At 46.4% G+C, this 57,671-nt stretch carries 53 protein-coding genes, 1 tRNA gene and 1 pseudogene (1 of these 55 running past the window's edge); 32 read left to right on the forward strand and 23 right to left on the reverse strand.

The features are described from left to right. A protein-coding gene (locus PKOR_RS14425) for a ferritin-like domain-containing protein (protein ID WP_046311638.1) crosses the window boundary here: on the reverse strand, window positions 1-686 show its 5' portion. The gene continues 31 nt to the left of window position 1, outside the view; 686 of the gene's 717 nt are visible here — the first part of the coding sequence; the start codon lies at window positions 684-686; its stop codon lies off the left edge, out of view. Window positions 687-821: 135 nt separating this feature from the next. Next, the gene (locus PKOR_RS26100) at window positions 822-1,262 is read right to left on the reverse strand and encodes a Sec-independent protein translocase subunit TatA/TatB (protein WP_415837279.1); all 441 of its coding nucleotides are present in this window, start codon (window positions 1,260-1,262) and stop codon (window positions 822-824) included. Here PKOR_RS26100 and PKOR_RS14435 point away from each other — a divergent pair. Both PKOR_RS14435 and PKOR_RS14440 read left to right on the forward strand, forming a co-directional pair. After that, on the forward strand, window positions 1,221-2,117 hold the full coding sequence (locus PKOR_RS14435) for a LysR substrate-binding domain-containing protein (RefSeq protein ID WP_046311640.1): 897 nt from the start codon (window positions 1,221-1,223) through the stop codon (window positions 2,115-2,117). The two genes, PKOR_RS26100 and PKOR_RS14435, sit on opposite strands and share 42 nt — an antisense overlap. A 56-nt stretch (window positions 2,118-2,173) precedes the next feature. Continuing rightward, entirely contained in the window at window positions 2,174-3,178 is a 1,005-nt protein-coding gene (locus PKOR_RS14440) for a YeiH family protein (RefSeq protein WP_084694804.1), read from the forward strand. 57 nt (window positions 3,179-3,235) lie between these two features. Here PKOR_RS14440 and PKOR_RS14445 read toward each other — a convergent pair whose 3' ends face one another. Then, on the reverse strand, window positions 3,236-4,174 hold the full coding sequence (locus PKOR_RS14445; RefSeq protein ID WP_158453780.1) for an adenylate/guanylate cyclase domain-containing protein: 939 nt from the start codon (window positions 4,172-4,174) through the stop codon (window positions 3,236-3,238). Window positions 4,175-4,656: 482 nt separating this feature from the next. On the opposite strand from PKOR_RS14445, the gene tyrS reads away from it, so the two are divergent. Then, a complete protein-coding gene (gene tyrS / locus PKOR_RS14450; protein ID WP_046311642.1) occupies window positions 4,657-5,853 on the forward strand; it encodes a tyrosine--tRNA ligase in 1,197 nt (398 codons plus the stop codon). A gap of 85 nt (window positions 5,854-5,938) precedes the next feature. Here the strand turns inward: tyrS and PKOR_RS14455 are convergent, their stop codons facing one another. The 7 genes from PKOR_RS14455 to PKOR_RS14485 all read right to left on the reverse strand — a co-directional run bounded on the left by PKOR_RS14455 (window position 5,939) and on the right by PKOR_RS14485 (window position 13,022). Then, complete coding sequence (locus tag PKOR_RS14455; RefSeq protein ID WP_046314525.1) at window positions 5,939-6,706, reverse strand: MBL fold metallo-hydrolase; 768 nt, start codon at window positions 6,704-6,706, stop codon at window positions 5,939-5,941. Window positions 6,707-6,764: 58 nt separating this feature from the next. Beyond that, window positions 6,765-7,652: a helix-turn-helix domain-containing protein gene (locus tag PKOR_RS14460; protein ID WP_052738876.1), complete on the reverse strand. Its 888-nt coding sequence runs from the start codon at window positions 7,650-7,652 to the stop codon at window positions 6,765-6,767. A 741-nt stretch (window positions 7,653-8,393) separates the two neighbouring features. Next, window positions 8,394-9,407 carry a zinc-binding alcohol dehydrogenase family protein gene (locus PKOR_RS14465; RefSeq protein WP_046311645.1) on the reverse strand — a complete coding sequence of 338 codons (1,014 nt, stop codon included), beginning with the start codon at window positions 9,405-9,407 and terminating at the stop codon, window positions 8,394-8,396. A 190-nt stretch (window positions 9,408-9,597) separates the two neighbouring features. After that, complete coding sequence (locus PKOR_RS14470) at window positions 9,598-10,197, reverse strand: hypothetical protein (RefSeq protein WP_046311647.1); 600 nt, start codon at window positions 10,195-10,197, stop codon at window positions 9,598-9,600. A gap of 97 nt (window positions 10,198-10,294) precedes the next feature. Beyond that, complete coding sequence (locus PKOR_RS14475) at window positions 10,295-11,278, reverse strand: gliding motility protein GldB-related protein (protein ID WP_084694805.1); 984 nt, start codon at window positions 11,276-11,278, stop codon at window positions 10,295-10,297. Window positions 11,279-11,467: 189 nt separating this feature from the next. Then, on the reverse strand, window positions 11,468-12,070 hold the full coding sequence (locus PKOR_RS14480; protein WP_046311650.1) for an AraC family ligand binding domain-containing protein: 603 nt from the start codon (window positions 12,068-12,070) through the stop codon (window positions 11,468-11,470). Between the two features lie 73 nt (window positions 12,071-12,143). Then, complete coding sequence (locus PKOR_RS14485) at window positions 12,144-13,022, reverse strand: helix-turn-helix domain-containing protein (protein WP_046311652.1); 879 nt, start codon at window positions 13,020-13,022, stop codon at window positions 12,144-12,146. A gap of 442 nt (window positions 13,023-13,464) precedes the next feature. Here PKOR_RS14485 and PKOR_RS14490 point away from each other — a divergent pair, with 442 nt between their 5' ends. The 3 genes from PKOR_RS14490 to PKOR_RS14505 all read left to right on the forward strand — a co-directional run bounded on the left by PKOR_RS14490 (window position 13,465) and on the right by PKOR_RS14505 (window position 16,303). Further along, window positions 13,465-13,758 (forward strand): DUF983 domain-containing protein, encoded by a 294-nt coding sequence (locus tag PKOR_RS14490; protein WP_046311654.1) that lies wholly within the window; start codon window positions 13,465-13,467, stop codon window positions 13,756-13,758. A 781-nt stretch (window positions 13,759-14,539) separates the two neighbouring features. After that, a complete protein-coding gene (locus tag PKOR_RS14500; protein ID WP_046311656.1) occupies window positions 14,540-15,886 on the forward strand; it encodes an IS110 family RNA-guided transposase in 1,347 nt (448 codons plus the stop codon). A 33-nt stretch (window positions 15,887-15,919) separates the two neighbouring features. Beyond that, window positions 15,920-16,303, forward strand: a complete 384-nt coding sequence (locus PKOR_RS14505) for a hypothetical protein (protein ID WP_046311658.1) — start codon at window positions 15,920-15,922, stop codon at window positions 16,301-16,303. 349 nt (window positions 16,304-16,652) lie between these two features. On the opposite strand, the gene PKOR_RS14510 is transcribed toward PKOR_RS14505, so the two are convergent. Then, window positions 16,653-18,197, reverse strand: coding sequence for an aldehyde dehydrogenase family protein (locus PKOR_RS14510; protein WP_046311659.1), 1,545 nt, complete (start codon window positions 18,195-18,197; stop codon window positions 16,653-16,655). A 371-nt stretch (window positions 18,198-18,568) separates the two neighbouring features. Here PKOR_RS14510 and PKOR_RS24775 point away from each other — a divergent pair, with 371 nt between their 5' ends. Continuing rightward, window positions 18,569-18,748: a hypothetical protein gene (locus PKOR_RS24775; RefSeq protein WP_148561703.1), complete on the forward strand. Its 180-nt coding sequence runs from the start codon at window positions 18,569-18,571 to the stop codon at window positions 18,746-18,748. A 421-nt stretch (window positions 18,749-19,169) separates the two neighbouring features. On the opposite strand, the gene purL is transcribed toward PKOR_RS24775, so the two are convergent. From purL to PKOR_RS25300, 3 genes and pseudogenes are all read right to left on the reverse strand, one after another. Then, entirely contained in the window at window positions 19,170-22,853 is a 3,684-nt protein-coding gene (gene purL / locus PKOR_RS14515; protein ID WP_046311661.1) for a phosphoribosylformylglycinamidine synthase, read from the reverse strand. Between the two features lie 254 nt (window positions 22,854-23,107). Beyond that, entirely contained in the window at window positions 23,108-23,968 is an 861-nt protein-coding gene (locus tag PKOR_RS14520; RefSeq protein WP_046311662.1) for a fumarylacetoacetate hydrolase family protein, read from the reverse strand. Between the two features lie 305 nt (window positions 23,969-24,273). Beyond that, window positions 24,274-24,987 (reverse strand): annotated as a pseudogene (locus PKOR_RS25300) (MBL fold metallo-hydrolase). Between the two features lie 396 nt (window positions 24,988-25,383). Here PKOR_RS25300 and PKOR_RS14530 point away from each other — a divergent pair. Next, on the forward strand, window positions 25,384-26,685 hold the full coding sequence (locus PKOR_RS14530) for a DUF5690 family protein (RefSeq protein WP_046311664.1): 1,302 nt from the start codon (window positions 25,384-25,386) through the stop codon (window positions 26,683-26,685). Window positions 26,686-27,108: 423 nt separating this feature from the next. Here the strand turns inward: PKOR_RS14530 and PKOR_RS14535 are convergent, their stop codons facing one another. Beyond that, window positions 27,109-28,122: an LLM class flavin-dependent oxidoreductase gene (locus PKOR_RS14535; protein ID WP_046311666.1), complete on the reverse strand. Its 1,014-nt coding sequence runs from the start codon at window positions 28,120-28,122 to the stop codon at window positions 27,109-27,111. 24 nt (window positions 28,123-28,146) lie between these two features. After that, window positions 28,147-28,590 (reverse strand): PaaI family thioesterase, encoded by a 444-nt coding sequence (locus PKOR_RS26105; protein ID WP_084694808.1) that lies wholly within the window; start codon window positions 28,588-28,590, stop codon window positions 28,147-28,149. Between the two features lie 545 nt (window positions 28,591-29,135). Here PKOR_RS26105 and PKOR_RS14545 point away from each other — a divergent pair. From PKOR_RS14545 to PKOR_RS25855, 14 genes are all read left to right on the forward strand, one after another. Then, window positions 29,136-29,525, forward strand: a complete 390-nt coding sequence (locus PKOR_RS14545; RefSeq protein ID WP_084694809.1) for an acyl-CoA synthetase family protein — start codon at window positions 29,136-29,138, stop codon at window positions 29,523-29,525. Further along, window positions 29,522-30,595 (forward strand): 1,2-phenylacetyl-CoA epoxidase subunit PaaE, encoded by a 1,074-nt coding sequence (gene paaE / locus PKOR_RS14550; protein WP_046311668.1) that lies wholly within the window; start codon window positions 29,522-29,524, stop codon window positions 30,593-30,595. The genes PKOR_RS14545 and paaE overlap by 4 nt, the downstream gene beginning before the upstream one ends. Before the next feature lie 49 nt (window positions 30,596-30,644). Next, a complete protein-coding gene (gene paaA / locus PKOR_RS14555) occupies window positions 30,645-31,607 on the forward strand; it encodes a 1,2-phenylacetyl-CoA epoxidase subunit PaaA (RefSeq protein ID WP_046311670.1) in 963 nt (320 codons plus the stop codon). A gap of 284 nt (window positions 31,608-31,891) precedes the next feature. Beyond that, window positions 31,892-32,179 carry a 1,2-phenylacetyl-CoA epoxidase subunit PaaB gene (gene paaB, locus PKOR_RS14560; RefSeq protein ID WP_046314527.1) on the forward strand — a complete coding sequence of 96 codons (288 nt, stop codon included), beginning with the start codon at window positions 31,892-31,894 and terminating at the stop codon, window positions 32,177-32,179. Between the two features lie 5 nt (window positions 32,180-32,184). Further along, a complete protein-coding gene (gene paaC, locus PKOR_RS14565; RefSeq protein ID WP_200897372.1) occupies window positions 32,185-33,015 on the forward strand; it encodes a 1,2-phenylacetyl-CoA epoxidase subunit PaaC in 831 nt (276 codons plus the stop codon). A 95-nt stretch (window positions 33,016-33,110) separates the two neighbouring features. After that, window positions 33,111-33,599, forward strand: coding sequence for a 1,2-phenylacetyl-CoA epoxidase subunit PaaD (paaD, locus tag PKOR_RS14570; protein WP_046311671.1), 489 nt, complete (start codon window positions 33,111-33,113; stop codon window positions 33,597-33,599). A gap of 3 nt (window positions 33,600-33,602) precedes the next feature. Further along, a complete protein-coding gene (locus PKOR_RS14575) occupies window positions 33,603-34,388 on the forward strand; it encodes an enoyl-CoA hydratase-related protein (protein WP_046311673.1) in 786 nt (261 codons plus the stop codon). After that, entirely contained in the window at window positions 34,385-35,554 is a 1,170-nt protein-coding gene (locus PKOR_RS14580; protein ID WP_046311675.1) for a 3-hydroxyacyl-CoA dehydrogenase NAD-binding domain-containing protein, read from the forward strand. The genes PKOR_RS14575 and PKOR_RS14580 overlap by 4 nt, the downstream gene beginning before the upstream one ends. Beyond that, complete coding sequence (paaI, locus tag PKOR_RS14585; RefSeq protein WP_046311677.1) at window positions 35,541-35,969, forward strand: hydroxyphenylacetyl-CoA thioesterase PaaI; 429 nt, start codon at window positions 35,541-35,543, stop codon at window positions 35,967-35,969. The genes PKOR_RS14580 and paaI overlap by 14 nt, the downstream gene beginning before the upstream one ends. 69 nt (window positions 35,970-36,038) lie before the next feature. Next, a complete protein-coding gene (gene pcaF, locus PKOR_RS14590; RefSeq protein WP_046311678.1) occupies window positions 36,039-37,244 on the forward strand; it encodes a 3-oxoadipyl-CoA thiolase in 1,206 nt (401 codons plus the stop codon). Window positions 37,245-37,247: 3 nt separating this feature from the next. Then, window positions 37,248-37,841, forward strand: a complete 594-nt coding sequence (locus PKOR_RS14595) for an acyltransferase (protein WP_046311679.1) — start codon at window positions 37,248-37,250, stop codon at window positions 37,839-37,841. A gap of 191 nt (window positions 37,842-38,032) precedes the next feature. Then, entirely contained in the window at window positions 38,033-40,084 is a 2,052-nt protein-coding gene (gene paaZ / locus PKOR_RS14600; protein WP_046311681.1) for a phenylacetic acid degradation bifunctional protein PaaZ, read from the forward strand. A gap of 153 nt (window positions 40,085-40,237) precedes the next feature. Then, the gene (locus PKOR_RS14605; protein WP_046311683.1) at window positions 40,238-41,020 is read left to right on the forward strand and encodes an enoyl-CoA hydratase/isomerase family protein; all 783 of its coding nucleotides are present in this window, start codon (window positions 40,238-40,240) and stop codon (window positions 41,018-41,020) included. Between the two features lie 316 nt (window positions 41,021-41,336). Next, entirely contained in the window at window positions 41,337-41,459 is a 123-nt protein-coding gene (locus tag PKOR_RS25855; RefSeq protein ID WP_262501776.1) for a hypothetical protein, read from the forward strand. Between the two features lie 269 nt (window positions 41,460-41,728). Here PKOR_RS25855 and PKOR_RS14610 read toward each other — a convergent pair whose 3' ends face one another. Together PKOR_RS14610 and PKOR_RS14615 are read right to left on the reverse strand one after the other, a co-directional pair. After that, the gene (locus PKOR_RS14610; protein ID WP_046311684.1) at window positions 41,729-42,796 is read right to left on the reverse strand and encodes an SDR family oxidoreductase; all 1,068 of its coding nucleotides are present in this window, start codon (window positions 42,794-42,796) and stop codon (window positions 41,729-41,731) included. 75 nt (window positions 42,797-42,871) lie between these two features. Continuing rightward, window positions 42,872-43,222, reverse strand: coding sequence for a winged helix-turn-helix transcriptional regulator (locus PKOR_RS14615; RefSeq protein WP_046311685.1), 351 nt, complete (start codon window positions 43,220-43,222; stop codon window positions 42,872-42,874). A gap of 130 nt (window positions 43,223-43,352) precedes the next feature. On the opposite strand from PKOR_RS14615, the gene PKOR_RS14620 reads away from it, so the two are divergent. The 6 genes from PKOR_RS14620 (at window position 43,353) to PKOR_RS14645 (ending at window position 49,354) form a co-directional block, all read left to right on the forward strand. Beyond that, complete coding sequence (locus PKOR_RS14620; RefSeq protein ID WP_046311687.1) at window positions 43,353-44,708, forward strand: NtaA/DmoA family FMN-dependent monooxygenase; 1,356 nt, start codon at window positions 43,353-43,355, stop codon at window positions 44,706-44,708. A gap of 273 nt (window positions 44,709-44,981) precedes the next feature. Continuing rightward, a complete protein-coding gene (locus PKOR_RS14625) occupies window positions 44,982-45,965 on the forward strand; it encodes an NAD(P)H-dependent flavin oxidoreductase (protein WP_200897373.1) in 984 nt (327 codons plus the stop codon). A gap of 88 nt (window positions 45,966-46,053) precedes the next feature. Next, window positions 46,054-46,854 (forward strand): NADPH-dependent F420 reductase, encoded by an 801-nt coding sequence (locus PKOR_RS14630; RefSeq protein ID WP_046311688.1) that lies wholly within the window; start codon window positions 46,054-46,056, stop codon window positions 46,852-46,854. Between the two features lie 208 nt (window positions 46,855-47,062). Beyond that, window positions 47,063-47,845 (forward strand): SDR family NAD(P)-dependent oxidoreductase, encoded by a 783-nt coding sequence (locus PKOR_RS14635; protein WP_046311690.1) that lies wholly within the window; start codon window positions 47,063-47,065, stop codon window positions 47,843-47,845. 185 nt (window positions 47,846-48,030) lie between these two features. Then, window positions 48,031-48,324, forward strand: a complete 294-nt coding sequence (locus PKOR_RS14640) for a hypothetical protein (RefSeq protein WP_046311692.1) — start codon at window positions 48,031-48,033, stop codon at window positions 48,322-48,324. Between the two features lie 13 nt (window positions 48,325-48,337). Then, window positions 48,338-49,354: an LLM class flavin-dependent oxidoreductase gene (locus tag PKOR_RS14645; protein WP_046311694.1), complete on the forward strand. Its 1,017-nt coding sequence runs from the start codon at window positions 48,338-48,340 to the stop codon at window positions 49,352-49,354. Window positions 49,355-50,164: 810 nt separating this feature from the next. Here PKOR_RS14645 and PKOR_RS14650 read toward each other — a convergent pair. The 3 genes from PKOR_RS14650 to PKOR_RS14655 form a co-directional block, all read right to left on the reverse strand. Further along, complete coding sequence (locus PKOR_RS14650; protein ID WP_235336463.1) at window positions 50,165-51,232, reverse strand: transposase; 1,068 nt, start codon at window positions 51,230-51,232, stop codon at window positions 50,165-50,167. An 88-nt stretch (window positions 51,233-51,320) separates the two neighbouring features. Continuing rightward, entirely contained in the window at window positions 51,321-51,629 is a 309-nt protein-coding gene (locus tag PKOR_RS26195; RefSeq protein ID WP_476704244.1) for a transposase, read from the reverse strand. 463 nt (window positions 51,630-52,092) lie between these two features. Continuing rightward, window positions 52,093-52,164, reverse strand: a tRNA-Glu gene (locus PKOR_RS14655). Between the two features lie 201 nt (window positions 52,165-52,365). On the opposite strand from PKOR_RS14655, the gene gap reads away from it, so the two are divergent. From gap to PKOR_RS14675, 4 genes are all read left to right on the forward strand, one after another. Further along, window positions 52,366-53,358 (forward strand): type I glyceraldehyde-3-phosphate dehydrogenase, encoded by a 993-nt coding sequence (gene gap / locus PKOR_RS14660; RefSeq protein ID WP_046311695.1) that lies wholly within the window; start codon window positions 52,366-52,368, stop codon window positions 53,356-53,358. 242 nt (window positions 53,359-53,600) lie between these two features. Further along, on the forward strand, window positions 53,601-54,452 hold the full coding sequence (locus PKOR_RS14665; RefSeq protein WP_046311697.1) for a universal stress protein: 852 nt from the start codon (window positions 53,601-53,603) through the stop codon (window positions 54,450-54,452). A 101-nt stretch (window positions 54,453-54,553) separates the two neighbouring features. Further along, complete coding sequence (locus PKOR_RS14670; RefSeq protein WP_046314530.1) at window positions 54,554-55,435, forward strand: diacylglycerol/lipid kinase family protein; 882 nt, start codon at window positions 54,554-54,556, stop codon at window positions 55,433-55,435. Window positions 55,436-55,490: 55 nt separating this feature from the next. After that, a complete protein-coding gene (locus PKOR_RS14675; RefSeq protein ID WP_046311699.1) occupies window positions 55,491-55,838 on the forward strand; it encodes a translation initiation factor in 348 nt (115 codons plus the stop codon). Between the two features lie 124 nt (window positions 55,839-55,962). Here the strand turns inward: PKOR_RS14675 and PKOR_RS14680 are convergent, their stop codons facing one another. Both PKOR_RS14680 and kdsB read right to left on the reverse strand, forming a co-directional pair. Continuing rightward, entirely contained in the window at window positions 55,963-56,388 is a 426-nt protein-coding gene (locus PKOR_RS14680) for a hypothetical protein (RefSeq protein ID WP_046311701.1), read from the reverse strand. A 26-nt stretch (window positions 56,389-56,414) separates the two neighbouring features. Then, the gene (kdsB, locus tag PKOR_RS14685; protein WP_046311702.1) at window positions 56,415-57,149 is read right to left on the reverse strand and encodes a 3-deoxy-manno-octulosonate cytidylyltransferase; all 735 of its coding nucleotides are present in this window, start codon (window positions 57,147-57,149) and stop codon (window positions 56,415-56,417) included. Window positions 57,150-57,671 lie beyond the last annotated feature (522 nt).

The following is a 57,671-nucleotide window of genomic DNA, read 5'->3' on the forward strand; positions in this document are numbered from 1 at the left end:
GTCTTGATGAAAGGTGCGGCTGCCTGAAGTACATCAGTAGGCATCATGGCAGGATCAAGGCCTTGGCTGTTTGCTGTATCTGAGAAAGTGCCGTTTTGGATCAAATCTCGAATCACAGCGGCATGTCTCGCCTCTACAGAAACAATTTTACCTGCTAAGGTCAGTAAACCAGCATCCTCCAAGAGTTTGCCAGCACCGTTATAAGCGGCTACTCCCAGATCCTCAAAAGTGCGGGCTGTGGTTAGAATACTGTTCTTGTCGTTAAAATTTACGGCTGAGAAGTCAACCTCAAGGTCAGGAATGGCTGCGCTTCCCAGTGCTGCTTTTAAGAAGTCTCTGTGGATGCCTTCATGCCCCTTCAGATCCTGCATAATTTGCTGCTCGGTCTGGTTAAACATGTTCAGGGAGCGTGCAACTACTTCAGCATAATAGGCTGCCTCCAATTGCTCCAGTGCATAAGCGTAATTAAGTATTCCCGTATCGCCTGAACCCAGATCAACGGTTTCAGGGTCAGTAGGCATCATTTCATCATCGTCGTCGTTGCACGAGGTAAAAGCCAGTAGCAACGTTGTTGCGGCGGCTGTAGCACCTGCATAGCGGAAAAATTTGCGGCGCTGCATCGGCCCCAGTAGCTCGATTGAAGAGTTGTCGCCTTTTTCCGAAGGTTGTTCTTGTAGTTTTTTCATAACCAATTTGTTACAGTAATAATAAGATGAGATTTACCACAGGTAGACCTGCTAGCCTGTTGAATTGAAAGACCTACGAAGTGTAGTTACAGTGCGGATTTAGGTAGTTTGAAAATATTTTAGAGAAGTTTGGGTTTAGGCTGCGTTTTGCTTTACCTCCTCCTGCCTTTTCTCAGGCTGCGCCGGATGTTCTTTTCCTGCTACCGTGTTTTCGATGTCGCTTTTTATTTCCTTGGAGGCATCCTTAAACTCTCTTATGCCACGTCCAAACCCTTTTGCTAATTCTGGAATGCGCTTTGCGCCAAAAAGTAAAAGAAGAGCTACTATGATCAAGACTACTTCTGTGCCTCCCAAGCCTCCCACAAATAATAAAATGCTGTTGCTATCCATAGTTGTAAATTTTAAAATGAGCAATACAAACGAGCGGGAGACAAATCCGGATTGGTAGCCCAGAAGATTTCTTTTTGCTGTTGCTCCATCAGAAAGGCAGAACTGTTTAATCAATGTTGTATTTTGGTCTGCTAACTTTGAAGTATGTTTGATTTTCGCCTTAAGGTTTTTTACACCGTTGCCCAAAAGCTTAGCTTCACAAAGGCTGCGCAGGCTCTCTTTATTAGCCAGCCTGCTGTTACCAAACACATTCGGGAACTGGAGCAGCACCTGGGGGTAGGGCTTTTCAGGCGCAATGGCAATAGCATATCACTTACAGCTGCAGGGCAGTTGCTGATGCAACACGCCCAGAAGATAGCCGAGGCGTATGCACTGCTGGAGAACGAAATGGCACAGTTCAGTAGTACGGCAGGCGGCCACCTGCGTATCGGGGCAAGCACAACGTTGGCGCAGTATGTACTGCCTGGTATCCTGGCACGGTTCAAAACTGCGCACCCATCGGTAGATGTTAGCTTTATCACAGGTAACAGTGAGCAGATAGAGCAGCGGCTGATGCAGGAGAAACTGGACCTGGGAGTAGTGGAGGGAAATTCACATCACCCCCAGATTATGTATGAGCCTTTTTCCAGGGATGAAATTGTGCTGGTAGCCAGAACTGGCAGCAGGCAGTCGCGCAAAGCTGAGATACAGCCTGCAGAGCTGCTTGAGATGCCACTGGTGTTACGGGAACAGGGGTCTGGCACCCGCGATGTGCTGCTGGAGTCCTTGTCTGAGGCAGGATTGCACGCTAAGGACCTGAAAGCAGAACTAATGCTGGAAAGCTCCGAAAGTATAAAACAATACCTTTTACATGCTGATTGTGCTGCGTTTCTTTCTGTGCATTCTGTGGCCCGGGAGCTGCGGCAGCGGGAGTTAACCGTTATAGACATCAAAGGGCTTGAAATTTACCGCACCTTTCAGTTCATCACCCTTCGTGGTCAAAGTTCCTCTTTAGCAGAGCAATTTCGTAAATTCTGCCTACGCCATTATAACCTCAGGTAATAACGCATCACTTTTTATGATTAGCTACTGGTATAGGTACTGACGTACTTTGTATCATGGACGCTGAGAATAAGGCAATAGAAACAACAAGGGGTGGAGGTTTTGAAGCAGGGGAGAAGCCTTCTTTTATCAGAAGACCTAGCACCCGCCAATTTATCTTCCTGTTACTTCTCTTGCTTTGCCTTACACCGCTGGTTGGTCCGCCACTGGCCCTTTTATTGGGGTTTGTAATGGCGCAAACAATTGGTCATCCCTTTCTGAAACTAAACCACAAGGCAACGCACTGGCTGCTGCAGACCTCTGTGGTAGGGCTGGGCTTCGGCATGAACGCGCATAGTGCACTTCAGGCTGGAAGGGAAGGAGTGCTGCTTACTATTGCCTCCATTGCAGGTACTTTGGCGCTGGGTGCGCTGTTGGGTCGCTGGCTACACATCGAGCGGAAAACTTCTCAGCTTATCTCCTCAGGTACGGCTATCTGTGGTGGTAGTGCTATCGCGGCCATGTCCCCGGTTATCCGTGCCGGAGAGCAGCAGATATCGGTAGCATTGGGTGTTGTGTTTATCCTCAATTCTATTGCTCTCTTTACTTTTCCGGTGGTGGGGCACTGGCTGGATCTTACGCAAACACAGTTTGGGCTGTGGTGTGCTATCGCCATACACGATACCAGCTCAGTGGTAGGAGCAGCCAGTAAATATGGAGCAGAAGCTCTTGAAATTGCCACCACCGTTAAACTCGCGCGGGCACTGTGGATCATACCGGTAGCGCTGGGTGCAAGACTGGTATCTAAGAGTGGCGCAGGAAAAGTTAAAGTTCCATATTTTATCGGGCTGTTTATTTTAGCGATGTTAGCCAATACCTACCTGCCAGCTGTACAGGAGTATGGTCGTTATGCAGTAGGCATCGCCAAGACGGGCCTAACACTCACACTCTTCCTGATTGGTGCTGGCTTGTCGCGCCAAGCGTTACGATCGGTAGGGGTAAGGCCTCTTTTACAGGGGGGAGTGTTGTGGGGGGTAATTTCGCTTGCCTCGCTGTGGGCCATTATAGAGATAAGCTTTTAGCTCCGTCTGCTTACCTGATTTTGTAGAATAAGTACACTTCAGGCACATGTTTGGCTCTTACTCATAAGGTTTCCCGAGCATTACGATATCAAGCTCTGCCTGAACACCTTTTAGCTTAATAGTAGCTTTAGGAGGCTCCAACGGCTGAGGGTTTGTTAATTTCCATGCATCGGCAGAAACTACAAAGCTGTTGTTTAGTTGCCTAGTGGCTGATTGCAGGCGGGCGGCTATGTTTACAGGCAAACCCATCACTGCCAGGTTCCTGTTTAACCCCAAACCTGTGTTTCCTACTATAACCCTGCCAACGTGCAGACCAATGCCCACTTCCGCACGGTAGTTAAAGTATGGTTTCAGATAGCCTTCGTTAAGCATCTTAACATCCTCCAGTATTTTAAGTCCGGTCTCTACGGCAGCCTGAGTAGCAATCGGAAGCTTTTCTTCGAGGCCAAACACGGCGTACAAGCTGTCACCTCCTGTTTCCAATATCTTGCCCCGGCTGTTTTCCTCAATCTCTTTTTGGAACAAACGGAACAGGCGGCGCAGCATGTGCATGACATCAAAAGGGGAATGAAACTCCATAAAAGGGGTAAAATTCCTGATGTCGAGGAAGAAAAGAGCCAGCTCCCGCTCTTCGCCAATTTTCTTTATACCTTCTGTCGTTTCGGTGCCTACGTAAAGGCACAGGTCATCATCGTCCCTGATGATGCGTTGAACACTAACAGGCTCCCCCTTCACCTTTGTTTGGCAGGCGAGGCGAATACCGGCAGGAAAGCTCATCTTCTCCCTTAGTTCCAGCTCTCTTCTGGTGGGTGAGCTGAGTAACTCTTCCCCTTCCTGAACAAGTATGCGGCAGGTGGAGCATTTGCCCTGGCCGCCGCATACATGGTAGTGCGGTATGCCAGCTGCCAGGGAGGCTCTTAAGACCGACTGCCCTTCCTGTACCCTCACCGGGCGATCACCGATGAGGTTTATCGTGTATTCATTTCTGGTGTTCATCAGCATTTCAGTTGACTCATCCACTTATACTTGCTGTGGAAGTATAGGGTGCGTTAACCTAGCATCCAGTGCTCCTAAAGTGACTTTATGATGTTACTGGTTGACTTCTACCACAATAATTTATGTGCTGGTAAAGCTTATGCTTACGATAGTACTGCCTATTAATTCTATGATGAAGGTTCGAGCCGTTTTTTGAGGTGGAGTAAAGTATAAAGTTCGTTCAAGAAGCAAACTTAAGTTAACAGTTTGGTAGTGAAAGGAATTAGTTTATACCTTTGTGCTCATCAAGAACCAATGACAAAACAGCAACACATATTGCCATTCCCATTCTACAACGATTATTACACACGGGTGTATGTCTGGGAAAGGTATGCGCATTGCTGTACTGCATAACGTTGTAAGTAATAACACTTCTATACCATAAGCCCAGGCATTCGCCTGGGCTTTTTTTATTTCTAAGATTTTACAAACAAACATTTCCGATGGAAGCATTAAAAGAGAATGTAGAGATTTTTCTGCCTGAAAATGGACTGGAGCAAAAGCTGGAACAGGCCGAGCGGGAAAACCGCAAACTAGTTATTAAACTGGGTTTTGACCCAACGGCACCCGACCTGCACCTGGGGCATGCTATTGTACTGAAGAAGCTGAAGCAGTTCCAGGACCTAGGACACCGTATAGTGATCGTTATCGGCAGCTTTACGGCCCGTATCGGAGACCCGACTGGCAAGAATAAGTCACGGCCGCCGCTCACTAAGGAAGATGTTGCAGCCAATGCGCAGACTTACGTGAACCAGCTGTCTAAAATACTTGATGTAGACCGTTGCGAGATCGTGTACAATTCGCAGTGGTTAGACAGTCTGCAGCTATCTGAAATGATACAGCTGCTTTCGAAGGTGACGGTAGCGCAGATTATGCACCGCACTGACTTTAGTAAGCGCTTTCAGGAGAACACGCCAATCGCTATGCACGAGCTCATTTACCCGATCATGCAGGGCTTTGACTCGGTTAAGATACAGGCTGATATAGAGATGGGCGGAACCGATCAGCTTTTCAACTGTACTATGGGGCGGCAGCTGCAGGAAACAGAAGGAATGTCTTCCCAGATCGTGATGTGCATGCCTTTGCTGCGCGGAACCGACGGCCACGAGAAGATGAGCAAATCGCTCAACAACATCATCGGGCTCACAGATGAGCCAAACGAGATGTTCGGCAAGGTTATGTCGATACCAGATGCTTTGCTGCCCGACTACCTGCAACTGGTGGCTGATTTTAGCCAGGCGGAAAAACAGGAGTGGCAAAACCGGCTGGCACAGGGCGAGAACCCGATGGCGCTGAAGAAAGCTATCGCCAGCAATGTAGTAAGGCAATACCATAATGAGAAGGTGGCTGCTAAGGCTACTGAGTTCTTTGAGCAGCGCTTCCAGAACAAGTCCTTTCAGGAGAAGAACTTTACGCCAGTTAGCCTAGATGATCTGGGTTGTGATGAAAGCGAGATAGCTATGATAGACCTGTGTAAATTATTGCTACCTCAGGAAAGCAAAGCTAATATCAGGAGGTTGATAGAAGGGGGAGGCGTAACCGTAAACGATGAGAAAGTAGCTGTTGCACTGATGAAGGTAGAGCTAAAAACTGCCACCAAAATAAGGTTGGGCAAGCGACATTATTTTGAGCTGATGTAAAGTTTAGCAGAATTATCTAAAAGGCCACGCAGAGATAAAACTGCGTGGCCTTTCAATATTTGCTGATGCTATAGTTGATGCTATACTAAAGCGTTATCACTTCACCATCCTGAGGTATGGTGAGCTTATCTGTCCCTATGTTTAGCTCCTCTGCCTTCTGGTGTAGCGAAACCCTTGTAGTACGGCAATGATCAAGGGCATCCATGTGTACAGCTATCACTCTGGCTTCTCCGCTATCTTTGATCAAGGCCATGGTTTGTTCTTCGTCCATCAGGATAGGCGTTGATTCAAAACCAGGGAAGGCAGCGCCGCCAGAGTTGGTGATTATGTAATCCGGTTTATACTTCTGAATAGCCTGGTCTATTTCTTCTATCCAAATACTATCGCCCACGATGTATAGCGTAGGCTGATTCTCAGCCTGGAGTACAAAGCCAGAAACAATGCCCATCTGCTTCAAAATCTCACCGCTGCCATGCTCGCCCCCTGTTCTGTGAATGGTAATGCCGTTCCACACTTTGCTTTCCTCCACCGTTTCGGCATTGGTGAAGCCTTCTTTTTGAAAGAATTCCTGGTCGGCAGGTTGATTGAAAAGTTTTATACTTTTATCCAGCGTCTGGCTAGCCACCTGGTCGAAGTGGTCAGGGTGCGTATGCGTTACCAGCACCAGGTCAAGGTCTTTTGTAAGCTCTTCTATAGAGATAGGTAGGTCAACCATCGGGTTTCTTGCCTTGCCTGCCAGCGGGTCGAAAGACTCCTTAGGCATCAGCATAGGGTCTACCAATATTTTCTTGCCGGCATAGTTTATTACCAGCGTCGCATTCCTAACTAATTGTATACTTGCACTTGTTGCCATATCGTACTGATTTTTATTTCTTGATTTCAATACAAAAGTAAGGGCACTGCTCTTGTGCTTAGCTACCAATGCTTTCTGACTTGCTACCATTTTGATAATACAGCAGGAAAGCAGAAGTGGTTTGACCGGTCTGTGTCTTAAAGAAGCGCATCAGGTGGTTGGGCTCCGAAAAGTTAAGCTCATGCGCTATATCGGCTACCGTTAGGTCAGAGTGTATAAGGTAATTCTTGATTTCGAAGAGCAGCCGCTGTTTTAATAAGTGTGTAGCTGTTACATTAAACTGAGCCTGTACAGCTTTGTTAAGTGTAATCCTGCTTATACCCAACAACGAAGTATACTCACTGATTCGCTGCTTCTCCTTAATGTGTAGCTCCAGCAATTTCTTAAACTGATAGGCATAGTTGTTCTCCGGCTTATCAAGTGGAAGGTGGTTGTGCTGAGCATAATCCCTGTTGAACTTCAGCAACAGGTAATAGAGGAGGGAGCGGATGAGATGCTCACTATCCGGGTTGGCCTCTTTCAGTTCGGTGTGTATTTCGGTAAGTGTGCTGCAGGCTTTATGTATGTACTCAGCCGACACGTTCATGCTTAGCGGGTAGTCCAACTGGTAAAAGTATAGCAGCCGGTACGTGAACAGCTTATCAGCAAAAAAGTCGTTGAGAAAGTCTTCTTGAAAGATAAGAAACGTGAAGTCTAGGTGGTCTGGGTCCAGCTTCCACTGCCGTTTCTGGAAGGGGGAAATAAAGACAATAGAATTATCGCTGAGGTTGATATTTTGCTGGTTTAACCCAACGTGCCCTTTCGCTTTTCTGAAAATCAGAATCTCGAAATAATCTGTGTTGTAAGCTTCTGTATTGGTGTAGGCGTGTTTTATTTCCTCTCCAGAGCCAACCCGAAGCAGGACTTCTACACCGCACTTCGTTTTATCAAATTTTATTGTTCTCAAGGATTGGGACTTTTTCTGATATACGATGTGTGGAGTGGTGAAATCATATTGAACGTGTCCATGTCTGCGGCGGCGAATGAGATATAGCCAAAGCCTAAATTATGGACCTTGTTGTATAATGTTTTATTCCTTTTTTAAGAAGTATTTGAAGCCTTTTGGAGTTTGAATGTTCATATTATTTTCTTCTACGTTCGATAATAAATATTCAAATTCTCGGGTACTTCCATTAAAGTAGGGCATGATTACTTTAAGACGGGAACCATTATATATCCATTCAAACTCACTATCATTTATGCCACCACCACTTGTAGTGTTTCCTTTATTATTTTTATAAAGGATGAACCCATCACTATAGGTGTGTTCTAATAATGAATATGCGCCGTTATAAGATCTGCTACCATCATCTAATAATTGATATTCATATTTCTACTGTCCAAGGATACTTGATGTAGGGTCAACTTTTTCTTTTTCACACGAGAATAAGAATCCTACTGAAATGAACATTAACCAAAGTGCTTTTTTCATAAATCCAAGTTTTGAATATTATACAATGGCTTCGCATACCAGCACGTGCCGGATGTTTGTAACGAGGTTTCTAAAGTAGACAAATTATTCTTTTACCTGAGTCGTTTCTTAGAAAGCAAAATGCAGGCATGGCTGGTATGCAGTGTTACCGGCTGGTGCTATTAACTTGATTGCATACTTTGTTTAAGGCATCAACATTAGTGTGCTATCTAAGCATTAATATTTCACTACAACTTTTCCAATGGTTTTGCTGCTTTCTAATAAACGATGGGCTTCTTTTATATTTTCGGCGGTCAAGCCTTCAAGTGTGGTATTAAGTGTCGGTTGTAAGATGCCATCATCCAGCAGTTGTGCAATTTTATTTAGAATGTGGTGCTGCTCTATCATGTCTTCTGTTTGATACATAGAACGTGTAAACATCAGCTCCCAATAAAAGCTTACACTCTTTCTTTTTAGCTGCTGCAATTTTACAGGTTCTGTAGGGTCGCTGATACAACCTACCTTTCCCAGCGGTTTGATGAGTTCTACTATGGCCTCCCAATATTGATTCAGGTCTACAAAGTCTACAATATAGTCTACCTGTTCAAAGCCAATGTTTTTTACCTCACTAACAAGGTTACTGTGGTTGACTACATGATCTGCCCCCATTTTTTTGCACCAATCGATGGTAACGTCCCTTGAAGCGGTGGCAATAACGGTTAACCCCAACAACTTTTTAGCCAGTTGGATGGCAACTGATCCAACACCTCCTGCACCGCCAATAATAAGAATAGTTTTGCCTGCATCTTTTTCTTTACTCAATTGAAAATGGTCAAAGAACAGTTCGTAGGCAGTAAGGGAAGTAAGCGGCATGGCGGCAGCTTGTTCAATGCTTAAGTTTTTCGGGGCAAATCCCACAATGCGTTCGTCCACTAACTGATACTCCTGGTTAGATCCCTCTCTTGTAAGGTCTCCTGCATAAAATACCCTGTCACCTTTCTTGAAAAGGGTAACTTTATCGCCGGTAGCTTCTACTGTACCCATGGCATCCCAACCAATGACCTTAGGAGTATCCTGTTGCTTGTCTTTCAGGCTGTTTCTCCTTATTTTATAATCTACAGGGTTGACCGATATAGCTTCAACTTTTACCAAAATGTCTTTCCCTTTGGCAGTTGGTATTTCTTTTTCAAACTCAATATAACTATTTGCTTCATCAATGGGTAATGACGTTTTAAATCCAATTGCTTTCATATTCTGTATTATGACCGTTGATTTCTACCTAACAATCTCATTTGAAACTGTTATTATAAATTTACGAAATCTTATTTAAACGGGTGAAGCGTCAAAGCACTTACGGGTAACGGTTCATCTATGGACAGTAGCGGAATAGAAGCAAAGCCTTTTGATTTACTACTTCACCCGCTATTACCCATACACATTGTTATCGGTTCGGGCTTTTATTCAAACTACTATTCAATTTCATCGTCAGCCTCATAATCATCGGTCTGATAAATCTATAGGCAAGAATTCCAATAGCTGCCAGTATGAGTATAAAAGCGGTAGGCAATATTGCTCCAAAGGTGTAGGTCATGCCAAGAATGAAGCCTAAGATGAACTCAGCGTAATATATGGGAATAATAAGACTAAGCACTAGTATGATGTAAGGAATATTGTCTAAAAAGGCGCTGTATCCATTCGTGAATGAAGTTGCTATTAAAACCCCTAAGCCCAAACCTGTTAAAAAAAGCCTTAAAGCCTGTCTTTGTAGATTGTTCGTTTGCTGAACCTGTGAAGATTGTTTGCCAATTCTCTTTTCCGTCCTACCTATAAGAAACCATGTAAGAATAGGAAGTATTAATCCGTTCCACCAGTTGGAGATTGCAGGCAGGTTTTGTTGTTGTAGAATATGATGACTGGCGACACCACCATGAAAATGCTCCCAAATAAGTAAGGAGAGAACAAAAATAGTTACAATACCTGTAAGAAGGACTTTAGTATTCGACCTGTTTTGTCTTCGAGCGATCTCTTGATTTATCATCATTTTCTATCTTCCTTTTGACTGACTGTCTGCTTGACCGGTCACGGTTTGACTAAGCGGCGGCAGAAGGCTGTCGGCCGAGGCTGACATTTAGGTGATGTTAGCTACTGTATTTCTTCAAATAGCCACTCTTTAGCAGAAAGCTTTCGGCATCCGACATCAAGATAATGTCCGCAATAGCTTGTTTCTTGTCTTTGGCATTGTTGTAATATGCCTCGCAAATTCTAAAACCTATGAAATAGGCTAAATCGGCTGGTCGGTTTGTTCGGTAGTCATACATCCAATTTGTGTCGCCGATGGCCTTCCCATTTTTGACATCTGTGTAGAATTCGTTCCATAACTCCCTTTCGTGTTCCAAACCGTAATCATATATGGCTTTGCTTTGCGTTATCCTGCCCAACATCAGGGAGGCGATAAAATCAGCCGCCCCTTCCACTATAGTTTGTTTCAGCAGGGATTCATCTGCATTATCTCCACCTGGCTGCTGTGTATGAACAGCTTCGTGGGCTACTACACCAATGATGTCACCTGTTTGGTTTCTTAGGACAAGCCTCATGAAATCATTCCTGTCAAACTCATTGAGGTTAACAGTTTGGTCGGCTGCTACAATCTCAGTTCCTATCAGAATCAATCCCTCTGAAGTTGTGCCACCTGTTCTCAAGGTTCCAATGGCAAAACACACGTCTGGCTGCCTAAAGGACGGGTAAAGTTCAAGAAGCTTATCAAAAGCAGGCTGTAGTTCGGATTTCCTGTTCTGCACGTCTTCGGTCAAGGATCTGATTGTTTTCCAGAACTCAGGCATAGTTCTCACCAGCTGAACATACTCTTTGGCTGTGAAATTTCTTAGCTGCAAGAACTCCTTGAAGTATGGACTTGCTTTATCCAGGTACAACTCCTGAAATGTTGAAACACTATCCGATGAGTGTTTCAAATGGTCATATGCCTTCCAGAAATTTTCTATGTCCTGCGTCTCAACTTTATAGCTAATATTATTTGATTTATCTATTGCATTAGGAACTTTAGAATGGGTGCAGCTTAAGGTGAGCAAGCCACCAAGTAAAATGCTACAGAGACTCCTTTTCATTTATAATCATTTATTGTAGCTACGGACTCGTACAGGCAACGGGTGAGGCATTAGCCGAACATGGTGCTTGTACTGTGTTGGCATTATTAATTTTTCTTTAAACCTTTCAAAACTACTCTGTTATTTTCTGGGTCAACAGTAGAATAAATGACCAAAATAGTATCTACTAATTTAACGGGTGGATTCCCTTTAATGCGATAGGTAGCATCTACACCTAAACTGCTGCCATTTATCTGAAGGGTAGTAGTGTACCTGTTCTTTATCTTTCAACTTATACACCTGCAGCAGAAATATCTTCAAGTATGAAGCAACAATCTCTTCAGATAAGCTGGTTGGCACTTTGTACTCCAGTAGCATTTTCTGCATCAGATCGTCGAGCAAGTCCACATCTGAGGTACTTAGGTGAAGCACCGGTTGCACGTTTATGTTATCGAAAATTCCATACTTGAGTAACAAGTTATCAACGCTCGCATCAACGGAAAATACAAACTCATTAAACTTCAACACAAAACCTTTGGTAGGCCCATCTTTATGTATTTGGTGTACATGGCTAGGCTGCTGTAAAAACAAGCAGGGACCCTTAAAGGTGTAGGGCTGAAAGTCTATAATATGTGTACCACTGCCTTCAGTTATCCAGATAATCTCATAATATGTGTGGCGGTGTGGAGCAATACGCCTGAGTCCCGCATCAGGTGAATCCTGGTAAGAAGCGCTGTAAAAGTCGCGGAATGTATTTTTTGCAAAGCTTTCTGCTTCAGTGTAGACAGGAATAATTGCGTTTGACTTCATCATAGTTTTATGTATTGCTGCGCGATTTGTAAAAATCTAAATCTACATGAGACTGTCTTAACAGGCTGAACCCATCTTATTTGTTTTGGCTGCGGAATTGTTCTGGTGTAAGCCTCGTGTGCTTTTTAAAAAAGCGGAAGAAATAAGCAGCATCAAGGTAACCCAGGTCAGCAGCGATCTGAGAAGCAGTTAAGCCGGAGTGCACTAACAGTCGTTGCGCTTCCAGTAACAAGCGTTCCTGCACCAGTTCATTGGTTGTCTTTCCCAGAGACTGCTTACAAACCTCTTTCAAATGCTTGGCAGTAACGTTCAGCTGATCTGCATATGCAGTAACTGGCAGGTGTTCTTTGTACTGTTGTTCTACCAATATTACAAACTTTTGTAACAAGGAGAGCTCTCCGCCCTGTACCTCTGCTACGTTTTCCTGGGCATGATAAATCCGTGTTAACCGGATCAGCAAAACATCCAGGTAGCGACTCAGCATTTCACTTCTCATCAACTCCTTACTTACATACTCTTGCTGCATTAACTGAAATGCCCTTACTAGTGCATGCTTTTCATCTGGTGTAACTGATAGAACTGGCTTATTGAGGAGGGTGTTAAAGAAAGGGAAGCTAAAGAGCTCTTTGTGTGGAAACTCCCTGAGGTAAAATTCTGGAGTGAAGAAAGCTACAAAGCCATCAGCATCATCAGAAAGCTCCCAACTGTGTACCTGGCCTGGTGCCATAAAGAACACTGTATCTGGCTCTACCTCATACTTTTTAAAGTCGATTGTATGTGTCCCTTTGCCTTGGGTTATCAGGAGAACAATATAAAAGCTATGCTTGTGAGGCTCACGGATAAAAAGGTGCTCCTGTAGATGCGCTGCAAAAGAACTCAGGTAAAAGTACTGCTCTTTTTGTGCCTGAGCATTGAAATCCTGAATCTGATAGACGGGCAATTGTGGCTTTGGCATGTGCTTTACCTTGTTATCAGTAAAGCTAATAAAGATGCGGAAGAAATATAAATGAACCTGTCCGAGACGTACGGCTACTTCAAAAGCAACACTGCAAAGCAGGTATGATTTTACTGCGCTAAGAATGCCAGGCTAGTATGCAAAGCATGTTCTGAGCTAGCTTTTTCGTATACTTGGCCAGGAGCTAAGTATAAAGGCGGTTGTGTACTAACTTGAAAAAAGCTTTATTCACTGCTTCGGTACAAAAAGTACAGTTAAACGGACTTTTTGTACCGTAAAGAAGCTAAGTATACCTAGTATATTTGCGTTATAGATTAACAAGCAAGTTAAAAACATGAGTCAGCGAAAGTCGATGTTGTATGGTGTCCTTACAATGAAATGCCCCAGATGCCGGGAGGGAAGAATGTTCTCTTCACCGACCTATAGCACAAGTTTTTCGGATATGAACAAGAGCTGCCCTTGCTGCGGACAAGATCTGGAGCAGGAGGTAGGGTACTATTATGGAGCAATGTATGTTAGCTTTGCTATCAACGTTGCTATCTTCCTGGGGTCCATGTTTATACTTTACCAGTTCGTGGAGGAGCTAACTATGGCCATGATGATAGGTGTAGTTGCCGTGGTGGTAGTTGGTTTTCTACCTCTCATTTTCAGGTTATCAAGAGTGCTGTGGATCAACATTTTTGTCCGATATGAAGGCCCCTGCAGCGAAATACCTAAAAAAGTGCCTAACAGGTGATGCCGCGAGCTAACTAGATTATTACAAGCCTTTCTATGGAGTTGCACAGCTTAAAGAATGTATTCTAGGTAGAGCAAGAGTATTCAGTCTGAACATATCTAGTATAACCATTCAATACCCCCCTTCGATTTGACCTACTAGTTCTGGAAGGATGAGTAGAGCTAAATACGCCAGAGTCTGTAAAGTCTCTGGCGTATTGCTTTAACAATAGCTTACAGTTTTCCCTCCTATTCATTTACCGCTACCTAGAGTACCTTATACTTGCTGTAAAGGTTCGTCTTTACTCTGATACCGCTTCCAGCATATAAATAATTAATTAAGGCCCTTGAGTTATATTCTAGTGTAGCTGCACTTATAAATTGAACCTGACATGCTTTCTTTGTTTGGAGATATTATATTAGTTTGGCTAGATGTATAGGTGGCCGCTACAGTAGAAGCTTGAAGAGGATATTGGTTAAGTCAGCGGAAAGTACTACTCCGTACATAGTGCAGATAAGCGTATGTTGTCGTTTATCTGGTAGTGCCTGTATTGACTTGGTCAATGTTTCGCTCATAATAACTTGAGCTTTGCAATTAGGCCTAAAAGTTAAGGAAGGAGTAAAATCAGTTACAGGAGCTTTTGCAGCGAGACCTTTGCTAACATTGAGTGAGTAAACTCTACCGGTAGTGTGGTCCTGCTGCCCCATTAGGTTTCAAACTGGGCGATGGAGCCCGCATAGAAGAGTAAGCTGGCTGGGCGGCAGGCAAGGGCTTTTGTATTTACCCCAAAACACGAAAGCCTATGAAAAAGCAAACCTTCACCAGAAAGAGCGCGGTCAGCCTGCCGCTGGTCAACCCGAATGCGGCAGGTATCGACGTAGGAGACACCATTCACGCTGTCGCCGTGCCCGAAGACAGGGATCCAGAGCCGGTCAGGTCCTTTGGGACGATGCCCTGCGATTTGGAAGCTATCGCCGCCTGGCTGCTCCGGTGCGGGGTGGACACGGTAGCCATGGAGAGCACGGGCGTGTACTGGAGACCCTTGTTTAACCTACTCATCCAGCAGGGCCTGGAGGTGTACCTGGTCAATGCCAAACAAGTCAAGAACGTATGTGGCAGAAAGAACGATGAGGATGATGCACGCTGGATCCAGAAGCTACACAGTTGCGGACTGCTACGCAGCAGTTACCTGCCCGATGATGAGCAGGAGGCGCTGCGTACCCTGGTGCGCCACCGCAAAACGCTCACCCAGGACCGAAGCCGCTGCGTGTTCCGCATGCAGAAGGCCCTGGAGCTGATGAACGTAAAAGTGCACACGCTCCTGCGCGACATCACCGGCAAGACAGGCATGGCCATCATTGAAGCTATTCTGCGGGGAGAGCGGACAGCGGAAAACTTCCTTGCCTGCGTCCACTTTAAAGTGAAGGCAGACAGGGCCACCATCCTCAAGTCCCTGGAGGGCAACTGGCGCACAGAGCAGCTCTATCTGCTGGAGGATAGTTACATGAACTATCAGTACCTGACCCAGCGCATCGCCTTGTGCGATGTGGCCATCGAGCGGCAGCTCGAACGCTACCGCAGCGAGACCTGCGCTGAAGCGGCGCCTGCCTGTGAGGCCATCACGACCAAGAGGGGCAACAGGAACAAACCAGCGTTCAATACCTGCTCTTACCTTAAGAAAGTGCTGGGAGTGGACGTGATGGCCATCTACGGCATCAGCGACATTGCCGCTTTGGAGATTGTCTCGGAGACGGGCACAGACATGAGCAAATGGGAAACATCCAAGCACTTTGTCAGCTGGCTCAACCTGTGCCCCAACAACAAAATATCAGGCGGAAAGCTTATCAGCAGCACCCTGATGAAGAAGAAGCCTAACCCAGCCAGTCAGGCCTTTCGAAATGCCGCCAATGCCGTGCAGCGCAGCGATAATTGGCTGGGTGACTACTTTAGACGGATGAAAGCAAAGGGTGGTAACAAGTATGCTACCGTGGCCACGGCTAACAAAATTGCCACTATTTACTACAAAATGGTATCTTGCCAGCAGGAGTTTAGGCCCGTAGAATTAGCTGCTTACCAGGAGAAGTATAAGCAAGTAAAAATCATGTATCTGGAACGAAGGCTTCATGAACTCAAAAAGGAAGCTGCTTAGTAGTTATATAGAAGTTGTACTTAATTGTAGTTTATGAATTTACTCAATCCATTATTGGCTGTTAAGTATGAAGACAGAAATGCTTTAGAGATTATTGGGTGGTGGGAGCTAAGAAGACCTCTCTATAACGTGATAGTTTTAGTTTGTGGACTTATAAGTATGTCAATAATGTCTCTAATGGTTAAACTGGAGCCATGGGAAGACATAGTAGAACCGATAGTAGTTTTAGGCTTTGCTTTTCTATGTAATTTAGGTTACACTCTTGGTTGGATTAGTGAGATAATGAATGTCAAAACTAAAACCTTCGGACCAAAATTATTTAAAGTAGGTTTATACTTTACTTTGTTCTGGGTGTTTTTACCAGCTCTAATACATATCATATTGTGGATTAGTAGAGGCTTTGAAAGAATGCAATAAGAAAAACTAAGTACAACACGGCACATAAGCCAAGCTTCAGCTACGCTTCGCTCGCATTATGTACTAACCGTAATAACGATATCTACTTCGATGAACAGCGTACACGCAATTGTTGGGAAGAGCAGCGTAGAGTGTCTTAAAAAGGTACAGGATTGAGCTATAAGTTATCTTGGGTTAAGCCTCCGCCTGTACAAGCTCTTTTAGAAGTTCTATAGTTTATTGCCGCGCAATATGAATGGGTAAAAATAAACCTGGAGTCAGCCTGTAGGCTAAAACCAGGTTTAGTAAAGGGCAGGAGCTTGTACCCTTATTATGTAGGGCCCTCCCAGTAATGAAGTGCTAATTTTGTTTAGATTTTCTCAGGAAGCAGGGTCGCTTCCTCGTAGTTGCCGAGTACCAGTTCAGAGGGTTTACCTTGCGTTACAGCTTCTACCAATAGTTTACCTCCTACAAATGCTCCTTTCCAGGATTCACCCAGGCCACCGAAAACCTCTTCACGGTCGCCACGAGAGCGGAGTTTGTTGATGCCCACTTTAAAAGACCGCACTTCCTTGGCCGTACGCTGGGCCCACTTCTCGTCGTCAGAAGCAATGGCCGCGACCAAAGCTCCATTAGATATATTCATCTCGCCCACTAGCTCTTCTATACGATCTACCAGCACGATAGAATCTATAGGTCCGAAAGGCTCTTTAAAATACAGTTCGCTCTGTCGTGGCAGGTTAACCAGTGCCCGCGGTGCCCGATAGGCTGAACGGTCCTGACCTGGTAAGAACAAAGAATCATCCAGCTTTCCGTCATAAACAGGGGTGGCACCAGTCTTAAGGGCATCTGCATAAAGTCGGTCTAAATCCTCAGCCTGGCGACTGTTTATTACAGGTCCGAATGCTAAGTCCGGCAGTTTATCCTCAGGGTGGTCTACTAGAGTGGGGTTGCCTATCTTAAGGCTACGCACCGAGTTCCAGTAAGTTTCCAGGAACTGCGGAAAAGAACGACGTTCCACCACATACCGCACGTATGCCGTACACCGCTGCTTGCCGTAGTCGTAGCCTTTCTTGAGCTGTTCACCAAGGCTGTCCCAGTCGGAGTAATTCCAGATGCCATAAGTATTGACGCCTTCCATTTCCAGCATGTACCGCTTGTGCACAGAGGCTAGCGCATCGGCAATGTTGCGCCCGTTATAGCGCCCGCCCACAAAAGAAAGGCAGGAGATCGCCTGGTCTTTTACTAACACATCGCTTAATTCTCCACCTGACCCACTCACCAGTGTTACAGGCAAGCCACAACGCCGGGCAATGGCGAAGGCAACGCTCAGGGATATAAAGCCACCATCGGTAGGTGTTTTAGCCACAGCTACGTTGCCGCAAAGCACCTGCACAAGTACTGCGTGCATCAGCACTGACATAGGGTAGTTCCAGGAAGCAATGTTCGACACCACACCCAGAGGCTCCCGATGGCCGAGCATTTCCTCAATATTATCTACATACCACTGCACACCATCTATACAGCGGTCAATATCAGTAAAGCCAAGCTTATAGGTTTTGCCGATCTCCCACATCAAGAGCTTTCCAATTAGATCTACATGCGTGCGTAGCTGATCGAGGCAATCCTGCACCCGCTGCTTGCGCTCATCCAGGTCGGTGCGGCACCAGTCTGCAGCTTCGCGGTGAGCTGCCTGTATGGCACGCAGGGCAGTTGCCCTGTCTAACATGGGCAAGCTGCCTATTACCGAACCATCAATAGGAGAGATGAAGTCGCGGGGAGTGCCCGGTTCCTGCCACTCACCCTCTAAAAGGTTAAGGAAGTTGTTGTTCTGATCAAAGATTTCGGGAGTTACCTGCTTTACTTGTTGAAACAGCTTGGTAAACTCAACTTGGGGAGAAACGATTTTTGCCATCAAAAAGCTTTATTTGATTATGAAAATAAGACCAATGAAAGAGGTAAAATCAGCAGTGGTAGTACAAGTTGCTGAGGCTTTAAGCTTATTAATTACATAAATTTGATAAATATATTCAAGTATAACAGTATATTAATTTTACGAGTAAATGCCAAAGAAAGCCCTGGCACTCATATCTTTGGCAGTATAAGCGTATGTGCAATTTTATCAGGCTCTTAAACGTAAGCTAACAGAAAGGGAGGGAGAAAGCCCTTCCCTTTCTCTTCATCTTAAAAGCCTGGACAGTACCTAGCGGCTGCCCCATCCGCAGGCATGAGTGAGTGTAGGCCCGGAAGATGAATGTTTTTTTTCCACTTAAGCCCCTTTCAGCTATGAAGAATTTACTCTGTCAGAACCTGGGCGTCGATGTGGGCAAAGACGCTCTGGATGTGGTGCGACATCCCTTCACTTTTGTTGGGTTTGATCTTACCATATGTTCTACCGCCTGCACTTGCCGGCTGTTACCTTTGCTGCAGCAAACATGCCCTGCACCGGGATGTGAACGCAGCTAGTAATATAAGAAATAAGGCGGTCGGGCAGACCGTTTCAGCTTGGGAGATATACGGTCGCAGTAGCGAGGTAGCCCAAGAATCCAATCTGCTTTAGCGGTGGGAATGTCAATGAGAATGAAGGAAATAGCTATGGCAAGCAACTGCAGCACGAGGTGCCATCTGTATATCTGATGTAGTTGTATCGGTGGAGGGAAGCTACTTTACTGTATATAGCCAGGGCAGTATGAACAAGCTACTTACAGCTTGCGCTATACAATGATGGCACATGAAAGCAGCAGTAAATAATTTGAAGGTGAAGAGCTCTAGTATTATCTGGAGCAAAAGGAAAAGCCCTCAGTTTCAACTGAGGGGCTTTAACGTGTTTAAGTATAACATTGAAGAACCTTATCTAGAGTGACTCAGCACTACTAGCCCGTCTTCACTATTTCCCATTAGCTTCAAGCCACTTTCTTGCGTTCACAAAAGCTTCCATCCATGGCGATACTTCGTCGTGGCGTCCTTTCGGGTAATGTGCCCACTGCCACTGCAGGAGTGAACGCTCAATGTGCGGCATCATCACCAGGTGGCGACCTGTTTCATCGCAGATCATGGCCGTGTTATAGTCAGAGCCGTTAGGGCAGGCCGGATAGCCTTCGTAAGCGTACTTGGAAACGATCTGGTACTTGTCCTCGGTGTGGGGTAGACTAAAGCGTCCTTCACCGTGCGATACCCAAACACCCAGCGTGCAACCTGCTAAACTGGAAAGCATCACCGATTTGTTCTCCTGGATCGTTAACGACGTGAAGATGCTCTCGTGCTTCTGACTTACGTTATGCAGCATTTTGGCCTTTTGGTCATGACCCATGGTGATGAATCCAAGCTCCACGAACAACTGACAGCCATTGCAAATACCTACTGATAAAGTGTCTTCACGCTTGAAGAAGTTCTCCAGTGCAGTTTTAGCCTTCTCGTTGTACATAAAGGCACCTGCCCAACCTTTAGCAGAACCCAACACGTCTGAGTTAGAGAAGCCACCAACAGCACCTATAAACTGAATGTCTTCCAGTGTCTCTCTTCCAGAGATCAGGTCTGTTGTGTGCACGTCTTTCACATCGAAGCCTGCCAGGTACATGGCATTCGCCATTTCACGCTCTGAGTTACTTCCTTTTTCGCGAATGATAGCTGCCTTTATTCTTGGCTTAGTAGGATCTACAACAGGCTTCTTGCCATCAAATCCTTCCGGAAACTTATAGATCAGCTCCTGCTTCTTATAGTTATCAAAACGCTCTTTTGCACTTACCGGACCACTCTGCTTAATGTCCAGAAGGTAAGAAGTTTTAAACCAGGTATCTCGTAACGGGGCAACATCAAAGCTGTAAGAATCCGCTCCGTTTTTCAGTTCAAGTACAGCGTTAGAAGTGCTGGTGCCAATTTTGTGGAATGGAACATTGTTCGCTTCTAAAGTAGCTTCCACATCTGCTGATGCCTGGAATACGACGCCTATATTCTCTGCAAAAAGCACCTTGATGCTGTCTTCTTCACCTAGAGAAGTAAGATCTATACTTGCGCCCAGGTTGTTGTCAGCAAAGCACATCTCCAGCAGAGTAGTGATCAAACCGCCGCTGCCAATATCATGGCCAGCTTCTATCTTACCTTCCTTAATCAAGCCTTGCAAGGTATCAAATGCATTCTTAAACAGCTTAGCATCGGTAATATCTGGCGTTTCGTTGCCTATTTTATTTACTACCTGTGCAAAAGAAGAACCACCTAGTTTATAGGCATCATTAGAAAGGTTGATGTAATAGATGTTACCGCCATCGCGCTGCAACACTGGTTCAACCACCTGGCGTACATTGCTGCAATTGCCTGCTGCCGAAATGATAACTGTGCCAGGTGCAATAACTTCTTCGTCTTTATACTTCTGCTTCATAGAAAGCGAGTCTTTACCTGTCGGAATATTGATACCTAAGGCAATTGCGAAGTCAGAGCAAGCTTCTACGGCTTTGTACAAACGAGCGTCTTCACCTTCGTTCTTAGAGGCCCACATCCAGTTAGCAGAAAGGGAAACGCTTTGTAAGCCATCTTTCAAAGGTGCCCAAACGATGTTGGATAGAGACTCGCCAATGGCATTACGGCTACCAGCTGCCGGATCTATTAGAGCCGAAATAGGAGCATGGCCCACTGAAGTAGCAACGCCCTCTTTGCCTTGAAAATCAAGAGCCATCACACCGCAGTTATTCAGTGGTAATTGCAGCGGACCGACACATTGCTGTTTCGCCACGCGGCCACCCACGCAACGGTCTACTTTATTTGTAAGCCAGTCTTTGCAGGCAACCGCTTCTAACTGCAGCAACTGCTCCAGGTAAGTATGAAGCTGACCTTTATCGTATGATACAGGCTGGTAAGCTCTGTTTACAGAATTGTCAGTCATCACCACTTTTGGTGAACTTCCGAACATGTCGCTAAGCTCCAGGTCCATTGGCTTTACACCAGTTGACGCTGATTCAAAGGTAAAGCGGTGGTCTCCGGTAACGTCACCTACAGTATACATTGGGGCACGCTCGCGGTCCGCTATTTTCTGTAGGGTAGCAATATCTTGTTCGCCAATTACCAGACCCATACGCTCCTGAGACTCGTTTCCGATAATCTCTTTAGCAGATAGGGTAGGATCACCCACAGGTAACTTATCCAGATCTATCTTGCCACCTGTTTCTTCCACTAACTCTGAAAGGCAGTTTAAGTGTCCGCCAGCGCCGTGATCGTGGATGGAAACAATCGGGTTATGCTCGCTCTCCACCATGCCGCGAATAGCGTTCGCTGCACGTTTTTGCATCTCAGGGTTAGAACGCTGGATAGCATTCAGTTCAATTCCTGAACCGTGTTGTCCTGTGTCGGCAGAGGATACCGCCGCACCGCCCATACCAATGCGGTAGTTTTCACCGCCAAGTATAACAATCTTATCACCAGTTTTTGGATGCTGTTTCTGCGCCTGACTTGCTTTGCCGTAGCCAACGCCACCAGCAAGCATAATTACTTTGTCGTAGCCTAGTTTTCTAGGAGACTCAATGGCATCCGCTTTCTCGTCGTGCTCGAATGTTAAAACAGATCCTGTAATCAGAGGCTGTCCAAATTTATTTCCGAAATCAGTAGCACCATTAGAGGCTTTGATCAGGATATCCATCGGCGTTTGATACAGCCAGTTTCTTTCCTGCGTAGCTTTTTCCCACGGGCGGTCTTTTTCCAGTCGCGACAAAGCTGTCATATAAACAGCTGTTCCGGCAAGCGGAAGGGCTCCCTGGCCACCAGCCAACCTGTCTCTGATTTCACCACCAGAACCGGTAGCTGCACCATTAAAAGGCTCTACTGTAGTCGGGAAGTTATGCGTTTCTGCTTTTATAGAAATAACAGACTCAAAATCACTTACCTGATAGAAGTCAGGAACATCAGCACGCTTTGGTGCGAACTGCTGCACAACCGGTCCTTTAACAAAGGCAACGTTGTCTTTGTAAGCCGAAACAATATCGTTCGGGTTTGCCTCAGATGTTTTGCGGATTAACTTGAACAGAGAAACAGGTTTCTCCTCGCCATCAATTACAAATTTGCCATTAAAGATTTTATGGCGGCAGTGCTCTGAGTTAACCTGCGAAAATCCGAATACTTCAGAGTCAGTAAGTGGTCTGCCTAATCTTTCGGATAAGCTATTTAAATACTCAACTTCTTCATCGCTTAGCGATAGCCCTTCCTGTTTGTTGTACGCTGCAATATCAGTAATTGGCAGCACCGGCTCAGGCTCGATATTGATAGTGTAGATTTCCTGATCCAGACCATTATACTTCTGAGAAAGCATTGGATCAAAATCATTAAAATCTTCTTCTACTATTTTAAACTCTTCAATACGGATGATCCCCTCTATGCCCATGTTCTGCGTGATTTCCACGGCATTGGTACTCCATGGAGTTATCATGGCAGCACGAGGACCAATAAAAAAGCCACTCAGCGCAGTTTCCTGCTTTAGAGTGGCGTTGCCGAACAGCCATTCTAGTTTTGAAATGTCTGTAGCGTTCAGTTCCCCTTCGCTTTGTAGGGCGTAAACTGTATCAGGTTGACTAAAAAAGAAGTGAAGCATGCTTAATTTTTTTCTAGCCACTAAGGTAGGGGTAAAATTTAAAAAACTGAACAAGTATACCGCAGTTATCAGGACAATTCAGACCGTTTAGTACTAAGTAGTACTATTACCTGTTATTCATACTCATCCTTTAGGTTGGAAATCATAGGGTGAACCCGAATGTCTTTGGATATAAAGAACAACACATCAGGATGGTGTAAAGCAGGCACCTTACTTTAGTTAACTAGGCTCTGAGCTTGGACTAAGACCAGCTGCTATAAAGTCTCCTCATAACGCTTTACCCTCTGTTTTGATGTCCCCAAGCCATCTATTCCCATCTCCAGCACATCTCCCGATTTTAAATAAACTGGTGGGGTTAAACCATATCCTACCCCAGCTGGAGAACCGGTAGAGATTATATCTCCTGGGAGCAACGTGATGAATTGGCTCATATACGAAACAAGGTGCGGTATTTTAAAGATAAAATTGGCGGTAGTGCTGTCCTGCATTGTCTCGCCGTTTAGCTTCAGCCAAAGGCGCATGGCATTTACATCTTCAATTTCATCTTTAGTAACGAGGTAGGGCCCTATTGGAGCGAAAGTATCACAGCCTTTGCCTTTGTCCCAGGTGCCGCCGCGCTCAAATTGGTATTCACGCTCCGAAACATCATTATGCAGGCAGTACCCGGCCACATAATCCATAGCCTCGGCCTCTTCTACATATCTTGCCTTTTTCCCGATAACAAAAGCGAGCTCTACCTCCCAATCTGTCTTCTCTGAATTTCTAGGGATGATGATGTCATCGTTTGGCCCCATCAGCGCTGTTGTAGATTTCATGAAGATGATCGGTTCTGTGGGAATCGGCTTTTCCATCTCTTCGGCATGGTCGGCATAATTGAGGCCGGTACAAACAATCTTCGAAGGGCGGGCAACGGGACTCCCCAAGCGACTGTTCTCTGGTATGCGCTCAAGTTTCTCTTTATTCAACTCAACAAAAGCCTTCAAGCGTGAAAGACCATCTGTTTCGAAAAAGCGCTCGTTATAATCTTCTCCAAGAGCAGAGGTGTCATAAAAAGCGCCATCTATCACAATGGCAGGTTTCTCTCGGTTCAGTTCTCCGTATCGTATTAATTTCATATCCTATGTTTTTCGCCTTTCAATAAAGGCATATGTAGTTAGTATAATTTTGCTGCTGCTATTATAACAGCATTAAGTACGGTATTCTGTTTCCCATCGGTATACTACTGGACACAACTAGTCTTAATACTGTAGCGGCTTATGCAAGAGATGTGAAAGCGAAGGAAACATGTAACAAAGTTATGTTACGACTGAGGCTCCAGCTGCTGTACCTTAAACTCACATCTTTTGATTTCTTTTTCTGTAACAACTTATTAAGCTAAAAGCTACCAGAGGTTTTATTCCTCAGTGTGCCCATAAATATATTACTCTGAACTTGATTTCACATTCTCCCACCACTGCTGAAAAACCTGATGCTCCTTATCCAATTCCACGACCTGGCCAATCATGGGAGTGATGAGGGATTGGTTAAACTCCTTGTTCAGCTGCGTGACCTTTGCCAGGGGCTCATTCCAAGCGTGGCCGCCTAGGTCAAACTTGCCAGAGTGTACCGGGAAAGTTCGCTTAGCCCTAAGGTCTTTACTGGCTTGCAGTACTTCGTCCGGCATGGTATGGATATAGCGCCAAGCTGCATTGTATTGCCCGTTCTCCAAAATTGCCAGATCAAATCCGCCAAACCGCTTCCCGATCTCAGTAAAGTGGGTGTCGTAACCGCTGTCGCCCCCTACACATATCCTTTTGGAAGGTGTCTCCACTACATAAGAGGTCCACAGGGTGTTATTGGAAAACAGGCTTCTCCCCGAAAAATGACGTGCCGGTGTAAGGTATACCGTGAGGGCGTCTGTAAGTACAATCTTATCTCCCCATTCCTATTCAATTAGCTTGGAAGCTGGGTATCCCCATTTCCCAAAATGTGCCCCAACCCCTAATGCACAGACTACTTTTCCTACTTTACCCTTTAATTGCTTAACTGTGTCGCAATCCAGGTGGTCGTAGTGGTCGTGCGTGATGAGCAGGTAATCGATTGTTGGCAAGTCTTCTACCTTGTAAGCGTCGGCACCTTTAAAGCCTTTGTTCATTCAGCTAAAGGGAACAGCATAGTTGCTTAGTACAGGGTTTACTAAATGGTTTTACCTTCTAACTGCATGAGGTATGATGAGTGACCAGACCAGGTAATCTTTGTCCTTTGGCAGCAACTTTAAAACTGTTGAGTTGGCCTTTCCATTTTTGGCATCTGTGTAAGATTCGCTCCATAACTCTCCTTCGTGTTCCATACCGTAATTATATATGGCTTTGTTCTATCTTTCCCAACATCAAGGAGGCGATTAAATCAGCCACAAGTTATGGTATCAAAAAGATGCTAGTCCTAATTAAGCCAGAACAATTCTCATTGCCCACTGTGCTACTTCCACCATTATTTATTACATTCCAAAGGTAAATGTACAATAGCAATTCTACTAAATAAGGTTAATGGCATGTCTGAGATGACTGAATTGAAAAGGAGTCAGATGAAAATGGGCATTTATGCCGCCGTTGTGGTTTTTTTAACCTACATCATGATTTTTGGCTTCAGAAAATCCTTTACAGCGGCTACTTATGAAGGTATCGAAATAGCCGGGTACAGCTATAAGACAGTGCTTGTTATCAGTCAGGTGCTTGGTTACCTGTTGGCCAAATTTTATGGCATCAAGTATATCTCGGAGCTAAAACGAACCGGCAGGGGTAGCGTGATTCTTCTCCTGACAGGGATCTCCTGGTTAAGTTGGCTTCTTTTCGCTATTGTACCCTTGCCTTACAACATTGTTTTCCTTTTTATAAATGGTTTCCCCTTGGGTATGCTTTGGGGCGTTGTGTTCTCCTATGTAGAGGGCAGGAGGAGTACTGATTTTATTGGTGCCACATTGGCAGTGAGTTTCATCTTCGCCTCCGGGTTTGTAAAATCTGTTGGGGCCTGGCTGATGGTGCAGTTTGTTGTGTCGGAGTTCTGGATGCCATTTTTTACAGGTCTGATCTTTGCCCCGCCACTTTTACTTTTCGTGTACCTGATGGAGAGGATTCCTCCACCAAGTGAGGAGGACATCCGACACCGAACAGCGCGTACAGCCATGACCAAAGAGGATAGGAAGGTTTTTGTGAAGGAGTTTTACGCGGGAATTGCAGCATGCGTCTTGATATACTCTTTTGCAACGATCTTCCGGGATATCCGTGACAATTTTGGAGCTGAAATGTGGATAGAGCTGGGGCATTTGAACCAACCCGCTATATTCACCAAAACCGAAACGCCTATTACACTAATTATTCTGATCTTGATCGGCAGTATGGTGCTCATCAAGGATAATTATAAAGCCCTGCAGACGGCACATATTTTAATTCTAGTAGGTTTTGCGGTCGCCGGAGTGTCAACCCTGCTCTTTAGCGTTGAATCCTTAGACTCTGTCTGGTGGATGATGCTTGTTGGCCTTGGCTTATACATGGTTTATATTCCCTTCAACGCTGTGTTCTTCGACCGGCTGATTTCCACCTTCAAGTATACCGGGAACGTTGGCTTTCTTATTTACCTGGCTGATTCGTTTGGGTATGTGGGCAGCGTAGGAGTATTATTCAGCAAGGAAATCTTCAAAGTACAATTGAACTGGGTAACCTTCTTTTCAAACAGTGTAATAGGTCTCTCGGCTATTGGTATCTTGCTTACTGCTTTTTCTATGCTGTATTTTGGGAGAAAGTATAAAAAGCAAGGTTCCCAACAACTAAGTCCTGCTTTGGAAGCTGCCATATGAGACAAGATATCTCATTTTAAAGACATACTGTACAGAACCACAGTGGCAACGCTAGAGGTAGATTTCACTTTTGGGAAGCTGGAGTGAAACAATTAACTTATCAAAAACAGCGTGTTAACAGTTTCACAAAACCCATCCATGGTAGGGGCAACAAAATAACAGCTGCTATAGCTCCTTCCTAAGAGTCGAGTGGAAGAGTGGTAAGTATAGAAGCTATGCGAAACAAAAGAAAAAGGCCTCCAGCGTTCACTGAAGGCCTTTGGTCGAGTCAGAAGGATCGAATCATGAACCTAATTAACAATAATCAAATCTATTTAAGTGATTACTTAAGTGTAGAGGAGCTGTAAAGTAATTCTCTAACAACTCTATACTACAACAGATCTTTTTATTTTGGAAGGCTAACTAACAATGCCTTTTCACTTTTCAACTACCTTCATTTATCTCCGTCATAATCTCTGCAAACAGTCTTGTGGATTTTATTCGGTCGTTCAGGTCATACATGGTGGATACAGCTATGAGTTCATTTACGCCCGTCTCTTTAAGAAATGCTTGTATTTGCTTCTTTACAGTTTGCTTGCTTCCAACAAAGGAATACTTCAGCATTTGATGCACAGCAGGATGGTGAAACATTTCTTTCAATTCCTCGGTCATTTCTGTGGGCGGGTGCAGCGGGTCTCTGGAGCCGGTTAGCACGCCCACAAACATTCTGATCAAGCTGGTGAATAGCCTTTCTGCTTCTTCATCGGTATCGGCCACATAAACATTTACTCCAGCCAAGGTATAGGGCTGTTCCAGAAACTCGGAAGGCTTAAATTCTTTGTTATAGATTTTTAAAGCTTTGAGTAAGTGGGTTGAGGCAAAGTGGCTGGCGAAAGCATAGGGCAGTCCTTTTTCGGCCGCTAAGTAGGCACTGTCTGTACTGGATCCTAATATATACAGCGGCACATCCGTGCCTTCAGCAATGGCGGCTCTTACAGGTGATTTTTTGTTTTCTAGAGAAAAGTACTTCTGAATTTTAGCCACTTCGCTGGGAAATGACTGTGCTGCCTCCATAAAGTCCGACCGTATGGCCTGAGCTGTTTGCTGATCCGTACCCGGCGCCCTGCCAAGGCCTAAATCAATGCGGTTAGGGTATAAGTGGGCTAGGGTTCCAAACTGTTCAGCTATAATCAGGGGAGAGTGGTTGGGCAGCATGATACCACCTGAGCCGATCCTGATGGTAGATGTGTTCTCTGCCACGTAACCCATGAGCAGTGATGTGGCGCTACTGCCAATATTATCTGAATTATGATGCTCTGCAAACCAGATGCGTTTGTAACTATATGCCTCCGCTTCTTTTGCCAATGCCAATGAATTGTGCAGGGTCTGTTGTATGGTGTCCCCTTGCGAAACAATGGCAAGCTCTAAAAGGGAATAAGCTATCTTTTGATTATCCATAGTATTCAATGCTGTCGAAAAGTCTTATCGGTTTCTGCTTTTCAGAATTAAAAAGTTAACAAGACTTCCCCCTAGATGTTTAGCTAGGCAGTAGATGTGGATCAATCGGTGTAGGTACTTATTCCTAACCGTTATCATCATTGCCGTCATTTTTACTAACAATTTTTCTTCATTGCTGTCGTACAAGTAGCCCTTGCATATAGTTAATGTTTTGTCGGAATGAAGCACTTTGCCAACGGCAATTAATTTGTCCGTCATTGCAGGTCTCCTATAATTGACCTTGAACTCAATCGTTAATACCAATGCATTATCTGGCATCATAGTCAGAGCCGCATAACCACAGGCACTGTCCCCCAAGCGAAATTTAAACCTCTGGCACTCACAAACCGTCTCCACCGCTTTTTTGATTTTTAGCAGTATAAGAAATATCATGAATGATCTGCCTTCGGTACGTCCCGACTGCCGCATCACAAATCAGAATAGATTTTTGGTGATAAGAACGAGCTAGCAAACTTTACTCCCTATCTGTGTCTTGTGATGGGAGTTATCAAAGTTAAGATGGTATATGAAGCGTGATAGCGGCATGTGCCTTTGCTGGCTTCTGTGGGTTTACTTTCCACAAAGCACAAGTAATTCAAGAGCCGATATTGATAAGGTTATGGCAGGTAAGTTGAGTTTCTTCTATAGTTTACTATTAAGCAGATTATTCTTCATCCATATTAGTTAAATTCTGTAAAATTTACCCTACCTAACGTTTGTTAGTTCATTAATTATACTATACATTTGGTTAGTCCCCACCGGTTAACAACTATCTGTGGAATGATCAGGAAAAGTTTATGTACTATTTGTAATACCTCTCAACTACAAAAAATGCTTTTAAATCCTGATATTGAACGTATGCCCTTGGAGAAGTTCTGGAAGCTTCAGAACAGTCGCTTAAAGGAACAGGTTACTTACCTCTACAACAAGGTGCTATCTATTATGATAAATCTGCGAAGCGCACACATGTTAAGATGGGGCCAATTGTTGGGCGGGCAGATGAGATGCTCATCAGTCATGGTGTTAATTTTTTCCATACACAAGTAGAAGATGTTCTGAAAGAGCTGCTGCATATTTCTTCCTATTACCAAGTAACCGCGACCCGCACCGGTAGTATGGATAAGGTAGAAGTTAGCAATGAACTGGACGAGTTTTATATGCATACACTAGGTCTGAGTGAAATAACAGAAGAAAGCGTGGTGCAGCATGAAAGCCTGCGACAGCTCAGAGGCGAGTGCATCAAAAAAATAAAGGACAACATCGGCCTGTCGATGGATGTGAAGCTGGTGGCTTACGGTGCATTACCGAGAAGCGAGGGCGGCAAGCTGAGCAGAATTAAAGATCTAAGAACTGTATATTCATGAGTAAATTTCACAAGGTAAAAATCAAACGCATCAATAGGGAAACGCACGACTGCGTCACCGTGTCGCTGGATGTACCGGAGGAGCTGAAAGATACCTTCCGCTATACCCAGGGGCAGTACCTTACGTTCAGGCGGCAGCTTAACAATGAGGAACTCAGACGCTCTTACTCTATATGTTCCAGTCCTTTGGAGAATGAGTGGAAGGTGGCGATTAAGAAAGTGCCGGAGGGGCGATTTTCCAGCTATGCCAACGAGGCCCTACAGGTAGGGGAGGAACTGGAAGTGATGCCTCCGATGGGGCGCTTCTATACCGAACTGCACCCGGAGAACGAGAAGTTGTATGTGATGTTTGCAGCTGGCAGCGGTATCACACCGGTGCTCTCCATTATGAAAACCATTTTGTTGACGGAGCCGAAGAGCCAGGTATACCTTATCTACGGAAACAAGGGGCGCAACTCTATCATCTTTAAAGAAGAGATAGAAGGGCTGAAGAACAAGTACATGGACAGGCTGAGCGTGTACCATATCCTGAGCAGGGAGCATAGTGACACTGAGCTCTTCTTTGGCCGTATAGATAAAGAGAAGACCAACGTTTTTCTGGATAACATTATTGAGCCCGGACAGATTGACGAATGCTTTATCTGCGGTCCGGAGGAAATGATTTTTGGCGTGAAAGATGCTTTGCTGGAGGCGGGTGTAGACAGTAAAAAAGTGCATTTTGAGCTGTTCACCACAGGTAATAGTGGTAAGAAGGAAAGCCGCAAAGAGCGACCTGCCGGTAAGGCAGACAAGCAGAGTAAAGTAACCATAAAAACGGATGGTGTGGTGATGAACCTGGATATGTCGTACTACGGCAATACCATTCTGGACGCCGCCATTGAACAAGGTGCTGATCTGCCTTACTCATGTAAAGGAGGCGTTTGCAGTACCTGTCGCGCCAAAGTAATAGAAGGAGAAGTGGAGATGGATGTAAACTACTCGCTTGAACCCGAAGAGGTGAAGGCTGGTTATATATTAACATGCCAGGCTCGTCCGCTGACAGAGAAGGTTGTAGTTGATTTTGACCAATAATATTTTTAGTTTTAAATACTAACGAACGTTAGTTAATGATCAAGAAGCTATGGAAGAGGTAGAAGTAAATCTGGAAGAACAATTTGAAGCAAAGGTTGCCAAAGATATCAGAATAGAGCCGAAGGACTGGATGCCGGATGCCTACCGTAAAACACTCATCCGACAGATATCGCAGCATGCGCATTCTGAAATTGTAGGGATGTTGCCAGAGGGAAATTGGATCACACGTGCTCCCTCGCTTAAGCGCAAGGCTATTTTGTTGGCAAAAGTGCAGGATGAGGCAGGTCACGGCTTGTATTTATATAGTGCCGCAGAAACATTGGGCGCCTCCCGCGACCAGATGATTGCAGACCTGCATTCTGGTAAGGCCAAGTACTCCAGTATCTTTAACTACCCAACCCTTTCATGGGCGGATATCGGGGCCATTGGCTGGCTTGTGGATGGCGCTGCTATCATGAACCAGGTGCCCTTGTGTCGTACGTCTTACGGCCCTTATGCTCGTGCAATGGTACGTGTGTGTAAAGAAGAAAGCTTCCATCAGCGGCAGGGCTTCGAGATTATGATGAAGCTGTGCAACGGTGCACCAGAGCAAAAGAAGATGGCGCAGGAAGCTTTTAACCGTTGGTGGTGGCCTACACTGATGATGTTTGGGCCAAAAGACGATGAGTCGCCGAACACGGAACAGTCGATGCGCTGGAGAATCAAACGCTTCACCAACGACGAATTGCGGCAGCGCTTTGTTGACATGATGGTGCCTCAGGCGGAGTTTCTAGGCTTGACCGTGCCGGATAAAGACCTGAAGTGGAACGAGAAGAAAAACGGCTATGACTTTGGTGAAATAAACTGGAATGAATTCTGGAACGTGGTCAAAGGCAATGGCCCTTGCAACAAGCAGCGTATCCAGACCCGTGTGAAAGCTTATGAAGAAGGTGCATGGGTACGCGAAGCCGCCCTCGCTCATGCCGAGAAAAGAGCACAGCGTGAGCGTCAGAAAGCAGAGCAGGCAGCATAGGGTGTTGCCCAAGCAGTGCTTAAGTTACCCAGCCCTAACCCTTCCGGGGAGGGGAATTTTTGCGTAATGCTACGAAGCAGAAAAATTAGCCAAGTGCACGGCTGACGAATTTTTGTTTGAGTGTTCAGCGAGTTCAAATTCGTCTTGATTCTTTTGCTTCCTTTTCTCATCAAAGAGAAAAGGAAGGCCTAGCCGGCGAGGCGAAAAGTTGGTTTAGTAGATACAGTGCCGACTTAAAATAAAGAGGCAAAACCTCATTAATGTACTTTAACAAAGTAAAACATATGAATACAAAAGAATGGCCTCTTTGGGAAGTCTTCATCAGAAGCAAACAAGGCCTTGACCATAAACACGTAGGCAGCCTGCATGCTGCGGATGCCGAAATGGCTATCCAGAATGCCCGCGATGTGTATACCCGCCGTATGGAAGGCGTGAGTATATGGGTGGTGGAGTCGAAGCATATACATGCTTCTAACCCTGATGATGCCGCTGCTTTCTACGAGCCTGCAAACGACAAAGTATACCGCCATCCTACATTCTATGAGGTGCCTGCGGAAATTAAAAATATGTAACAGTTATGATGCACAACCACGAAAATGCGCCGCACCTGCACGAGCAGCACTTCAATACGCCTGTACAGGACTATGCGCCTGAAGTGAAGCAGCTGTTGCTGGACTATACCTTGCAACTGGCTGATACTACCTTTATTCTGGGGCATCGCCTTTCAGAGTGGTGCGGACATGGACCAGTGCTGGAGCAGGACATGGCCTTGTCTAACATTGCGCTGGATTTGATCGGCGAGACCCGCAGCTTATATCAGTATGCGGCAGAGCTGGAAGGTAAAGGCCGTACAGAAGATGACCTGGCATACCTGCGTGATGCCGTGGAATATAAGAACCCACTGCTGGTAGAACAGCCGAATGGCGATTTTGGCGATACCATCATGCGCCAATTTATCTTCGACAGCTTCCATTACTTTTTCCTGAAAGAACTTCAGAATAGCACCGACCACCGCTTGGCCGCTATTGCTGAAAAGTCTTTAAAAGAATCCAGCTATCATATCAAGTGGAGCTCAGAATGGGTAATCCGCCTGGGTGACGGCACAGAGGAAAGCAGGCAGCGTATTGAAAAAGCCATTGAGAACCTATGGCCTTTTTCAGGTGAACTGTTTACGATGACAGGCACTGAAAAAGCTTTGTTAGAATTAGGTGTCATCTCGGATTATAGTATGATAAAGCAAAGCTCAGATGCCCACATTGCTAAGGTGTTCAAGGAGGCTACTCTGGAAATTCCGCAAAACATCTGGATGCAATCAGGAGGCAAGGAAGGAAGACACACAGAACATCTCGGCTTTATTCTGACGGAGCTGCAATACCTGCAAAGAGCTTATCCAGGCCTGGAGTGGTAGCGGCGTAGGCTTTCTCATTCTGAATGCTCTTTCGGATCGAAAGTCCGGAACAGCAAAAAAGCTTAAAACCTGACATACAGTATCTATAATCTGATTTGAACACAGAAGATAAAATCTGGCAATATTTAGAAGATGTTTCCGACCCTGAGGTTCCGGTGCTGAGCGTGGTGGACCTGGGGGTGGTACGCAATGTGCAGGTACAGGACGAAGAGGTGCAGGTGACAATTACACCTACCTATTCCGGATGTCCTGCCATGAACACCATTGCCACAGATATCAGACTGAAACTACTGGCAGAAGGATTCAAATCGGTTCGCATCAATATGCAGCTGAGTCCCGCCTGGACCACCGACTGGCTTTCAGAAAAGGGCAAAGTAAAATTAGAGGAGTACGGCATTGCTCCTCCTGTGGAGGATGGAGGAGACATACATGCCCTGTTTGGCAGAGACACCACCGTGCGCTGCCCGCTTTGTAAATCAGAAAACACAAAACTGATCAGCCAGTTTGGCTCCACTGCCTGTAAAGCACTTTACCAGTGCAACGAATGCCTGGAGCCTTTCGACTATTTTAAATGCCTGAAATAAAACATGGAAGAAAACAACTACATCAAATATGCCTTTGAGGCTGGCGTCGCCACCATCACCCTGAACAGGCCAGACATTTTTAACAGCTTTAACCGTGAAATGGCTCTATCGTTGCAGGAGCGCCTGCGCAAGATTCAGCAAAATGAGGAAGTGCGGGCTGTGCTGCTAACTGGCGAAGGCAAAGCTTTCTGTGCTGGCCAGGATCTGGCTGAGGCGACAGCGGCGGATGCGATGGAAATATCAAAGATAGTAGATCAGCATTACAACCCGATTGTGCTGCTGCTCCGGCAACTCGAAAAGCCAGTGGTGGCTGCCGTGAACGGTGTAGCGGCAGGTGCCGGTGCCAATCTAGCCCTTGCCTGCGACATTGTGGTGGCCAAAGAGTCAGCTTCTTTTATTCAGGCGTTCAGTAAGATCGGACTTATACCTGACAGCGGCGGCACCTTCTTTTTACCCCGCCTGATAGGGTTACAAAGAGCCAGCGCTTTGATGATGACAGGGGATAAGGTGAGTGCAAAAGAAGCGCAGGAAATGGGTATGATTTATAAAGCCTTTCCAGATGATGCTTTTGAAAACGAGGTTAGTAGCTTGGTGAAGCGCCTGGCACAGATGCCGACAAAAGGCCTCGCTTATACCAAGGCTTTACTGAATTGTACTTTCGATTTAAGTCTTGATGAGCAATTGCGGCATGAGTCGACCTACCAGCATCGCGCAGGCGTTACAGACGATTTTAAAGAGGGGGTGCAGGCATTCATTCAAAAAAGAAAACCAGAGTTCAAAGGACAATGACGATCGGCATCATCGGCAGTGGAGCTATGGGAGCAGGCATTGCGCAAGTAATAGCTTCCGCGGGACATAAGGTTTACATTCTTGATAAAAATAATAAGGCTCTGGAGCGTGCGGCACAAAGCATAAAAAGCTCACTGGATATACTCTGCTCAAAAGGCAAGATATCCGAATCAGAAGCAGGAGAAATCTACGGGCGCATTTACTTGACGGAAGAGCACCAGGACTGCGCTGCCTGTGCTCTTGTTTTGGAGGCGGTAATCGAGGACTTGGAGGTAAAGCAGAACTTGTTCCGGGAACTAGAGATGATCGTTTCAAATAGTTGCATCCTGGCGAGCAATACTTCTTCGCTATCCATTGCCTCCATTGCATCGGCTTGTCAGAAGCCGGAGCGTTTTATCGGTATACACTTCTTCAACCCTGCTCCGATCATGAAGCTGGTTGAAATCATACCGGCAGTGCAGACAAGGGAAGGACTGGCCGACGAAATTAAAGCCTTGGTAACTTTGTGGGGGAAAACACCAGTAATTGCCAAAGATACTCCTGGCTTTATCGTCAATAGAGTGGCGCGTCCTTTCTACGGCGAGGCAATCCGTTTGCTGGAAGAGGGCATAGCCGATGCCGCAACCATTGATTGGGCAATGACCGAACTGGGTGGGTTCAAGATGGGGCCTTTTACCTTGATGGACTTTATCGGCCATGATGTGAATTATCGGGTGACGGAATCTGTCTTTGCAGCCTTCTTTTATGACCCACGATACAAGCCCTCCTTTACACAAAAGCGTCTCTTCGAAGCTGGATACTATGGCCGTAAGTCAGGCAGGGGCTTTTACAGTTACCAGGAAGGAGTTTCACAGCCGGAACCAAAGAAGAACAGGGAGCATGGCCTTTATATCCTTCACCGCATCCTGGCGATGCTGATCGCCGAGGCTGTAGATGCGCTGGTGCTAAACGTGGCCTCTAAAGAGGACTTGGAACTGGCCATGACCAAAGGGGTAAATTACCCGAAAGGTTTACTGGCCTGGGCAGATGAGTGGGGGTTGGAAAACGTGCTGCAGGTATTAGATGACCTTTATGAAGAGTACCATGAGGACCGCTACCGGGCAAGCCACATGCTCCGAAAAATAGTACGGTCTGGCCAAACATCTTTCGCATATGAACGAGCCTAAAGAAAAATTAAGTAAAGCAGAAGAGGTACTGCACCGCATGCTGGAGAAGGATGCCTATAGTAAGCTGCTTGGACTGCAGATAGACGAAGTAGGAGAAGGTTACTGCCGCCTGCACTTTCAGGTGCGGGAAGACATGCTAAACGGCTTCGGTATACTACATGGTGGCGTCACCTATTCCGCTGCCGACAGTGCATTTGCCTTTGCCTGCAACAGTCACGGGCGCCTGAGTGTTGCGCTCAGCACCAACATGGATTATCTCGAAGCAGGTAAACTCGGTGACTCACTGACTGTGGAGGCTAAAGAGGAAAGCCTGAAAAACAAGGTAGGAGTGTACCAGATCCGGATCACGAATCAGGAAGGTGTGTTGGTTGCGCTGTTTAAAGGCACCTCTTACCGAACCAGCAAAGACATATAAGTATATACATTCCCCTCCTTGGAGGGGTTAGGGGTGGGTTTAATAACCTCTATCAAACAGGATAAGATAATGAAACAAGCATACCTCATAGACGGCATCCGTACCCCGATTGGCAACTTCGGTGGTACCCTGGCGACCGTAAGACCTGATGACATGGCTGCCCTTGTGATTAAGGAACTGATGAAACGAAACCCCTCTGTTGACGGAGCGGAGATAGCTGATGTGATATTGGGCTGTGCCAACCAGGCTGGAGAAGACAACCGGAATGTGGCGCGTATGTCGTTGCTGCTGGCTGGTTTGCCTTTCTCTGTGCCCGGTGAAACAATAAACCGCCTGTGTGCTTCAGGCTTATCAGCAGCCATTGCAGCCAGCAGAGCTATACAATGCGGAGACGGTGATTTTTTTATTGCCGGTGGCGTTGAGAATATGACGCGTGGTCCTTGGGTCATTTCAAAAGCCAGTACTCCTTTTGGTAGAGACTCGGAAATGCACGACTCCAGTTTCGGCTGGCGTTTTGTGAATCCAAAGATGAAAGAGCTTTTCGGAACAGATGGCATGGGAGAAACAGCTGAAAACCTGGCAGAGCGCGAAAACATCAACCGTGAAGATCAGGACCAGTTTGCCCTCCGATCACAGCAGAAAGCAGCGGAAGCGCAAAAGAAGGGTCGCTTTAGCGAAGAGATTTTACCAGTAGAAATTCCGCAAGGCAAAGGCGACCCAAAAATCTTTGACAAGGACGAGTTCCTCAAACCATCCACCACAATGGAGGTGCTGGGGAAACTGCGGCCTGCCTTCCGGAAAAACGGTACGGTGACTGCTGGCAACGCCTCCGGATTGAACGATGGCGCAGCGGCTCTCTTGCTGGCATCAGAAGATGGTATCAGAAAGCACAACCTCACCCCAAAAGCACGCATTGTGTCGATGGGTGTAGCAGGTGTGGAGCCCCGCGTAATGGGTGTCGGACCGGTGCCAGCCAGCCAAATTGCCCTGAAAAAAGCAGGCCTTACCCTGAATGACATTGATCTGATAGAGTTGAATGAGGCATTTGCTGCACAAAGCCTGGCTTGTATCAAGGGCTTCGGCTTAGAAGATAACGATCCGCGCATCAACCCTAACGGTGGCGCCATCGCCTTAGGGCATCCCCTGGGCATGAGCGGTGCCAGAATTTTAAACACCGCTGCCATCGAACTGCACAAGCAGAACAAACGCTATGCCTTGGTGACCATGTGTGTGGGCGTAGGGCAGGGTTATGCAGCTATCATAGAAAAAGTGTAAAGGATGACTTACGAGTTCAACGGTTATAAGCCAGTCGTACATGAAAGTGCTTTTGTACATCCGCAGGCAGCTGTGACCGGCAATGTTATCATTGGCAAGAATGTTTACATCGGTCCGGGTGCTGCTATCCGGGGTGACTGGGGCCAGATTGTGATAGAAGATAATTGCAACGTGCAGGAGAACTGTACTATTCACGTCTTTCCGGGAGTAACGGTGCTGCTGAAAGAGATGGCACACGTTGGCCATGGTGCTATAATTCACGGCGCCACCATTGGCCGGAATGTGCTGATCGGCATGAACGCCGTGGTGATGGACCGGGTGGAGGTAGGAGACGAAAGCATCGTAGGTGCCTTGAGCTTTATAAAAGCGGATGAGAAGATTCCACCGCGAAGTTTAGTAGTAGGCAATCCATACAAGATCATAAAGCAGGTGAGTGATGAAATGATTGACTGGAAAACGAAAGGCACGCAGGTCTACATGCAGCTTCCGGCCGATTGCCACGCCACCCTAAAACCTTGCGAACCACTAAGAGAAGTGCCCGCCGACAGGCAAAAGCAGGAAAGTACCTACAAGACCTGGAACGAAAGTAAGGGGTGAGGTATAGCCTATTATAGAGTCTGAGAAAGGTGTGGTTTATACTTGCTAACATAGCTGTTCCAGAGCAAGAGACCGAGGAGTAAAGATAGCTTGGAATAAAAGCTTGTTAGTTAGAATAGAGGCTTTAGCTACAGACCTAATATCGTTTCTCTCTATCGTACCAATGACAATTTTGAAAACATAAAAGAACTATGAGCGCAATATTGCAAAACTACGCCATGGGAGAATGGACTCCCGGTTCCGGGCAAGAGAGCCAGATACTGGATGCTGTGACCGGCGAGCATATATATACAGCCTATAGCGGTGGCCTCGACTTTGAAGCGATGATGCAGTACGCCCGCAGCAAGGGTAATAAAGCACTTCGTAAAATGACCTTTCAGGAGCGCGGCCTGATGCTGAAAGCGCTGGCGTTGCACCTGCTAGCTAAAAAAGAAGGTTTTTATAAACTCAGCTACCGTACAGGTGCCACCCGCGCCGACAGTTGGGTCGATATTGAGGGCGGCATCGGTAACCTGTTTGCCTACGCCTCCCTGCGCAGAAAATTTCCAGGCAAAACGTTTTTTGTAGAAGATGAACCCATCGGCTTGTCGAAAGGCGGAACGTTTATGGGGCATCATATCCTGGTGCCAAAAGAAGGGGTAGCTATACACATCAATGCCTATAATTTCCCTGTGTGGGGTATGCTGGAGAAAATAGCTGTTAACCTGCTGGCAGGAATGCCTGCTATTGTAAAGCCTGCCCCTGTCACAGCCTTTTTGACAGAAGCGGTAGTAAGGGAGATCATCAACTCAAAGATTTTACCAGAGGGAGCTTTGCAGCTGGTAACGGGTACTGGAGAAGGCATCCTGGATCATGTGACGTACCAGGACGTAGTGACCTTTACAGGATCGGCCAGTACAGGTCGAAGATTGAAAGCTCACCCAAGACTTATTGAGGAAGCAGTGCCTTTCACTATGGAAGCAGACTCCCTGAACAGTGCCGTACTGGGGGAGGACGCTGTTCCCGGCACAGCTGAATTTGACCTATTCATCAAGGAAATACGCAAGGAAATTACCTCTAAGGCAGGACAAAAATGTACCGCCATTCGACGGGCCATTGTACCGGATAAGCTGATTGAAGATGTGCAGATTGCCCTAGGGCGTGAACTTTCTAAAACAGCCATTGGCGATCCGCAGGCTGAAGGGGTACGTATGGGCGCTATCGTAAGTAAGGAACAACTGCAGCGGCTGCGAAACAATGTAAGGGAACTGGCCAGGCAAACTCCTATTGTGTACGGCGACCTGGAGAAGGTGGACGTGATTGGGGCAGACCCTGAGAAAGGTGCTTTTATCTCGCCTATCGTTATGCTCAACGAGCAGCCGTTCCGCTACACCCATACCCATGAAGTGGAAGCCTTCGGTCCGGTAGCGACTATCATGCCTTATAAAAATTTAGATGAGGCTATTGAAATATCTAAAATGGGTAAAGGATCGCTGGTTTCTTCTATTGCCACGGCCGACCCTGCTATAGCACAGGAATATGCTATTGGCGCCGCGACCCACCATGGCCGTATTCTGGTGCTCAACCAGGAGTGTGCGAAAGAAAGTACTGGTCACGGATCCCCAATGCCGATGCTCATTCATGGCGGGCCAGGTAGAGCCGGAGGTGGCGAGGAAATGGGTGGTGTACGTGGCGTGAAGCACTTTATGCAGCGTGTTGCTATTCAGGGCTCTCCTACTATGGTAACGGCTATCACAGGCGTGTATCAGAAAGGAGCGAAGCAGGTCGAATACGATAAGCATCCTTTCCAGAGATACTTCGAAGAGCTGGAAATAGGGGAGACTTACGTTACGCATAACCATACCGTTACGGAGGCAGACATTGCCAACTTTGCGAACGTATCAGGGGATCACTTCTATGCCCACGTGGATGCTACTTCCCTGGAGGGAACATTATTTGAGGGTAAGGTTGCGCACGGATACTATATCCTGTCTAAGGCGGCGGGTATGTTTGTACATCCGAAAAAAGGACCAGTTTTGCTGAACTATGGGTTGGAAGAATGCCGCTTCACAAAACCAGTTTACCCGGGTATGACCATTGGCGTAAAGCTTACGTGCAAAGAAAAGGTAGGTCAGGAGAAGCGCAGCGAAGAGGATGTGGCAAAAGGTATCGTGAAGTGGTTGGTAGACGTAACAGATGAAACCGGCGAGACAGTGGCCGTTGCTACGATCCTAACCATGGTTAAAAAGTTAAATCAAGAATAAAAGAGAAATAGGACACAAGTATCAGGACGCAAGACTTTTGTTTTTTTAGCCTTGGATTCAGTTCCTCACCAGGGAATCGACTTACAAGAGCTGGATGTGTAAAATCGGAAGTCTGAAATCTTGGGGCTTACTACTTATGTCCAACAAGAAACTATGAGCACGAGAGATACAAAAGCAGCAGGTACAGTAGAGGCGACAACAGATGAACAGGGTATAACTACCGTTACATTTTTCCATCCATCGCATAACTCTTTGCCAGGTGCGCTACTGGATGAATTAGCTAAAACAATTACTAATGTAAGTCAGGAAGAGAAGACAAAAGTAATTGTGCTGAAAAGTGGGGGGGAACGTACGTTCTGCGCTGGTGCCAGCTTTGATGAGCTAATAGCTATTGAGAACAAAGAGCAGGGATTGGTGTTTTTCTCTGGCTTTGCAAAAGTTATCAATGCCTGCCGCAACTCAAGTAAAATCATTATTGGCCGGGTGCAGGGGAAAGCGATTGGCGGAGGCGTGGGTGTAGCCGCTTCCACGGACTACTGCTTTGCAACCCAGCATGCATCAGTGAAGCTGAGCGAACTGGCACTAGGAATAGGCCCTTTTGTAGTAGGACCTGCAGTAGAACGAAAAATCGGCTTGGCTGCTTTCTCCCAGCTTTCTTTAGATGCATCAGAATTCCGCTCGGCGGAGTGGGCCAAAGATAAAGGCTTATATGTGGATGTATATGAATCAACGGAAGAGATGGATGTCGCCGTCCAAACCTTTGCAGCTAAACTGACCTCCTACAGCCCGGAGGCCCTTAAAGCAATGAAAGAAGTGTTTTGGCAGGGAACAGAGCATTGGGACAAGCTACTAGTTGAACGTGCAGGCATTAGCGGCACGCTCGTTTTATCTGACTTCACCCGCAATTTTATCCGCTCTTTTAAAGAAAAGAAATAAACAGTGCTCTGTTGTCACAGTTCCTTTTCTGGTGAAGGCAGAGTTTAAAAGCTACATCATTTCCTGAAACGCTATGGGCTGTTATAGGACCATAGCGTTTTTATTATCTACTAGAGTACATTTGCATAACCCTCTTTTGCCTGCCGTAATACCTGAAAGCTGCTATTTATTGGCTACTCATTTCAGTCTGTTTATAATACGACTTATAGATAGACAACATTGGAGGCTGTCAAATATAGAATGTAAAACAACTTAATCCGACATGATGAGGTGGTGGTTATGCCGGAGAATAGCCAAGCTTTGGTGTCCGAAGTGCATGAAAAAAAGCCTTCAGCACACGCTGAAGGCCTTTCGAGTAGACCAAAGGATGGAATTATCGAACCTTATCCACATTGACTTGGCTGCTATAAGCGTTTATCTGAAGGTAGACGATAAGTAGGTACACTACTCTTCTTACTTTACATAAGAGGTGTTATTGGCTAACAAGCTACTGATGAAGTTTTTAAAGATTGTCCTTTACTGTTGTAGACTCTACAAGGGCAGAAAAAGCATTATAGCTACCAGTGTTGGTAATTGGCAATTTATCCTAAAAGCAATAGTAGTCGATTAATTAACCCATCACTAATTTAGCTTCCTTAATATTTCAGCCCACCCTTTATTCAATATTCTTGCTGTTAAGATTATGTCTATTTAAACGATGAAGAGACTTCAGGGAATCAACCGATCGTTGCGGAGTTGCGTGAACAGGTCGAAAAAAGACTCTTCCGTTTGCTGATAGACAGTAAAACCCAACTTGCGGCTCTTGGACATGTCCGTCATCACCTCAATCGGACGTCCCAGGTCCAGGTCGGTATGCCAGGGCGATGCCAATCGGTTCAAATCAGGCTCTATTAAATTGTACCGCTCTGCAATTTCACGCCACACGGGACCATCCTGGGCCATCTGGTCCTCCAGGGGATGAACGGCACCATCAAAGCCAACAGGCTCCACACCGAACCAGCCGGCCAGGCGCTTCCACAGCCATTTCCAGCGAAAGTACTCTCCGTTCACTACATTGAACGCCTCGTTACGGGCTGCTTCCGTGGTCGCTGCCCATACCAGGTGTTTTGCCAGCACCCGGGTGTCGGTCACATCCGACAGGCCGTTCCACTGCGCTTCCGATCCAGGAAATCGGAAAGGGCGATTCGTTTCCTTGCAAATGGTGGCATACGCAGCTAAGGTGGTTCCCAGGTTCATCTGGTTGCCTACTGCTTTTCCAATAACCGTGTGCGGACGGTGAATGCTCCAGGTGAAGCCATCACGGGCGGCAGCGGCATACACCTCATCTTCCTGCGCATAATAAAAGTTCTCTATGTCCAGCCGGGGCTGCTCCTCGCGCAGGGGCGTCTCGGGCAGAAACCCTTCTTTCGCATAGGCTTCGAAAGGCCCAAGGTAATGCTTGAGTCCTGTTACCAGAGCCACGTGCTGCACCGATTTCTTCGGTGCCAAGGCATCCAGCAGGTTACGAACCATCGCTGCATTCACCCTTATGTTTTCTGCCTCCGTCTCCATGCGCGTCCAACTGGTGAAAAACACGTGCGTGGGCGCAACATCGGCAAGGGCGGCTGACAAACTCTCTGGGCTCGTAAGGTCTGCTGCAACTGGCTGCACACCCTCTATGCTCACGTTAGGGTTTCGAGCCAGGCCATAGGTCGTCCACCCTTGTTTGACTAGTTCTTCTGCCAGGTTGCTGCCCGTGATCCCGCTTACACCCACTACTAAGGCTGTTCTGTTCATAATTTTTTTCCCGGTCTTTAAAATTCATCTAAAGTTGTAGGTACGGCATTATGCTTTCAGGGGCTACCAGCACATTCATTCTTTACTAAAGATTCTCTTTCGGTGGTTCAGTCCCCAACCCTTTAAGGCATCGATGATAGGGGTTAAGGTATCGGCATAGGGTTCCGGCTTATACAGGATCTTCACCGGGTAGTCATCCACTACCACGCGCTTTATCAGCTGGTGCTGCTCCAGGTCCTTGAGCTCCTTGGCCAGAACCTTCGGGGTGATCCCTGGAATACTCTCCTGTATGTCGGTGAACCGCTCGTTGCCGGTCATAACAGAGATGATGATAGGCAGTTTCCATTTGCCATTAATTACTTCGATCGCATCCCGCACCGGCTTTACCGTGTCAAGGCAGGACAGGTATCCCATTTTATTGGCCATAGCTCTTCTAAATTAAGTTATTTCACTTTCCTTTTGGAAAGCACTATACAAAGGAAAGTTAATAACCGTAATTTTGCAACAGGTTTTCCAATCAGGTCACCCTTAGCTTTCAGTAAAGCACAACAGAATCATGGAATCACCAAAAGAAATAATAGACAACCCTTCTACCGCCGGCAAGCAGATGCTTATCGGCCTCCACCTCGGGAATGGGTACGGCTCCCAGCCGGGAGCCTGGCGCATGCCTGGAGTAGACCCCAAAAGCTATGTGAATTTTGACGTCATCGTCAAGCAAGCGCAAGCCGCCGAACGGGGTAAATTACATTTCCTGTTTCTGCCTGACGGACCCAGTGTTTCCGCGGATGTAGAAACCCAGCCCCCTGGCGTAAACATGGAGGTGATGATGACCTTGGCAGCCATCGCCCGCGAAACCAAACGCATTGGCTTGGTTGCCACGGGCTCTACCACCTTTAACGAACCGTATAATCTGGCCAAACAATTTAAAGCGCTGGACGTGATGAGCCATGGCCGGGCGGGCTGGAATGCGGTGACGTCGAGTTCGGAGGAGGTCGCTGCCTTTTATGGCCGCAACATCCCCTCCAGCGAAGACCGCTACGGCCGGGCCCACGAAATGGTCCAGTTGATGCAGGCCCTCTGGGGCAGCTGGGGCAAGGACGCCTGGGTGCACAACCAGGAAAGCGGGGAGTTCACCAAAAAGGGGCAGGTGCGGCCCATCAATCTGCAAGGCCAATTTGTGAGTTCGAGCGGCCCGCTCTACATCCCGCCCTCGGAGCAAGGGCAGCCGGTTATCGTGCATGCCGGGGGCAGCCCCAATGCCCATGAGCTGGCCGGACGGTTTGCGAATGTGGTGATAGGCTCCGCCTTTACCATTGCTGACGCCCGGGCGCAACGAGCAGCCTTCCGAGCGGCCGCCGCACGGTACGGACGTGACCCGGATGAGCTTAAGTTTTTTGCGGGAATCATGCCCACGATTGCCAAAGACAAGCGCACTGCCCTAGACCGGCGCATTCAGTTGACGAAGGAGCACTTTCCACAAAGGGTTGCGTATCTGGAGCGTATGCTGGGTATACCGCTCGATAGTACCCGCCTGAACGACCCGCTTAGCCCAGCGCAGCTAAAGGCCGCTCGCCCTTCCCGGTACGACCCCCGCTCCTCCCACGCCCTAACGATTGCCCAAGAAGGCTGGAGCTTGCGGGACATTCTGGCGCACGGGGTCATTGATTACCACCCGGTTACTGTCGGTCCGGGCACGGAAGCGGCCGACCACATGCAGAAGTGGTTTGAGGCGGGAGCCGTTGATGGCTTCTGGATTTTACCCGATGTCAATGTTGATGGGATTGACGCCTTCGTAGAAGAAGTAGTCCCGATTCTGCAGGCACGTGGCTTGTTTCACCAAGAGTACGAAGGGAAGACCTTGCGGGAAAATCTAGGCGTGCCGTATCAGTATGGTGTCGACCCGCGCGTCTAAACCAGCTAAAACCCACACATCCCTTAAAACAGGAAAATAAGAATTATGGGGGCTGGCTAAATTGACAAGATACTCGCCACGAAATTCCGTGTGGCAGGGTATCTGGTACTCTTTGCAGATGCCTGGGGCGAGGAGAGCATCCAAGCCATTGCCCAGGCCGCCGGGGTGACTCTTCAGCGGAGAGGTTACTGCGAGAGGAATGTGAAAGAAACACACTCAAGGACCATTTAGGAATTCCCTATCAAAATGGAACGAATAGTTAAATCATAATTAATGAAAATGATTAATACAGAAAACCGGGTAACAGAAATTCTAGGGATTAAATATCCAATTATTCAAGGTGCTATGTCTTGGATAACCAATGCAGAATTTGTTGCGTCAGTAAGCAATGCCGGAGGTTTAGGGATGTTAGGCCCTCACGCTGGCCATCATACAAATCCAACATCATTTGACGAAATCTTTGACCGCTTAAAAGCGGAAATTCGAAAAGTCAAAACCTTAACGGATAAGCCCTTTGGGGTGCCGGTAATACTTTCTTACGATTTAAGTACGGTGGATGTTATTGCAGACTTACTGATTGATGAAGGTGTGAAAGTGGTGTTACTGAATGGCATGGATGGCTTTGATTATGGACCTCTAATTAAAAAGTTCAAGGGAAATAATATGAAGACGATTTTCCGTTCACTGACGCCAAGTATTGAGAATGCCCAATATGCAGAGAAAATTGGGGCAGACATCTTGGTTGCTACAGGATTTGATGAAGGCGGTACAGTGCCTGAAAAAGTAATCGGTACTTTTTCAATTGTTCCCATGATTGCTGATACTGTAGATATTCCTGTAATGGCTGCCGGTGGTATTGCAGACGCTCGGGGTGTTCGCGCTGCTTTCGCATTAGGTGCAGAAGGGGTGTTTGCGGGTACTGTTTTTATTGCCACTAAAGAAAATCCTGCTGCCGAAAATGTCAAACAACTTATTCTTACTCACACAGCAAGCGACCTACTGTTATTTAAAACTAATCCAGCCTACTATAGGTCAATACCCACACCATATAGCCGTGAACTTTTGGCGATGGATGAAGGTGGAAAAGCCCGGGATGAAATTGCCGACAAAATGTATACTGAACAGGGGCTAAAAGTTGGGATGCTGGATGGTGACCTGGAAAGAGGATATGTTACTGTAGGAAATGGATTGTCATACATTAAAAGTATCCGTAGCGTGAAAGAAGTTGTTGAGGACTTGATGCAGGATTTTAAATAGTGGACTTGCCGTAATTCTAGGCCATAATAGTTTATTGCCAAGTATGGCCGTTAATCATCAAACAATTTTAAACCTTAAATAAATAAACATGAGAATTGGAATAATCGGAGCAGGATTGATCGGATCTATCATTGCCAAAAAGTTAGTTAAAGCAGGTCATGCTGTAAAAATTTCAAACGAATTTCCGCCAGAACAATTAAAGGATGTAGAAGAAAGAACCGGAGCGACTGCAACAACAATTGATGAAGCTATCGAAGATGCAGAAGTGGTGATTACATCTGTTCCCAATAAAGCATTACCAGGCTTTAAAGAAAAGTTTAGTCGTTTGGGAGAAAATGTGGTGTTCATTGATACCTCCAACTATTTCCCAGCAAGGGACAATTATGTTATAGAGGAAATCGAAGCAGGTAAACCTGAAAGTGTTTGGGTAAGCGAACAATTAGGGAGGCCTGTAGTGAAAGCCTTTAACAGTTTACTTGGTTACACGCTGGAACACGAAGGAACAGCAAAGGGAACTAAAGGTCGTATTGCTATGGCAATCGCTGGTGATGTTCCTGAACATAAAAAAGTTGCGTCACAATTAGTAGATGCTATTGGTTTTGACCCTTTAGATAGCGGTTCCCTTGAAGATTCCTGGAGACTGCAGCCCGGAACTCCAGCTTATTGTACCGAATTAACAATTGAGGAGTTGGAGAAAGCCCTTAATCCTGAAAACATTCACAGGGAAAGGTCCGCTGAATTAAGGGACCTATCTCTTCAGAGATTAGCGGGATATGGTGAGAAAATTACATCGGCTTTAGGAAAAGGAGAGTATGTTGAAGGTTTCACCAGCAAACACATAGTCAACCTTTACAGAGAATTATTTTTCCCTGCAGACGGGCTTAAATAGTTTTCTAACCAAAATTTGAACCCATAAATCACTTGATATATGAAAGGAAAAAAAATGGTTGATTCTCAACCATCTATCCGGGTGCATATCATTGGTTGGATCCGGTTCGTGATGCTTCAATTAGCAGACAATTTGAAATTGATTCGGTAAGATCTAGAAGAGAGCATTCAATATAGGCATGATTGAACAACGCTGTTAAAATTATTAAATGAAAAAGTTAGAAAACAAAGTAGCATTGATTACAGGTGCTGCCCAAGGAATTGGCGCTGAATCGGCTTTGAGAATGGCTGAAGAAGGTGCAATAGTAATTGTTGCTGATTTAAGTGAAGACTTAGGTGTTAAAACTGTCGATTTGATAAAATCTAAAGGTGGTAAAGCAGATTTTATTAAAATTGATGTTACTAAAGAAGAAGAATGGATCAACGGTATTGCAGAAATTAAATCAAAATATGGTGCTTTACACATATTAGTAAATAATGCAGGGATCGGAAGGCCTTCTCCTATCACCGAAATGAGTTATGAAACTTTCAGGTTAGTGTTTGCAATCAATTTGGATGGAATGTTCCTGGGAATGAAGCACGCTATTCCGTTAATGACACAAAGCAATGGTGGAAGTATTATCAACCTGTCTTCTACAGCCTCAAAAAAAGCCTATGCAAATATGTCGGCTTACTGTGCCAGTAAGGCTGGTCTCGCACAATTGACAAAAGTTGCAGCGCTAGAATGTGCACAAAACAGGACAGGAATACGTGTAAACTCTATACATCCAGGGATAATTGAAACACCGGCTTGGGATTCTTTAGGGGCGCTTAATGGTGCTGATCCCTCTACAAAAGTTGATTTGGATCAGATGGCAGAAGCTACAGTTGCTCTGGGATATAAAGGCAAACCAAAGGATATCGCGAACGCCATTATATACCTAGCTAGTGAAGAAAGTAGCTATGTGACTGGTAGTGAACTTACAGTTGATGGCGGTCAGGCTATTTTATAAAAACACTTTGTGGCTTCGGCAATAAAAATACATGCCAAAGGCCCAGACCTTTTTGGAAAACTTTGTTATTAACACAGAGCCAGCTTTGAAACTAAAAGTAGGTGCAAACTCGTCTGTTACCGAAGACTATAATCCCATCCCTCGGACGTTTTATCGGAAATCGCATCGAAAATATTGTAGCTAGTATGCTAGCACACGGCCCGATCAACTACCATCCCGTTTTCCTGGGCACACCCGAAAGTATTGCGGACAAACTGCAGCAGTGGTTTGAGGCCGGGGTAGGAAACAGCTTTAACATTATTGGGGATTCCGGTTTAAGCTCACTGGCTGATTTTGTGGAACAGGTGGTTCCTATCCTGCAGAAGAGAGGCTTGCTACGGACAGAATATACCGGCTCCACCCTACGGGAGCATTTAGGATTACCCTATCAGAACGGCTTTGCTGAATTTGAGGAAAAGGATCAGGTTGCCGCATCTTAATAGTTATTATAACATGAAAGATAAACAAGATATAGCCTACTCAATTTTAGAGCTTGCTATTGTCTCCCAGGGGAACACCATCAAGCAGACCCTGAATGATTCATTGGCACTGGCAAGAGAGGCGGAGGCAAATAACTATAAACGCATCTGGTTTGCCGAGCACCATAACTCAGATAGTATCGCCAGCAGTGCCACAACATTGCTCATCGGGTACGTTGCCGAGAACACCTCTACCATCAGGGTGGGCTCAGGTGGCATCATGCTTCCCAACCACTCCCCTTTGATCGTGGCGGAGCAGTTCGGCACCCTTGCCCATCTGTACCCCAACCGAATCGATATGGGCCTAGGGAGGGCACCTGGCACGGACCAGGCAACAGCCCAGGCCATACGGTCAGATTTCATGCAGCTGGCACAACGGTTCCCCCAGGAAGTGGCTAAAATCCAACAGTACTTTTCCCCGGAAAACAAGAGCGCCACGGTCAGGGCTAGTGTGGCGGAAGGCACGGGCGTGCCGCTGTATATATTGGGGTCCAGCACGGACAGCGCCCACTTGGCGGCAAAGAAGGGGTTGCCCTACGCCTTTGCCAGCCATTTCGCCTCAACCCACCTACTCAACGCTTTGAGGATTTACAGGCAGGAATTCCAGCCTTCTGAGTTCCTGGAGGAAGCCTACACCATGGCTGGGGTAAATGTCTATATTGCAGACACCGACGAGGAGGCGGAAAGGCTGTTCACCAGCCTGATCAGAATGTTTGTGGGCGTGTTCACCGGAGCCAGGGATCCACTGCATCCGCCTACAGATTATACTGAGGACCTGAGGGAGATGTTCCAGCATCCTTCCCTGCACCAGATGCTGAAGTATTCCTTTGTGGGGAGCAAGCAAACCGTTAAGAAGGAAATAGAGGAGTTTCTAGGCCAAACCCGCGTGAACGAGCTGATTGCCGTTTCCACCATGTACGATATACATGACCGGCTAAAATCTGCCCGGCTATTTGCAGAGATAATGGTGGAAATAAATGAAGGTAGGTAAACTGTTAGATAGAATGACTTCAAAATAATTCCTGCTTCAAATATTCTTTTTGCGGCTCGATTTCGCAGGTTCTGGCGCTTAGTTTCGTTTCGGTTCTAGCAAATGTTAGGATCGGCGAAAAATAGACCGCACATACGGCATAAAAAAATATACCGCTCACCTCGTAAGATGTGCGGTCTATTTTTTTGGAAACAGTCCAAAATGGGTTCAAACACTATCTTCAGAGCGCAAGCGGGTAAAGATGAACTACCGGAAGCCTTGACTAAGGGTTTTATACGCCCTGTTACTTAGGAGGTTATAGAATCATTCAAGGTTTAGTATTGCATCGCCCACTTTCAGACAGCTCTGGGTCCCATGAGCGGTATACATTCCTATGGGTTGAATAAGAGCTTCCCGGGTTTTACAAAACCACTGTCTCTGCGTTGACCCGGACCATCGTCACCGTTGACCTATTTGTTGACTTTCACCGTTGACCAGTGCTTTGGGAACGGGCTTTTAACCTTTCCAGCTATACAACTGGATCAGCCGCTGCAATTTCGCGTTTCCACGCAAAAAGGCCCTTCTGCCATAGAAACCAAAGTGTTTTGCAGTAATTCAAGACACTTCATGGGCAGGTTTGCGTTGACTAACGGTGCATCCGGCGTTGACTGCACCGTTGACTTTTGCGTTTCTGTAGGTGCTACCTACGAAGGGAATCAAGTCTAGCGTGGTCCCAGAAAACGGCCGTGGCTGTTGCACAACTATTTTCAAGTCCTGCCTTTCCTTTTTTTCAGCTTCCCCAAAAGGTCTTCAGTTCAAGCTTTATCAGTTTTAGTTGAAGAAGAGCAGTGAAAATATAAAGGGACCGCCTCTAAATTCCTGTTGGCGCTCTTTTTCCAGCGCCGTGACCATGATCACGGATTTGGTTGGCTTGAACTTCATGTACTTCTTTAAATTGAAGGCAATGGCAGCCAGGAGCATGACTTTATGCGCCCCTGATTTTCCCAGGACATTGATCTTGCGCAGGCCATAGTGCTGCACCAGGCTCCCGAACACCGGTTCCACCGTGCTCTGACGAAGTTTTTTCATGCGCTTGCCGCGCCTGCTGTTCTGCCTGGCGTATGCCCGCTGGTACTGCGCGTCATAGGCCGTGCGAGTTATTTTCCGGCACCGGGCTTTGGGGGCGCAGGTGGGTTTGGACGCGCACTGCCTGCAGTCCGCCGGGGCCGCCCAGTAGTTCTTCAGCAGCCTGCCGTCCGCAGTGCGGTCAAAGCCCATGAAAGGAAGCGGCTTTCCCATGGGGCAGGTGTAGCGGTCATGCTCCTTGTCATAGGGAAAGCCCGCTATCTCCGGCTTGTACTTGCCGAACACGGGTATCCACCCAGTGATGCCCTGCAGCTCGAGCATGTGGTAATTGGAGCCGTTGGAGTAGCCGGCATCGGCCAGCAACTCCTGCATCAGCAGACCATTGGCTCTGAGCCTGCCTTGCACCTGCATCACCAGGGACGGCAGGTGCTGGCTGTCCCTGCCGTCGGCAAAGTCTGCCCGTACATGACTGATCACGCCTTTGGCCGTGTCCACGGCCATGCTGCAGTGGTAATTGAGCTTCCTGGCTTTGCCGGGCTTGACAGAAACGCGGGCATCGGGATCGTGCGGGGAGTAGTGCGTCTTGTTGCTGAGCAGCTGCGCCTTTTCATTGGTTGATCCGACAGCCCCTGTGGGGCGCTCATTCAGCCGCTGCCAGCGCCTCTCAAGCCGCTTGAGTTGGTGTTCGGGAGCAGTGATATACAGCCCGGAAGACGGATTCGCTTCTTTATTCACATCCTGATGCTCTGTACCTGCTTTTTGTAAGCGGTTTTCTACGGATGCGGCACCTTGCTTGAGAACCAGGCTCTCCATGGAGGCATTGGCCTTAATTGGGGCTGAGTCTATGGCTTGTATACTGCCTGATACCATGCCCTTCCCCACGCACAGGCTGAAGACTCTGTCAAACAGCGATTCGAACAAGGCCTCGGGGTACAGCTGGCGGGTGCTCAGAGAGGGTGGAGTGCCAGGGCAGCGGCTCGTCGAGCTGGTAGTCCAGAAAGTAGAGCAGGTCCAGCCGCAGGCTGCAGTGCTCGATGAGTTTTCTGTCTGAGACGATGTTCTCCAGGTAACCCACCAGGCAGAGCTTGAAGAACACCACTGGATCGATGCTGTGCTGTCCGCAGCTGCCGTAGAGGGGCTGGGTCAGTTCGTAGAGAAAGTCCAGATTTAGATGCTGCTTAAGCCGTCGGTAAAAGTTATGCTCCGGCACCTAGAGCCGAAAGCGAGAAGTGCAGCTCCTTCTCATCCTTAAAAGTCTTCCTGCCCTGCATAGCACCAAAGGTTTAACTTATATGCTTACGGCTGGATTTGAGCAGTTGTGCAACAGCCACGGCCGTTCTAGCGATACTTACAAGCAGTATGCAAAATTTATGTGTAGTAAGTCCCGAATTGCCGTCTCACAAATCAAACCAGTATTTTGATTTATGAGATGAGTTGGTGATACAGTATAGCAGCTTTACTTCTAACACGTATCTCCAGGCACTCGAAGGAGGTATGAGGTCAAGAGAGTGGGAGCACGTAGCGCTAGAAGATAAAAGGTGAATTTAAGACGTGTTGGCTCCCGTAAAGGGTCTAATCAGCCTACTTATGGGGAGCGTACAACAAAGATGCACAGCTTTAGTGTCCGAAGTGCATAAAAAAAGGCCTTCAGTGTTAACTGAAGGCCTTTCGTGTAGCCCGTAGGGGAATCGAACCCCTGTTACCAGAATGAAAATCTGGCGTCCTAACCCCTAGACGAACGGGCCAAATGTTTACTATAACGGGTCGTTCTTGTTGATTGACGGTGCAAATATAGCTGGTGTTTTTATATATGCAAAAGCATAAGGTAAATATTTTTTAGGTTTATGCGTAAGAGATTCAATATCAGACTAGAAAAAAATATTGGTTTTCCACTATGGTATATCGTAACTTTACCAGCATTAACAAACTCTCAATAACTAGATACCATGTCTAAAATTAAAGTTGCAATCAACGGCTTTGGCCGAATTGGCAGGCTAACTTTCAAGGCCCTGCTTCAGAAAGAGAATGTAGAGGTGGTTGCTATCAACGACCTGACTGATACAAAAACGCTTGCACACCTACTGAAGTATGATTCTGTGCATGGCAGATTCGATGGCACGGTAGAAGCCTCTGAAGGTGGGATCATCGTGAACGGAACAGAAATCAAAATCACTGCTGAGCGTGAACCAAAGAACCTTCCTTGGGGTCAGCTTGGTGTTGATGTAGTATTGGAATCTACTGGTCGCTTTGTTGACGAAGCCGGTGCAGGTGGTCACCTGGAGGCTGGTGCGCGTAAAGTAGTTATCTCTGCTCCAGCTAAAGGCGACATCAAAACAGTTGTACTTGGTGTGAACGAGGACGTACTGACTGGCGAAGAGACAATCGTTTCTAACGCTTCTTGTACTACAAACTGCCTTGCTCCAATGGCAAAAGTACTTGACGATGCTTTCGGTATCGAAAAAGGATATATTACTACTGTACACGCTTATACTGCTGACCAAAACCTGCAGGATGGTCCTCACAAAGACCTGCGTCGTGCTCGTGCAGCTGCTTATTCTATCGTACCAACCTCTACAGGTGCCGCTAAGGCTGTAGGTCTGGTATTGCCTCATCTGAAAGGTAAATTGGATGGTGTAGCAATGCGTGTTCCAATTCCAGATGGTTCACTGACTGACCTGACTTGTATCCTGAAGAGACCGGTTACTAAAGAGGAAATCAACGCTGCTGTTAAGAAGGCTGCTGAAGGTGAACTGAAAGGTATTCTGCAGTACACTGAGGATCCAATCGTATCAATCGACATCGTGGGTAACACTCACTCTTGTATTTTCGATGCGGAAATGACTTCAGCTAACGAAACACTTGTCAAGGTTGTTGGCTGGTACGACAACGAAGCTGGTTACTCTAACCGTGCTGCTGACTTGATCACTCGTTTAGGCTAAGCAAGTAAGTTTCCTAAAGAATATTCTTTGAAAGCCCACCCTGCTCCAGGGTGGGCTTTCGTTTTTTATGTCCCAGACGAACATCATTTCTAATAAAAGAGTATAAACTGACGAAGGGCATTCTTTATATTAGGCTTTCGCTATACTTTTACTTCCAGGCTTAATTACCTGATGTACTGTTTGTAGCTTTGGTACCTGTGCGTCTTATTCTCTAATTGAACATCCACTAAACCGTATAAAACATGAGAAGGATTTTAGTACCCACTGATTTTTCGGAGGAAGCACGTAATGCTTATGAGGTAGCTATCTCAATAGCTCGCCGTACAGGAGCGGCCATAAAGCTACTTCATGTGGTTGAAACACCTTATTACTCCTCTAATTTTAGTGCCACCGGTGATGTGATGCTTGGCTCCGACAACATGGAGCAGGTGTTTATGCTGCGCCTACTAGAGAGCACAAAAAGCCAGATGAATGAATTGTTGCGTAGCCTGCCACACGATGGGGTAGAAGTGGTACAAGAGGTGGATGTAGACAGGCCAATCAGCAAAATCAGGAGAACCATAAAAGAGGATAATGTTGATTTAGTAGTAATGGGCTCGAAAGGGTCAAGCGGGTTAGACGAGTTTCTGATTGGTTCCAATACAGAAAAAGTGGTACGCACAGCAGAGTGCCCGGTACTGACGGTTAAACACCGCATACCGAATTTTAATGTGCGTGAAATCGTATTAGCCTCCGATTTTAAGCGCGAAATCGGGCATGCTATGAGCCACTTTAAGAACTTCCAGGAGCTTTTTGGGGCACGTTTGCACCTGGTATACATTAACACACCTGGCGCCTTCGAGTCAAGCTCAAACCTGCGGCAGAAGTTGCAGTACACAGCCGAGAAGTATAGTCTTCAGAACTATAGTATCAATATCTATAACGATGTGATGGAGGAAGATGGCATTCTGCATTTTGCAAACGACATTCAGGCAGACCTGATTATGATGGCTACCCACGGTAGAACAGGCTTGGCTCATCTGCTCAGCGGAAGTATAGCTGAGGACCTGGTGAACCACACACGTATTCCCGTGCTGACAGTTCACTTGAAGTAACAGTAGGAGTTAGCAAGTTTAGCCTGATGCCAAACCGCGTCAGGCTTTTTTATTACCGCCCGAAAAGGGTAAATTTGTTCAGGCCAACCAATGGCTACATTATGAGCAAACGCACGAAAATCAGGTTTATCATCAATCCAACTTCTGGTCCAAAGAGCCGGATAGATGTGCCTGCCCGCATACAGGAACTTCTCGATCATGCTCGGTATTCATATGATATAGTTTACACCACTCATGCCGGCCATGCACCAGAGCTTTCCCATGAAGCGGCGAATGCAGGTGTAGAAGTAGTGGTAGCAGTAGGTGGAGACGGCACTGTAAATGAGGTGGCACGCGGGTTACTGAATACTGAAGCAGCCCTGGCCATACTTCCGAGAGGTTCTGGTAACGGTCTAGCTCGGCACCTGGAAATACCTATGGGTATAGAGGGAGCACTTCGGATACTTAATCAGGGGCATATAACAACTATAGACAGTGGTGAAATTAATGGACACCCCTTCTTTACCACTGCCGGGATCGGCTTTGATGCCTACATCAGCTCTGTATTTGCTGGTAACAAAAAGCGTGGCCTGCAAACTTATGTAGAGCTGGTTATGAAGGAGGTACGCAGCTTTAAGCATTTGCCCGTAAAAGCAAGTATAAACGGTAATGATCTAGACACCGACTGTTTTGTGATGGCCTTCGCGAATGCTGCACAGTATGGCAACAATGCTTACATAGCACCTGAAGCTGATATTCAGGATGGCTTGTTAGATGTGTGCCTCGTGCGCCGGCTGGACCTGGTAAAAGCTTTGAATTTGAGCTATTGCATGCTAACCAAACAGCTGGCTAATGCTGATAGCGCGGAGTATTTCAAAACTGAATATGTTACTGTGAAGACAGAGGAGCCGATGTTGTACCATGCCGACGGGGACTTTATGGGCAAAGCGCAGGAGTTTGAGGTAAAGATGCTGCCGCTGTCACTGAAAGTGTTGGTGCCGTAGTTAAGTTGATGATTTGAGGTTGATGTAACGTTTACCTAATTTAAAATTAAGAGTAATGCGAGATAAAAATAAGAAAGACCGCCAGGGTGTAGTGTATTCTACTGACCAGGAGTTTAATTACGAGTACGAGAATGAGCATGAGGAGGAAACGCTTCCGCCGCAACAGCAGAACCTGAAAGTAATGCTCGATAAAAAGGCTCGTGGTGGCAAGCAGGTAACCCTTATTACAGGCTTTGTGGGTACAGAGGATAACCTGAAGGAGCTTGGAAAAATGCTGAAAAGCAAGTGTGGTGTAGGCGGATCAGCTAAGGATGGTGAGATCCTGATCCAGGGTGATTTCCGTGATAAAGCTGTGCAGGTGCTGCAAGCTGCCGGATACAAAGCAAAAAAAGCCGGAGGATAATGCTGAGTATATATTTGAAAAGGTAGAAAGTCAAATTAATACTTGCAGTGGCGCCATCCGCTAAGTCATTAGTTGTCCGGTTGCGTCTGCCAAAAGGTGAATAACCTTCTAGCTCCTAAACTCTCTAACCTTTTAACTTCATAACGTATTTCTGAGGCCCTTCCATTAACCAGAAGTTAGCCGTCTGCTGCACAAACACACTACCTGCAAGTGCGGGAGCCTTGGGCGGGGAAGGTTTATAAACCTGTAGCGCTGATTGTTGCTGTGTTGTCAGCACAAAACCTATCTCCTCCAGGCGTTGCTGTAGCTGTTGGGCAGTATACTTTTGCACTGGTATGCGAAGCTCGGTACGGCGGTATAGTAGCAGCATGGCCAGGCTAAACAGCAGCGAGAAAATAGCCGCATTCAATGCAATCTCCTTTAACATGTCTACCGTGCCGTTCTCCGCAAAGCGACCATTAAGGCCATACCATACGGCAGTTAAGATACAGTACATCACAAAGAAGTATAGATTCAGCCGCACAAACCGCAGCAAAGTATAGTTCCGCATAGAAGTTTGGTAAACAGGTACAGGCACTAAGCGTTATTAATCGCTCGTTCCAAATCCTCAGGTGTATCTATGCCTATAGTTTCATGATGAGTAAGCGCAGTGGTGATATGGAAGCCATGCTCCAGCCAGCGTAGTTGCTCCAATGATTCTGCCAATTCTAAACTTGATGGCTGTAGCTGCGTTATCTGCTCCAGAATATCGGCTCTGTAGCCGTATATGCCAATGTGCTTGTAGTAAGTATGTTGTTTATGCCAGATATCGTTTGGTACGTTGCGGCAGTAGGGTATCGGCTGGCGGCTAAAGTATAAAGCCTCGCCTCTTTGGTTCAGGACTACTTTTGGCGAGTTAACATTGAATAGCTCTTCTGGTGTCTCTACTTTTTTAACAAGCGTTGCCAGTTGCGTGTGGGGCTTGTCAAAACATCTTGCCACCAGTTCGATCTGCTCCGGGTGGATGAAAGGCTCATCGCCCTGAATATTGATAATGTACTCATACGGCTTGTTGTGTAGTTTGTATGCCTCAAAGCAGCGATCGGTTCCGCTCTGATGGTTACTTCCTGTCATCACGGCCTTTCCGCCAAAACCTATCACATGTTCCAGTATACGCTCATCGTCGGTAGCTACTAATACCTCTGTTAGCCCAGACTTTTGTGCCTGTTCGTACACCCGCTGAATCATACTTTTGCCTTTGATATCGGTCAGGGGTTTGCCTGGGAAACGGGTGCTGGCGTATCGTGCCGGAATAATGCCAAGTACTTCCATTGTGCTCAAGGGTTAGGGATGAAACCCAAAGGTACACAAGAGTGGCCACTAATCCAGCGATGCGGCATCTTCACTTAACATTTGGAAGGGCTTGTACTTACTCTTCAGCTTGATGTCCGCGGGAAGTGAGCACAAGTAGGTTCGTAAGTATAAATAGGCTTAGGTAGAAGAGTCTTTTCATGGTTAGGTTATAAGGGCTATAGTTTACAGAGGCTGTTGGTATGCAAAGGGTTGCACCTAATCAAAACTTTATATTGCCTGCACAGATACAACCTGAATAGCCGGCACAACGCGGGGCTGGGGAAGCATGCCACAGCGGCGGTCTAGTGGCTCTGGCAACTGTTTATACTGTAGCAGTACCCGTGTGCTATCCTGTTGCTTATACCTATTACTAATGTCACCATCATTTTCCGGAAGGTAACGTTTCCCGTCTATACCTACCTCAAACCCACAACCATCGGCTGCAACTTCACCAGTCCAATAGAGGGTAGCAGTCTTTGTTATTGTTAAGTTCTGCTCCTC

The organism is Pontibacter korlensis, from assembly GCF_000973725.1.
Classification (GTDB): Bacteria; Bacteroidota; Bacteroidia; order Cytophagales; family Hymenobacteraceae; genus Pontibacter; species Pontibacter korlensis.

Bases quoted from the DNA above. Each gene is read 5' to 3' on its own strand.
- PKOR_RS14435 (WP_046311640.1), top strand. From the start codon at position 1,221: ATGTTTGATTTTCGCCTTAAGGTTTTTTACACCGTTGCCCAAAAGCTT.
- PKOR_RS14440 (WP_084694804.1), top strand. From the start codon at position 2,174: ATGGACGCTGAGAATAAGGCAATAGAAACAACAAGGGGTGGAGGTTTT.
- PKOR_RS14445 (WP_158453780.1), bottom strand. From the start codon at position 4,174: ATGAACACCAGAAATGAATACACGATAAACCTCATCGGTGATCGCCCG.
- tyrS (WP_046311642.1), top strand. From the start codon at position 4,657: ATGGAAGCATTAAAAGAGAATGTAGAGATTTTTCTGCCTGAAAATGGA.
- PKOR_RS14455 (WP_046314525.1), bottom strand. From the start codon at position 6,706: ATGGCAACAAGTGCAAGTATACAATTAGTTAGGAATGCGACGCTGGTA.
- PKOR_RS14465 (WP_046311645.1), bottom strand. From the start codon at position 9,407: ATGAAAGCAATTGGATTTAAAACGTCATTACCCATTGATGAAGCAAAT.
- PKOR_RS14470 (WP_046311647.1), bottom strand. From the start codon at position 10,197: ATGATGATAAATCAAGAGATCGCTCGAAGACAAAACAGGTCGAATACT.
- PKOR_RS14475 (WP_084694805.1), bottom strand. From the start codon at position 11,278: ATGAAAAGGAGTCTCTGTAGCATTTTACTTGGTGGCTTGCTCACCTTA.
- PKOR_RS14480 (WP_046311650.1), bottom strand. From the start codon at position 12,070: ATGATGAAGTCAAACGCAATTATTCCTGTCTACACTGAAGCAGAAAGC.
- PKOR_RS14485 (WP_046311652.1), bottom strand. From the start codon at position 13,022: ATGCCAAAGCCACAATTGCCCGTCTATCAGATTCAGGATTTCAATGCT.
- PKOR_RS14490 (WP_046311654.1), top strand. From the start codon at position 13,465: ATGAACAAGAGCTGCCCTTGCTGCGGACAAGATCTGGAGCAGGAGGTA.
- PKOR_RS14500 (WP_046311656.1), top strand. From the start codon at position 14,540: ATGAAAAAGCAAACCTTCACCAGAAAGAGCGCGGTCAGCCTGCCGCTG.
- PKOR_RS14505 (WP_046311658.1), top strand. From the start codon at position 15,920: ATGAATTTACTCAATCCATTATTGGCTGTTAAGTATGAAGACAGAAAT.
- PKOR_RS14510 (WP_046311659.1), bottom strand. From the start codon at position 18,197: ATGGCAAAAATCGTTTCTCCCCAAGTTGAGTTTACCAAGCTGTTTCAA.
- PKOR_RS24775 (WP_148561703.1), top strand. From the start codon at position 18,569: ATGAAGAATTTACTCTGTCAGAACCTGGGCGTCGATGTGGGCAAAGAC.
- purL (WP_046311661.1), bottom strand. From the start codon at position 22,853: ATGCTTCACTTCTTTTTTAGTCAACCTGATACAGTTTACGCCCTACAA.
- PKOR_RS14520 (WP_046311662.1), bottom strand. From the start codon at position 23,968: ATGAAATTAATACGATACGGAGAACTGAACCGAGAGAAACCTGCCATT.
- PKOR_RS14530 (WP_046311664.1), top strand. From the start codon at position 25,384: ATGTCTGAGATGACTGAATTGAAAAGGAGTCAGATGAAAATGGGCATT.
- PKOR_RS14535 (WP_046311666.1), bottom strand. From the start codon at position 28,122: ATGGATAATCAAAAGATAGCTTATTCCCTTTTAGAGCTTGCCATTGTT.
- PKOR_RS26105 (WP_084694808.1), bottom strand. From the start codon at position 28,590: ATGCGGCAGTCGGGACGTACCGAAGGCAGATCATTCATGATATTTCTT.
- PKOR_RS14545 (WP_084694809.1), top strand. From the start codon at position 29,136: ATGGGGCCAATTGTTGGGCGGGCAGATGAGATGCTCATCAGTCATGGT.
- paaE (WP_046311668.1), top strand. From the start codon at position 29,522: ATGAGTAAATTTCACAAGGTAAAAATCAAACGCATCAATAGGGAAACG.
- paaA (WP_046311670.1), top strand. From the start codon at position 30,645: ATGGAAGAGGTAGAAGTAAATCTGGAAGAACAATTTGAAGCAAAGGTT.
- paaB (WP_046314527.1), top strand. From the start codon at position 31,892: ATGAATACAAAAGAATGGCCTCTTTGGGAAGTCTTCATCAGAAGCAAA.
- paaC (WP_200897372.1), top strand. From the start codon at position 32,185: ATGATGCACAACCACGAAAATGCGCCGCACCTGCACGAGCAGCACTTC.
- PKOR_RS14575 (WP_046311673.1), top strand. From the start codon at position 33,603: ATGGAAGAAAACAACTACATCAAATATGCCTTTGAGGCTGGCGTCGCC.
- PKOR_RS14580 (WP_046311675.1), top strand. From the start codon at position 34,385: ATGACGATCGGCATCATCGGCAGTGGAGCTATGGGAGCAGGCATTGCG.
- paaI (WP_046311677.1), top strand. From the start codon at position 35,541: ATGAACGAGCCTAAAGAAAAATTAAGTAAAGCAGAAGAGGTACTGCAC.
- pcaF (WP_046311678.1), top strand. From the start codon at position 36,039: ATGAAACAAGCATACCTCATAGACGGCATCCGTACCCCGATTGGCAAC.
- PKOR_RS14595 (WP_046311679.1), top strand. From the start codon at position 37,248: ATGACTTACGAGTTCAACGGTTATAAGCCAGTCGTACATGAAAGTGCT.
- paaZ (WP_046311681.1), top strand. From the start codon at position 38,033: ATGAGCGCAATATTGCAAAACTACGCCATGGGAGAATGGACTCCCGGT.
- PKOR_RS14605 (WP_046311683.1), top strand. From the start codon at position 40,238: ATGAGCACGAGAGATACAAAAGCAGCAGGTACAGTAGAGGCGACAACA.
- PKOR_RS25855 (WP_262501776.1), top strand. From the start codon at position 41,337: ATGAAAAAAAGCCTTCAGCACACGCTGAAGGCCTTTCGAGTAGACCAA.
- PKOR_RS14610 (WP_046311684.1), bottom strand. From the start codon at position 42,796: ATGAACAGAACAGCCTTAGTAGTGGGTGTAAGCGGGATCACGGGCAGC.
- PKOR_RS14615 (WP_046311685.1), bottom strand. From the start codon at position 43,222: ATGGCCAATAAAATGGGATACCTGTCCTGCCTTGACACGGTAAAGCCG.
- PKOR_RS14620 (WP_046311687.1), top strand. From the start codon at position 43,353: ATGGAATCACCAAAAGAAATAATAGACAACCCTTCTACCGCCGGCAAG.
- PKOR_RS14625 (WP_200897373.1), top strand. From the start codon at position 44,982: ATGAAAATGATTAATACAGAAAACCGGGTAACAGAAATTCTAGGGATT.
- PKOR_RS14630 (WP_046311688.1), top strand. From the start codon at position 46,054: ATGAGAATTGGAATAATCGGAGCAGGATTGATCGGATCTATCATTGCC.
- PKOR_RS14635 (WP_046311690.1), top strand. From the start codon at position 47,063: ATGAAAAAGTTAGAAAACAAAGTAGCATTGATTACAGGTGCTGCCCAA.
- PKOR_RS14640 (WP_046311692.1), top strand. From the start codon at position 48,031: ATGCTAGCACACGGCCCGATCAACTACCATCCCGTTTTCCTGGGCACA.
- PKOR_RS14645 (WP_046311694.1), top strand. From the start codon at position 48,338: ATGAAAGATAAACAAGATATAGCCTACTCAATTTTAGAGCTTGCTATT.
- PKOR_RS14650 (WP_235336463.1), bottom strand. From the start codon at position 51,232: ATGGAGAGCCTGGTTCTCAAGCAAGGTGCCGCATCCGTAGAAAACCGC.
- gap (WP_046311695.1), top strand. From the start codon at position 52,366: ATGTCTAAAATTAAAGTTGCAATCAACGGCTTTGGCCGAATTGGCAGG.
- PKOR_RS14665 (WP_046311697.1), top strand. From the start codon at position 53,601: ATGAGAAGGATTTTAGTACCCACTGATTTTTCGGAGGAAGCACGTAAT.
- PKOR_RS14670 (WP_046314530.1), top strand. From the start codon at position 54,554: ATGAGCAAACGCACGAAAATCAGGTTTATCATCAATCCAACTTCTGGT.
- PKOR_RS14675 (WP_046311699.1), top strand. From the start codon at position 55,491: ATGCGAGATAAAAATAAGAAAGACCGCCAGGGTGTAGTGTATTCTACT.
- PKOR_RS14680 (WP_046311701.1), bottom strand. From the start codon at position 56,388: ATGCGGAACTATACTTTGCTGCGGTTTGTGCGGCTGAATCTATACTTC.
- kdsB (WP_046311702.1), bottom strand. From the start codon at position 57,149: ATGGAAGTACTTGGCATTATTCCGGCACGATACGCCAGCACCCGTTTC.